Below are 57,671 nucleotides of genomic sequence, written 5' to 3'. Positions count from 1 at the left end.
CGGCCAGTGTTGGGTCTGCGCGGGGTCGGGACTCGCGTCGAGGGCGGTGCCCACCACCGGACCCGTCGGCCCGGTGATGGCACTACGGGCCGCGGCCGCCATCTCCACGGTGGTCGGGTAACGCTCGGCGGGTTGTTTGGCCAGCCCGGTGGCGATCACCCGGTCCATCGCGGAGGGGACGGTGGCGTGCTCCTCGGACGGTCGGGGCGGCGGGGTGACCATGTGGCCCACCGCGACCTGTTCCAGCGTGTCCCCTGGGAACGGCGGTTCTCCGGTCAGGCATTCGTAGAGCACGCACGCCAACGCGTAGACGTCGGAGCTGGGTTCGGTATCCCCGGTCCGGAACCGCTCCGGGGCCATGTAGGCCCACGTGCCGATGGTGGTGTTTGCCGACGTCAGCGCCGTCTCCCCGGAGGTGCGAGCGATGCCGAAGTCGATCAGATACGCAAAGTCGTTGTGCGCCAACAGAATATTTGACGGCTTGACGTCGCGGTGTACGAGCCCGGCCTGATGCGCGCTGTGCAAGGCTGACGCGATCTGCTCGATGACGGACACCGCGCGCCCGGCGTCCAAGGGGCCGCTGGCCAACAGCGTTTGGAGGTCGACGCCGTCGATCAGTCGCATGGTCACGTACAGCCGACCGTCGAGTTCCCCCACGTCGTAGATCGGCACCACGTGGGGATCGTCGAGGCGGGCGGCGGCGTGGGCTTCGCGGCGGAATCGCTTCTCGAAATCGGGGTCTTGGGCATAGTGCGGCAGCAGAAGCTTCAACGCCACCACTCGATCGATGGCGGTGTCATGGGCGCGCCAGACTTCGCCCATGCCGCCGCGGCCCAGCAATTCGATCAGCTGGTAGCGCCCGAAAGGCGTCCCCTCCACCAGGTTTCCCTTCAGCATCCGGTCAGGCTGTAGGCAGCAACCGTAACTCAGGCGCGACGAGCCAACGAGCTATTCGCTCACTGACCTGACGTCACTACGGGTGCGTAAATCTGCACACCTGATGACTTGCCCTTGAGCACGAGCCCTTGACGCGCGACGAACTCGCCGTGATCGCCGCGCAGCAACGCCAACGTCTCACCCGTGAGCAGAACCAAGTCACCGGTCTGACGGGTCGCGGATTCGACGCGCGCGGCGACGTTGACGGCATCGCCGATTACCGAGAACTCGAAACGTCCCGCGCCACCGACATTGCCCGCCACCACGGTTCCGGAGTTGAGCCCGACCCCGACTGATAGTGCGGAGCCGAATTCGTCGCGCACGGCGTCGGAGAGTTCCAGGGCGGCCATGAGCGCCCGGTCGGCGTGGTCGAGGTGGCGTCGCGGTGCGCCGAAGACCGCGAAAAGCCCGTCTCCTGCGTACTTGTCGACGTGGCCGCCGTGCCGATGAACCAGTGGGACGATGCGTTCGAATAGCCGGTTGAGCGTGGCCACGACCTCGATCGGGGGAAGCCGCTCCGCGAAAGAGGTGAAGCTGCGGACGTCGACGAACATCAACGTGACTTCGACCTCGTCGCCCTGCAATGCGGCGCCCTGAAGGATGTGTTCGGCCACGTCACGGTCGACGTAGGTCCCGAAGACTTCTCGAATACGTTCGCGCTCAGCCAATCCCGCCGACATGGTGTTGAACCCGACCTGCAAGCGCCCGACCTCGCTGGCGTCGTCGACGACGACGCGCGCTGCGAAGTCGCCGGCCTGCACCCGCGCCAGCGCGCGGTGCAGCGCGCCGATTCGCTCTGCGACCGACCGCGCCGCAACGACGATCGTGAACAACCCGACCACGAGTGCCACCGCGACGAGGCCGAGGATGGCGGCGAACGTTCGGTGCGGCTCGAATCCGACGTCTGCGAGGTACCCGGCCGCCAGCGTGATGACTCCGAGCAGTGGCACCCCGGTCGCCAGCGTCCACGCCATCGCCAGTCGAAGCTGAATGCTTGGCCCGAACCGATCTTCGGCCGGCCCGCCGTCGAGCGCGCGGGCCGAGACGGGTCGCATGATCCGCTCGGCGATCAGGTACCACACCGCAGTCGTGGTGATGCCGCCCAACACCACAGCGCTGAAGATGTACAGCGCCGCGGCCACCGATACCGTCGCCCCCAACGCGGCGAAGAAGGTGGCCCCGACACCCCACGTCAGGGCGGACACGCGAACCGCTTCGCCCGGTGCGCCCAGCGTCATTCGACGCTCGCAGTCCGTGGGGGTTCGGCGTTCGCGGAGCCACGTGGTGCTGGTGGCAAAGCGGTTCCTGCGAACGCGAAATAGCACCGGCACGACCACGATCGCGAACACGGTCAGTGCCGTCCCGCCTCGCCACAGGAGTCGATTCGTCGCGGCCGGACTGAGCAGAATCGGCGCCGCGAACGACAGGAAGAGGAAGACGATTGCGCCCCCGGAGGCGCTCACGAAGACTGCTCCCCAGACCCACCGCCTGAACGTCGCGTACCGCAGCGGATCAACTTCCGCCTCAATGGAAGCGCGCTCCACCGAGCCCCGTCGGGGCAGCGAAGTGCCGATGAACGCGACAGCCATGCCGGTGAGCTTGGTCGGGATCCGGGCCGCCGCCTCGCGTAGTCCGCTACTTGACTCTGTTCGCCGCTGAGGCACAAATTTGCTGGGGGAACGACGACGCGGCCGGAGCGTTGTTCGCCGCGGCCGTGTTTGGGCTAAGGCGGCGGCGGGTTTGCCTGCGGAGCCGCTGGCACTGGGGGAGCAGGCTCGGGTGACGGGGGCACGGCTGGCGCAGGTGTCGGTGGTGGAGGCTCGGTTGATGGGGGCGAAGGTGGTGGCGGCACGGGTGGCTCGGCCGGCGCCTGCGATGTCGTCACGGGAGCAGGCTCGGGTGCTTGGGGACTTTCCGGCGGGACAACTTCCAGCGGTGTAGGCGTGGGTTCGACACTGGTAGGCGGCGAATTCTGCGTCGGCGCCACGGTCGGCGCCAGCGTCGAGGGCGCTGCCACCTCGGCCTGCTCGGCCGGGGTCGGGACCAGGGTTGGGGTGTCGACGATCGCGGGCGGGATGGGGTCGGTGTTCACGGCCGACGTCGGCGGCGGCGGGTCGTCGCGGTGCGTGACCTCTGTCGGTACCGGATCCGTCGCCTCCACCGGGGTGACCTCGGGCTTGGACTGGGCGGACAATGCCCTGAACCCGATCAATCCGACGCAGATGGTCGCCAAGGCGGTCGCCGCGAGTGCCATGGCGTGGCGCGTGCGCCAACTCAGCGCGCGCCCGCTGTCATCCGAGTCACGCGCCAGCGCCTCGCGCGCGATTTCGTGCGCGGCAGTCACGGCCGCGTTGCCCGACTGGCCGTTGGCGAGGCCCGATGGCAACGCAATGTTGCCTGCACGTCTATTCGCTAACGAACGGCCGCTCGATCTAGGGGCAAACGCGCGTGCGTTGCGCACACCCGCGTTGGTCAGCGCTTCGACAACTCTGGCGGCCGTGCGCGCGGCCGCGGGCTCCGTCGCTGCGACAGCAACTTGCGAAAGTGGGCGTTTGTGGGCGTCGAGCACGGCGCTGATCCGCTTGACCTCGGCCAACACCTGCAGGCGCACGTCGGCAGGTGGCGTCGTGGTCGAAAAATCTGAGTCCAAGAGGACTTCATCCAACGTGACGGTTTCGGCCTCGCGCTGCCCGATGAGCACCAGCGCGACATGGCGAGTGGCGACGGCGACTCCGAGGGTCGTTGCCACTGCCTACCCTTCGTCGGCGCACCACACAAGACCAGCTAATGCAAAGTTAGTTAACAGTGGATGATTTGCCATGTCTAGTTCTCCAGTGATGGCCGCGGGACTGGGCCCGGTCATGCAGGCTGTTTCAAGGGAACCTTGGGCAGACGTTTGTGCAGGCGGGCGCTTTTGCGCATCTGAATGATGAGATTGGTCGAGGTGAACATGGGGATCACCCCGAGGAAGGTGCGTTCAGAGGCTCCGTGGCCGTGCAGGTATTCCAGGCTGCCGAAGATGTAGAAGATCCCCATCGTCATGAAGGCGGCGGGAACGGCGTAGGCCATCGGGGACCTGCGGATGTCGATGATCCGGGCGGCGAGATTCACTTCGTCGTCGGTCATGGGTTCGTCCTTGCGCAGCTTGCGGAGCGCCTTTTGGAAGCCATTGATGTCGTCGCTGCCCGGGATGGTCCGCAGCGCCAGCAGTCGTCTGGTGTAGATGAACGCCAAGGTGGCGAACACAACTTCGAACCCGAGCGCGACGAACATCAGAAGCCCCCACAGACCAAGGCCGGTGGTGTGGGTGCTCAAATTCATTGCGTCACTCCTGGTTTGACTCCGAAGTCCGACGGTTCCTTCATCGGGCGAGAGCGCACCAGCGTGGGCCACCAGAACCACGGCCCGAGAAGCCTGATGAGGGACGGCACGATGAACGAGCGCACGATCAGGGTGTCCAGGAGCAGGCCAATGCAGACGGTGGAACCCACCTGGGCGATGGTCTTCAGGTCGCTGGAGAGCATCGCGAGCATGGTGAAGGCGAACACCAGACCGGCCGAGGTCACCACGCCGCCGGTGCTGCCGAGTGCGCGGATCAGGCCGGTGTGCAACCCCGTGGTTTGCCGCGCTCCGCCGATCTCCTCCTTGACCCTGGCGATCAGCAGCAGGTTGTAGTCGGATCCGACCGCCACCAGGATCACGAAGGTGATCGGCAACACCAGCCAGTGCAGGTGCAACCCAATCAGGTGTTGCCACACCAGGATCGACAGACCGAACGCGCCTGCGAAGGAGAACGCCACCGTGCCGGGAATGACGATGGCGGCCATCAGAGAACGGGTCAGGACCAGCATGATCAAGAAGATCAGCACGAAGGCGGCGATGGCCACGATCGTCAGATCCGAGGCGGCGTATTCGTGGATGTCCTTGTTTTGGGACGCCGCGCCACCGACGTAGATCCGCGACCCGGCCAACGAGGTCTCCTTGAGGGCCGCCTTCACCGCGTCGGGGAACTGGTTGACGTGGTCGATGCCCTCGGGGGCCATGGCGTTGCCCTCGTGGGTGATGACGAATCGCGCGGCCTTGCCGTCTGGTGACATCATCAGCCGCATATCCGTCTTGACGTCCTCGTTGTCGAATCCCTCTCTTGGCATGTAGAAGTAGTCGTCGCTGCGCGACTTGTCGAAGTCGTTGCCCACGTTGATCTGATCGAAGAAGGTCTGATCGGTCTGGGTGGCCTGCAGGTGCGAGGGACCGTAGGAGTTGACGATGACGGCCTGCAACGCCTGGGTCTCGTCGCGCGTGACCTTTAGCTGGGCGACCATCTGGGGCATCAGCGCGTCGACGGCCTGGAAGTCGGTGACGGCGTTGTGGATCTGCTCGTCGAGGGCGTCGATGCCGTCGAGCCCATCGAAAAGCGATTTGAAGGCGAAGCACACGGGAATGTCGAAACAGTGTGGCTCCCAATAGAAATAGCTCTTGAGCGGCCGCATGAAGTCGTCGAGGTTGGCGATGTCGGAGTTGACCTCATCGGTGACCGCCTGCAAATTCTCCAGGGTGAGCACCGTGGTGTGCAGATCGTCGGCCAACTGTTGGGTCAGATCGATCGTCTTGCCAAGGGTGGCAACCGTTTCGGCTTGAATCTGGGCTTGTTGATCGGTGTTGTCGTTGAGGTGCTGGTTGAACGGCAACTGCTGACCGGCGGCACCGCCCTGGACGGTGAAGAGGTAGGGCACGTTGGCGTGGTCCAGGGGTCGGCCCAGGGGCCTGGTGACGCTCTGCACCATCGCGACGCCTGGCAGGCGAACCAGTTCCTTGGCCACGCGGTCCAGGGAAATGAAGTCCGCCGAGTTGCGCATGTCGTGGTCGGACTCGACCATCATCATCTCGGTGAACAACTTGCTTGGCGGGAAGTGCCGGTCCGAAGCTTCGAAGCCTTGGTTGGCCGCTCCGGTCTGGGGCTGATACGCCCGATCGTCGTAACTCACTTGGTAGCTCGGCACGAAGATCGCCCCGATCAACACAACCGAGGCGCTGGCGGCAAGGATGGGCACCGGCCAGCGCACCACGCTGGCCCCGATGCGCCGATACAGCTGCCCTCGGGCCACCTTCTTGGGATCGAACAGCCCGAACAGGCTCCCCAACGTCAGTAGCGCCGGGGCCAGCGTCAACGCCGCCGCGATGGTGAACAGCATGCTGATGGCCACCGCTGGACCCATGGTGTGGAAGTAATCCAAGCGGGCGAACGTCAAACAGAAGCACGCCCCGGCGATCGTCAGCCCCGAGCCGATGATGATGGGTGAGACGCCGCGGTACGCGGTGTAGTACGCCTCTTCCCGAGTTTCGCCCAACTGTCGCGCCTCGTGGTAGCGGCCCATCAGGAAGATGCCGTAGTCAGTGCCTGCGCCCAGGGTCAGCGAGACGACGATGTTCACGGCGAACGACGACATCGGGATGAAGCCGTAATGCCCCAGCGTCGACACCACGCCCTTGGCGATGAGGATTTCGAACAGCACGCTGTACATGGGCACGGCCACGTTGGTGAGCGAGCGGTACACCAGTAGCAGCATCACGAATATCAAGATGATCGTGACGATGGTGATGTTGTTCAGGCTGTTGTTGGCGATCGACAGCGTGTCCGAGGCCATCGGCGCCGAACCACTGACGTAGACCCTCAAGCCTTGCGGCGGGGGATCTTTGGCGATGATTCCCCGCACCGCGTCCACCGACGCATTGGCTTGGATCTGGCCGACGTTGCCCGCCAGTCGCAGCAGTACATAGGTCGCCTTGCCGTCGATGCTCTGCGCGCCGGCCGCCGTCACCGGGCTGCCCCACAGATCCATGGCGTATTGCACGTGCTGTTTATCGGCCTTCAGCCGGCTGACGAGGTCGTTGTAGTACTGATGGGCTTGATCATCGAGCGGATGGTCGGCTTCCAGCACCACCATCGTCAGGCTGGTGGAGTTGGACTCCTGGAACTTGTCACCGATGTGCAGCAGCGCGTGTTGCGACGGCGCGTACGTCGGGACCTCTGGGCCGGCGAGTTCGGTGGCTACGTCCTCGACCTTCGGCACGAAGGTGTTGGTCGTGATCGCAAAGAGTGCCCAGAAGATGATGATGGGGATCGCCAGCAGGCGCACCATCCTGGGGAAGAATGGCCGCCCGGCCTGATGCGCGCTCACGCGGACTTCACTCGGCAGGTGACGTCCGCATCCTGCCGGGTGGCGGTCTGTTCGTCGCGGACAACGTCGTCGACCAGCATCCGGCAGCCGACCTGACCTCCGTGCACTTGTGCCGAGATGCTGCCCGACACCACGCTGAGGTTGGTCGTCTCGACGTGCGACCACGGCAGCTCGGTGAGATCGACCGTGTGCGGATAGCCGTCGATGTCGATGTAGGACAACATCCCGCCGCTGCCGGCGTCACCGAACAGCTCATAGGTCAGTCGTTTGGGAGTGAACTCCTCGGGCGCTTGCGGGAGTTCGACGGCCAGCACTGGACCCGGAGCAGACGACTGGTGGACCTTGTACATGCCCAACCCGCCAACGGCGAGTGCCACAACGATCACCAGAGGTAGCCAGGTTCGTTCCAGGATCCTCCTGGTGGCTGAACGTTGGCTCACTCGATCACCTTTCGGAACCCGGGGCAACGCGAAGCATTCCCACCCCCGCCAAGCAAGATTTATATCCCATGCAGGATGGATAGTTCAACCGCAGGAGTCGTGTACACAGCATTCTGACAGGAAGGACCTGTGGCACTTGACATTGTGATCGGAGTTCGGGAATTGGTTGGCACCCAAAAGCGTTACAGGGCCTCCATTGCATCATCTAAGTGATATAAAGCCAGCATGGAACAACCAGTCGTCGACGGCGTCGACGCCATCGCCAAGATGATCGAGCTCGGGACCGACACCATGTGGCGACACCTGATCGACCGCGACGACCTCAGCGCAAGCGCGGCGTTGGTGCTGAACCGGGTGTACCGCGAAGGGCCGATGCGCCTGACGGCCCTTGCCTCGGCCGAGGGTGCCAGCCAATCGGGAATGACGCAGTTGGTTCAACGCATGGAACGTCAAGGGCTGCTGGAGCGATGGAGCGATCCCGACGACGGCCGAGCGTCGTTGGTCGCGCTGGGCGAAGCGGGCCGGCGCAACTATGAAGCGCGGGCCGACATCCGCAGGCAGCGCATCTCTGACTTGTTGCCCGCCGTGTCGCACGACGATCAGGTGGCGTTGTGGCTGGCCGCGCAGGTGGTCGTGCGAGTACTCGGCCAGATGCGGGCGGCCGCCGGATTGCAAGCTCGAGTGGGCTGACAACCCGTTTCGCCGTGGTGATAGGCCTCAGGTGCCACAATATTGACGTGAGCGACGGTGGGGTGAGCCCCCCGCGCGAACCCCGTCCTGACGCTGGTTCGTCGATCGATGACCTGCTGGATCAAGCAGTGGCAGCGATCAATCGCGGGGATCGGGTAACCGCCACCGCGCTCGCCGACCACGTACTTGCCGTGGACCACGGGAATACCGAAGCCGAGGATCTGCTTGCCGCGCCCGACGATCGTGGTGAGATTCGGCGCTTGACGATCTTGTATGTGGACTTGGTTGACTCCGCGTTGTTGTCCAGTCGCGCCACGCTCGACACCTACGGGAAGCTGGTGGCCCGCTACCGCGACGTAGTGCTGGAGATCGTGAACCGCTTTGACGGCCACATCGGCTCCCCTACGGGTGAGGGGCTCCTCGCGGTATTCGGTCACCCAAGAGCCCATGAAGACGATGTACGTCGGGCGGTGCTGTCGGGATTGGAAATCACCCGCGAGGTGGCCCGGCTCGGGGAGCAATTTCGGCATCGCTTCGGGATGGACATCGCCGCGCGGGCGGGGGTTCATCGCGGAGTCGTCTATCTGGACACCGCCCAAGACGATGTCTACGGCCTCGGTGCCAACCTCGCGGCGCGAGTGTCGGGTCTGGCCCCTCCTGGAACCGTCGTGATTTCCGACGCAGTAGCGCCGTTGATACGCAACACTTTTGAGTTGGTGCCGCGCGAACCGGCCGCCGTCAAGGGCGTCGCGGAGCTGATCGCCCATCATCGGGTGCTGGGTGAGCGAGCGCCACAAGCGAGAGCGCACACCGCCCTCGTAGGACGCGCCGCTGAGTTTGAGCGATTGCGAGACAGTTGGGCGCACGCTCAAGCCGGCGCCCTGGTGACTCCTGGGCTGGTACTGCGGGGCGAGCCGGGGATCGGCAAGTCCGCACTGGCGGCCGCCGCCGCCGACGTGGCCTCGGGTTCGGGGGCGGTGGTGCTGACGTTGATGGGGTCGGCATTGCACACCGGCGCCGGCCTGCATCCGATCCGCAGCCTGCTCGAACAGCGCTGCGGCATAACCAGACTGACGCCTCACACGGAGCGGCTGAGGCTTCTCGAAGCCGAGCTGATGGCGCGCGGACGCGATACCGCAATCGCTGTTCCGTTGTTGGCGCCGGTGCTGAGCATCGCGCCCGAACACGGGTATCAGCCCGCCGCCGCAGAGGGACGCAAGCTGTATCAAGTGATCGGACAAGCTGTGCAGGACTATCTCCTGGCTTGTCTTGGCGACAGCCCGGGCATGGTGGTGGTGGAGGATGCGCACTGGTTCGATCCGTCCACCATCGAAAGACTTGGCTCACTCCTGGCTGCTGCCGACGGCCGGCTGCTCATCCTGATGACGGGACGTCCCGGCCCGTGGCTGCCGGCGGAGTGGCCGGTGAACGTGATCGAGCTCAACCCATTGACGAAGGACGAGACCGACACTCTGATCTCAGCACTGGATCCCACTCTGTCTGCACATGCTCGGGCGGCGGTGGCCGAGCGCTGCGATGGGGTGCCGTTCTATGTCGAGCAGGTCGTCGGTGGGCTCACGGAGACGGGCGTGCCGGAGGGTTTGTACGAGCCGTTGCTTGCCCGGCTGCGGGCGAGTGCGAACGTGGTGCCTGTGGTCGAGGCGGCGGCGCTGATCGGCCGCCAGCTAGACCGGGATCTGCTTCGCGACGTGGTCGACCTCACCGACGATGTACTCGACGGCGTGCTCGCCGAACTCAATGACGCGCGGGTGCTCGAGCCGTGGGGCTCGAGCGGGTGGCGATTTCGTCATGAGCTGCTGCGCGAGGTCGCCACGGAGTTGGCGCCGCCGAGCGTGCGCCGCAGCCTCCACGGAAAGGTCGCCGACGCACTGGTGAACTACGCCGGTGGCGACCCCGACTGGCAGCTGGTCGCGACGCATTACGAGCAGGCCCAGAACAGCGGCGAGGCGGCCGTGGCCTATCAACGGGCATCGACGGATGCCCGACGGCGCGGCGCTCTCGCAGAAGCTCGCGGCTACCTGACTCACGCCCTCGTCCAGGTGGACGAACAGCCACCGGGGCGTGCTCGCGACCTGCGGGAGATGGCGGTGCGCATGGAGCGGGGATTTCTCGCGTCCGCCGCCGAGGGACCCACGAACCGCACCACGGTGGTTGATTTCGAGGAGTGCCTGCGGCTCGGGGGAACCGACGTGCGTGACGATGAAGTCGTCGGCACGCTGCTCGCACTGAGCGGATATTTCTTTGCCATCGGGGATCTGCCCCGGCTCTCACGGGTGCTGGCGTCATTACGCTCGGGCATCAACGCCGAGCGGGAGTACTTCCGACCCGTCATCGAGGCAAGTATCGGCATCGCGGCGTGGTTAAACGGCGAATTCGCAACCGCACGCGAGCAGATGTTGACGGCGACAAGGGAATTCGCCGCAGCGGGCCAGCACACCCTCGAAGCGCTCTGGTTTGCTCCGACCGACCCTATGACCATGGCCCATGGAATCCTGAGTCTCGACTGCGTTGCCCGCGGAGACTTCCGCGGCGCCGAAGCCCAGGTGGTGCAGGCCGCGCGCAGGGCGGACGAACTCAGTTTTCCGCAAGGTCCGTTCAGCCTGGCCTTCGCGCGCTTCTTCGAGATCTGGATACGTATCGAGGCGCGCCAGCTCGAGCCGGCCGCCACTCTCGCCGCCGAGCTCGTCGACCACGCCGACAGGCACAGCTTCGAAGTGTGGGCGCTATGGGGCACCGCTCAGCGAGCCATCATCGATGCCATGGACGCAATCTGCGGCGACGACGCAGACCTGCTGTCGGCCAGGGTGACACGAGCGGCCGGAGTCGTGAAGACTGTCCGCGAAGCCGGATTGACCGTATTCATCACGTTGTTCGATGGTGCGCTCGCGCAGCTATTGACCGCCACCGGTCGTCGCACAGAAGCTCGCGCCCAACTGGATACGGCACTCACGTTGGGCCGCAGCATCGAGATGTGTTTCTACGAAGCAGAACTGCTGCGCCTTCGCGCGCACACCCACACCGACGACGATGCCCGTCGTACGGATCTGGCCGCCGCCCTTGGCGTTGCCCGTCGCCAGGGTGCCCATCTGTACGAATTTCGCGCGGCACTAGATGATTTCGAACTACGCGGAGCACCCGCCCGAGCTGGGCTCGACGAAGTGGCCGGCCGGTTCGCCGCGGACAGCCCCCTGCCGGAATGGCAGCGTTATCTGTCAGGCCTGGCGCCAACCAAACCACATCTCGAATGATTGCCTGGGCTGGCATTGCATTGCGGACGTGTCAGACCGTTGGCGCGTGCTCACTTGCCACCAGGTAGTTGATAACCGGCTCCCTGACTCCGTTGACTGCCACCGGTGCGCGGGCCGCCAACTCAAAGTCGTTTTGTATCAACGTCTCAATCGCATCGGAGACAACGACTGCACCAGGTGGTGCGCAACCCGAGATGCCGGTCGCCACGTTGGCCGCCAACCCGGACAAGTCGCCCCGGGCAGCGTCCAGATACACCAGACCCTGGTGCACTCCAACCCGGACGTTAACGCCGAAACCGAACTGCCGTCGCGACTGATCACTGAGCCGCAGCACCTCCCGTGTGATCTCCAGGCCGGCCCGCACCGCGCGGCGCGCATCGTCCTCCCGCGCAATCGGATGACCGAACACCGCCAGCAATCCATCACCCTTGGTGGACCCGATGTGCCCGTCGAAGCTGCCTACGATGCGCACCACCTGTTCGCGGTATCGCCCGACGACCAAGCGGTACGTCTCGGGCTCCACTCGGGTGGACAGCGCCGTCGAATCGACCAGGTCGGCAAAGAACAAAGTCAACTGCCGGATCTCGCCAACGTCTCCGGCGTGTGACAACACCCCTTCGGCATCGGTCGGACTGTCAGTCACCTCGACATGGTGTCATCCAGCGCTGCGCGGTGCGCCAGATCGCCAGGACTGTCGGCGACGTTCGCCGTGCCGTGTCTCCCCGGGGTAGACCCAGCGGCCGAGTCATGCCACCGCGCCGACCCGCAACGCCCGCTTCGCTGCGGTCATCAGAACCGCCACCAACCCGGCCGCCGCCACGACGTAGAACCAGCCAAGGGGTGCCTGGGACCGCTCGGGCAGCCACGCCATCAGTGCCGTCGACAGGGTGATGGACCCGTAGCAGAACGTACTGATCAATCCCGTCACGAGTCCGACGTTGCGGGTGAACACGCCCATCGCCAGCCCCTTGGTCAGCGGGTCGAGCACGCCGATGCTGAGCAACGCGAGCGCAGCACCGCCGGTGATGGCCAACGCGGAGAGCCCGACGGAGTGTGCGGAGGCCAGCAAGACCACGCCGCCCAGCGCAAGCACCACGGACCCGCCGATGGCCAACCGCCGTGTGGTGGTTCGCTGGGCCAATGCCCCGCATGTCGCCGCGCCGACGAAGTTCGCGGCGCCCACGCCCAGGGCGATGAAACCGTAGGTGGCAGAGGAGAATCCGAGTCCGGTCTGGTAGAGGAATGGGCCGACGACACCGAATACGGTCTGAGCCGCGGCGACAATACCGAACATGGCCGTAAAGGCGACGAAGTACCGATTGCGCATCGCTTCGCCCAGGACGCCCGCCGCCGCTCGCAGGTTGATCGGCGACCGTCGTTGGTGCTGAAGGGTTTCCGGCAGCACCGCGGCCACCAAGAGTCCGACGGTTGCGGTCAAGACCGCAAGCACCACGAACACCAGCCGCCACGACCCGAACTGCGAAATGAAACCACCGACGGCAGGCGCCACCACGGGAGCCGACCCCCACGCCGCGCCGAGCAAGCCCAGCACCGAAACCAGTTTGGTGCCACGGAAGCAGTCCGCCGCGATGGTGGCAGCCAACAAGTAGCACGTGCCCGCGCCGAAACCTTGCAGGAAGCGCAGTCCGATCATCATCGGTAGGCTCCCCGCCAGCGCACAGCCGATACTCGTCAGTGTCATCAATCCCAGACCGGCCAACAGCACGCGCTTGCGTCCGATTGCGTCGGCGATCAGACCGGCGGGCAATACCACCAACGCCATGCCCAATACGTAGGCAGTGACGGTGTTCTGCACCAGGGTGTTGGACGCCGCGAATTGCTCGGCGATCCTGGGAAGCGCGGGCGTGTAGAGGTCGAAGGCCACCTGTTCGAGCGGAGCGACGAGAAGCAGGACGCCGATGATGCGCCGGGCGGCGGAAGCGCCCAACGCGGGGCCGCTTCGTAATTGCTGACGCTGCAATAAGATTGCCATCGGATGCTCCGTCTTCGGTTGGCACCTGTGGTGGTGCGTCTTCGAAATTACGGAGGTCGGGCTACGGTGTCGTGCTTGTGCGCACTACCCGCGCAAGCAGCGATAAGCAGCCTTGTGTGCATTGTGCTCAGGCCGGCGGAAGCGGACCTTCAACGTCGCCAGGCCGAAGATCCGATCTTCTTGAACGAGTTGACGGCCAGGCCTGCTCCACCCAAGACCGTTCGACGATTGATCTGCATAGTCCGACCTCCATCAAAATGCCGCGAAAGAGCGTGTCGCCAAACGTGATTCACACCTGGCGACTCGCGCTACGGGCTGCCAACAACCCCACCCCTATGGTCGACCTTCAGGCGGCCGCGACGATCAGTTAGGACACCTCCTGCATTTTGAGCCGCCATGCACCGGCGACCGTTAAAAGTGCATCGGGGGGTGGATCGGTCAACGCGACGACATCGCCCACCTGGTGCACGGCGCCTCGCCCTTCGAACAGCGCCACACAGACCTTGCCGTCCAACCGGGACGGGAACTGCACCGCAGCAGCGCCGCGGTCGTACAGATCACCAGCGATCGTCTGCGTGACCTTTCGTCGTTTCGTCGTAATCTCGCTCAGATCAAGATGCTCCAGGCCGTACTCGACCAACAGTGCCGCATGCCGCTCCTCAAGCTCTTGGCGGGTATCAGCGTCGAACAGGTCAACTACAGGCCCATCCAACTCCAGCCTTGCCTGGACGAGCACATTTTCTCGACGCCACTTCGCCGTCACAGGCGCGACCGAAAAATCATCGACGGCCTCAGGCCCGTAGCGCTCGATATGGCGTTGACGTGCAGCCAGATTCGGCCGGAAGTCCGCCAGCACCTCGCGCAGGCCCGTCACCTCGAACTCGGCCACATACAGCGTTCGGAACCGCTGGTTGACGTCGTCGAACCGGTGCGAGAACCCGTAGAGGTCTAGCGGAGTGAAATCAACCGGTGCGCGGTGATATCCGACTCGCCACAATGGGCCGTCGACCGGGCTGCCGCTCACGCCTGAAAGGTCGCCACCTGGCGCGCGGCTTGTATCACCATTGTGAAATCCGCCGTCTCGGTCGCAGCACCTAGGACCTCGATCGGCGCCTGATCGTCCAGGCGCGTGTTCGTGCCGAAAAGCCACGCTTTGGCGGTCTCGTCGTCGTAAGCGTCAACGAGCATCCGGACGACCTTGTAGCCCTCACGCAGCCGACGGTCGGTCGTCGCGTGAGGTTGCGGGCCGCGCTCGCGGGTATAGCGGCCTATCTGCTTGGCGTCGGCCAAGCCCGCTATCGCCGCCGAGACGCGCTGGCCGACCGCGTCCTGCAAATACGTAGCGATCTCACGGATCGACATCGAAGCCGCGTCGATATCGAGCCTGTGGGCGGCCGAAGGAGTCAAAACCGGCATCCCGCACCTCCATTGCGTCTAAGTCGCAAGTTCCATGCAAACGATACCATACATACCACCCAAAATCACCCGTAAAACAACACCGCGTCCTCGTCTGGCGGCGGACGCCGTCCGCCGAATATCCAATCGCGGTCACATTGCGCCCCCGGCAGGAATCGAACCTGCGACCAACCGCTTAGAAGGCGGCTGCTCTATCCGCTGAGCTACGGGGGCAGCGCCCGGGAGTCTATCGAACCGGCCAGCCGATTTCCGTCGCGACCTGCGCGCGGAGTCCGGTGGGCGACGAGCAGGGGGCGTTCACAAATGCGACCCATCACCGTCAGGCGGGCGTCACCAGCAATGCGGCCCGCCCAAACCTGCAGCGGGCTAGCGTAGTGGCAGCATTCGGGAGCCAACGGGAGGAGCGGGACGAGCGATGAGTGAGGTGCCGGGGTTGGACGCGGCCGGTCTTCCCGAGGAGCTCAGTGCGGTTGATCAGTTGTTGCATCGCGGCGAGGCCAACCCGCGCACACGTTCGGGAATCATGGGTGTGGAACTGCTCGATTCCACGCCCGACTGGGACCGCTTTCGGGCCCGCTTCGAGAACGCCTCCCGCAAGGTGCTCCGCCTTCGTCAGAAGGTGGTGATGCCGACGCTTCCGACGGCGGCCCCGCGGTGGGTCGTCGATCCCGACTTCAACGTCGACTTTCACGTGCGACGGGCCCGCGTACCGGGGCCGGGCACCCTGCGTGAGGTGCTCGACCTCGCCGAGTTGGCGCTCCAATCGCCGATGGACATCTCGCGTCCACTGTGGACGGCCACGCTCGTCGAAGGGCTCGCCGATGGCCGCGCCGCGACGATGCTTCACCTGAGCCACGCGGTCACCGACGGCGTCGGCAGCGTGGAGATGTTCGCCAACATCTACGACCTCGAGCGCGACCCGCCGCCGCAAGGCGAAGCGCCGCTACCCATCCCGCAGGACCTGTCGCCCAACGACCTGATGCGTCAAGGACTCAACAGGCTTCCCGGCTCCATCGCAGGCAACCTGCTCGGTGCACTCGGGGGAGCGGCCTCCGTAGTGGGCCGGGTGGTCCGTGATCCAGTCTCGGCTGTCGGCGGAGTCGTCGACTACGCGCGTTCGGGGGCACGGGTGATGGGCTCCACAGCGGAGCCCTCGCCGCTGTTGAGGCGCCGCAGTCTGACCTCGCGCAGCGAGGCCATCGACATGAAGTTCAGCGATCTTCACCGGGCGTCGAAGGCCGCTGGCGGCTCGATCAACGACGCCTACCTCGCCGGATTGTGCGGCGCACTTCGGCTCTACCACCAGGCCAAGGGAATTCCCGTCGAGACGGTGCCCATGGCCGTGCCGGTCAACCTGCGTGCCGACGACGATCCGGCCGGTGGCAATCGCTTCGCCGGGGTCAATCTGGCCGCACCGGTCGGCGTTGTCGACCCCACGACGCGCATTCAAAAGGTGCGCGCACAGATGATGCGCAAACGCGAAGAGCGCGCCATCGACATGGTCGGTGCCATCGCGCCCGTGCTGAGCTTGCTGCCCGACAGCTTCCTCGAGTCGATGGCCGGGACCATCGTCGGCTCCGACGTCCAGGCCAGCAACATCGCGGTGTACCCCGGCGATACGTTCATCGCAGGCTCGAAGATCCTGCGGCACTACGGACTTGGGCCGCTGCCCGGCGTCGCGATGATGGCCGTGTTGGTGTCCCGCGCCGGCTACGTCACCGTCACGACGCGCTACGACCGAGCCTCCTTCACCGACGCCGAACTCTGGGCGCGATGCCTGCTGGCCGGCTTCGACGAGGTACTCGCCCTCGGCGGCGACGGTCGGGCCAGCCCTGCTTCATTCACCGTGGACGTCGCAGAATCGTCTTCCACCTCGCCCAATGGGAGTGCGCTGCAATGAGTTCGCAGAACGGACAGTCCAAGCGCACGCTGCGCCTTCCCGGCTCGGTCGCCGAGATCCAGGCCAGTCCCAAGGGGCCGGCCGTCGGCGCGTTCTTCGACCTCGACGGAACTTTGGTGGCCGGCTTCACCGGCGTGCTCATGACGCAGGATCGGTTGCGCCGCGGCCAGATGAGCGTCGGTGAGTTCATCGGCATGGTGCAGGCCGGGCTCAACCACCAACTCGGCCGCTCGGAGTTCGAAGACCTCATCGGCAAGGGCGCCCGCATGCTGCACGGGAACTCGCTGAGCGATCTCGATGAACTGGGCGAGCGACTGTTCCTTCAGCACGTTCAGAAGCGCATCTATCCGGAGATGCGCGACATGGTGCGGGCCCACATGGCGCGTGGACACACCGTGGTGCTCAGTTCGTCGGCGCTCACCGTGCAGGTCGAGCCCGTCGCGAAGTTCCTTGGCATTGACAACATCCTGAGCAACAAGTTCGAGACCGACGACGACGGTCTGATCACCGGCGAGGTGCAGCGGCCGATCATCTGGGGCCCTGGCAAGGCCAGGGCGGTGCAGGCCTTCGCCGCCAAGAACGGCGTCGATTTGGCCAAGAGCTACTTCTACGCAGACGGTGACGAGGACGTCGCACTGATGTACCTCGTCGGCAATCCCCGGCCCACCAACCCGGCCGGCAAGATGGAAGCCGTTGCCATCAAACGTGGTTGGCCCGTATTGCGGTTCTCCAGCCGCAGCGGCAGCAGCCCGGTGTCGCAGCTGAGGACGGTCGCAGGCATCGCCTCGTTGGTACCCGCGGCGGCCGGTGCGATCGGGCTCGGCCTGTTGACTCGCAATCGTCGGGTCGGGGTCAACTTCTTCACGTCGTCCTGGAGTCGACTGCTGATGGCGTCGGTCGGCATCGACCTCAACGTGCTCGGCGAGGTAAACCTCACCGGCCAGCGACCTGCCGTGTTCCTCTTCAACCACCGCAACCAGGCCGATCCGTTCATCGCGGGCCGGTTGATCAGCGACAACTTCACGTCGGTCGGCAAGAAGGAGTTGGAGAGCAACCCGCTCATGGGCACCCTCGGGAAGGTATTGGACGCGGCGTTCATCGACCGCGACGATCCCAAGTCCGCCGTCGAGAGCCTGCACAAGATCGAAGAACTTGCCCGGAAGGGACTCTCGGTGCTCATTGCGCCAGAGGGCACTCGGTTGGACACCACGGAGGTGGGCGAGTTCAAGAAGGGGCCGTTCCGGATCGCCATGGCCGCAGGCGTTCCCATCGTTCCGATCGTTATCCGCAACGCCGAGGTCATCGCCGACCGCAACTCCAGCACGTTCAACCCTGGAAGCGTGGACGTGGCCGTGTTCCCGCCGATTCCGACCGACGACTGGACGACGGAGAACCTCACCGAGCGCATCGCGGAGGTCCGTCAGCTGTACCTCGACACACTGCGGGATTGGCCGCAGGACGGCCTGCCCGACGTGCCGCTCTATGCGCGTACGAAGAAGGCCCGCAAGGCCACCGTGAAGACGACGCCTGCGAAGCAGGCCCCCGCCAAGAAGGCCCCCGCCAAGAAGGCGCCCGCCAAGGCAACTGCGACCAAAGCTGCGGCGAAGACTCCAGCGGCGAAGACTCCCGTGAAAAGGGCTGCCGCCAAGGCGAATCCGACTAAGAAGGCGCCTGCCAAGAGGGGCCGGCCGTGAAAGCAAGGGCCGAGGAATTCGCAACCTTCAGCCCCACCGACGACACCCTGGTGCTGGCGTCGGTCGACTCACCCGCAGAACTCGAGATGCTGAACGGCTGGCTGCAACAACAGCGTCGCGCGCATCCCGACGCCAACATCGAGGTGCTGCAACTGCCTGCCGACGACGACCCGCCACCGGCGGTCTTGGCAAGCCTGGTCTCCCTTCTGGAAGCCGACGAAGACCGGTCCGTCGTGCCGGTTCGCGTGTTCTGGGTGCCGGGTGGCCTGCCGACCCGGTCCAAGGTGGTGGCACTGCTTTCCGGGCGCGACACCTACCGCCCGCCTCACATCCTGCAACGGGGCATTCTGCGCAAGGACCAGTCACGCGCTCGCGTCGTCGACGGTGAGCCTGCCAAGGTCTCCGAGCTGCGACAGCAGTGGAGCGACACCACCGTCGGCGAGACGCCCCGCGACTTCGCGCGTTTCGTCATCCGCCGGGCCACCCTTGCCATCGAGCGGGTCGAACTCCGGCTGCTCGGACCGGAGTACAAGTCGCCGCGACTGGTCAAGCCAGAGTTGCTGGCGTCGGCGCGTTTTCGAGAAGGGCTCGAGCAGATACCCGGTGCCACGGTGGAGTCGGCGGGCGAGATGCTCGACGAACTGGCGACGGGCTGGAGCCGGTTCTCGGTCGACCTGATTCCGACGCTGGGCCGCGCCATATTCAGCAGGGGTTTCGACCCCAACATCGACTACGACCGCGCCGAGATCGAGGCGTTGCGCGTCGCGCTGGAAGAACATCCGGCGGTGCTGCTGTTCTCCCACCGGTCGTACCTCGACGGCGTGATCGTGCCAGTGGCGATGCAGGAGAACCGGCTTCCCCCGGTGCACACCTTCGCGGGCATCAACCTGTCGTTCGGGTTCATGGGGCCGCTGATGCGCCGGTCGGGCGCCATCTTCATCCGCCGCAAGCTCGACGATCCGCTGTACAAGTTCGTGCTGAGGGAGTTCGTCGGCTACATCGTGCAGAAGCGGTTCAACCTGAGTTGGGCCATCGAGGGCACGCGCTCGCGGACCGGAAAGATGTTGCCGCCCAAGCTCGGACTGCTCGCTTACGTCGCCGACGCGTACCTGGCCGGCCGCAGCGACGACATCCTGCTTCAGCCCGTGTCGATCAGCTTCGACCAGTTGCACGAGACCGCCGAGTACGCCGCGTACGCCCGCGGCGGTGAGAAGACGCCAGAGGGGGTGTCCTGGCTCTACAACTTCATCAAGGCTCAGGGCGAGCGCAACTACGGCAAGATCTACGTCCGCTTCCCAGAGGCCGTCTCGATGCGCAAGTACCTGGGCGAGCCCCACGGGCCGATGACCACCGACGACGCCGCCAAACGACTCGCGATGCAAAAGATGGCCTTCGAGGTGGCGTGGCGCATCGTGCGGGTCACCCCGGTCAACGCGACCGGGTTGATGTCTGCGCTGCTGCTGACCGCGCGCGGTGTGGCGCTGACCCTCGGCCAACTCCATCACACCCTGCAGGACTCCCTGGATTACCTGGAGCACAAGGAAACTCCGATGACCAACAGCGTGCTGCGGTTGCGCACGCCCGACGGAGTGCGGGCCGCCGTCGACGCATTGTCGGGCGGACATCCGGTGACGCGAGTAGACGGCGGCCGGGAGCCGGTGTGGCTGATCGCGCCGCAGAACGAGCACGAGGCGGCCTTCTACCGCAACACGATCATCTACGCGTTCCTCGAAACCTCCACCATTGAACTAGCCTTGGCACACGCTGCGCGCGCCGAGTCCGACTGGCTCGACGCGTTCTGGTCGCAAGTGATCCGGTTGCGGGATCTGCTCAAGTTCGACTTCTACTTCGCCGACTCGGCGGCGTTTCGCGAGAACGTCGCCGAAGAGATGTCGTGGTACGACGGCTGGGAGGAGCAGGTCGCTACCGGCAAGGAAGGTATCGACGCACTGCTGCAGGCCAAGCGCCCTCTGATCGGCGCGGCGATGCTGCGGCCGTTCTTCGAGGCCTACGAGATCGTCGCCGACGTGCTGCGTGACGCACCAGCCGAGATCGCCGAGAAGGACCTGACGAAGTTGGCGCTGGGCATCGGACGCCAACAAGTCGCACAAGCCAGAGTGCGCAGCAACGAAGCGGTGTCAGCGCTGTTGTTCGCCACCGCACGTCAGGTCGCCGCCGACCAGAAGCTGCTGGAGCCCGCACCCGACCTGTCGGCGCGACGGGCGGCGTTCCTGGGTGAGATGCGCAGCATCCTCGCAGACATGGACACGGTGGAGTCGGCGTCGCGCGATCAGTTCTACGCCCGCGAGCTGGCGTCGCGCCGCCCCGACGGCGGCTGAATCGCCACCCCATACGCTGGTGGCATGACGACGGTCGCCGGACGGGTGCGCACCAGCCCGGTATGGCCGGTGCTCGTCGGGGTGGCGCTGCTCGCAGGCGTCACCGCCGCAGGGCTCGCGGCGCTGGCCCTGACCGACGCGCTCACCGCCACCGGGCTGCCGAACCCCGGCCCCGTCACCAACTACGGGCTGCCCTTCGTCCGCGCGGCAGGGGGGATCGCGGCCGTCGTCGCCGCAGGTTCGTTCCTGCTTGCGGCGTTCCTGGTACCACCGCAACGCAACGGCGTGCTCGACGTGGCGGGGTATCGCGCCCTGCGTACGGGCACCGTCGCATCCGGGGTCTGGGCGGTATGTGCCGCACTTCTGGTCCCGCTGACGGTCTCCGACGTCACGGGGCAACCCCTGGCGAACCGACTCAGTCTGTCGGCGGTCTGGTCGGTGGCCGACCTCATCGAGACGGCGGGCATGTGGCGGTGGACGGCGTTGCTTGCGGCCGTGGTCACCGTGGTGAGCATTCCGGTGCTGCGCTGGTCGTGGACCCCGGTGCTGTTCGGCGGGGCGCTCGTCACCCTGGTGCCGATCGCGCTGAGCGGGCATTCGTCGGCGGGCGGATCACACGACGTCGCGACCAACAGCCTGCTGATCCACCTGCTGGTGGGTGCGGTGTGGGCAGGTGGCCTGCTGGCGCTGCTCGCGCACGCCCTTCGCGGTGGCGAGCACGCCCCGCTTGCGGCGCGGCGGTTCTCGGCCATCGCGCTGTGGTGCTTCGTGGCGATGGGGCTCTCAGGCATCGTCAACGCGCTGGTTCGCGTCAATCCCAGTGACCTGCTCACGACAGGTTACGGCTGGCTCATCATCGGCAAGGCCGCGGCGCTATGCGCGCTCGGCGTCATCGGTGTCCTGCAGCGAAGGCGCGGTATCGCTGCGCTGCAAAGAGATTCAGGTGACCGACGGCCACTGATCCGGCTCGCGCTCATCGAGGCCGCCGTCTTCGGGGTGACGTTCGGGATCGCCGTGGCGTTGGGGCGTACCCCGCCGCCGCCCCCGCCGATCTACAACCCCTCGATCCCCGCGATCGAGATCGGCTACGACCTGGCCGGGCCGCCCACGCTTGCGCGAGTGTTGTTCGACTGGCGCTTCGACCTGATCTTCGGCACGGCAGCGCTCGTCCTCGCAGCGGTGTACGTGGCCGGAGTGATCCGGTTGCGCAGGCGTGGCGACACCTGGCCGTCCGGTCGCATCGTGGCCTGGCTCTGCGGGTGCGCGGTGCTGTTGTTCGCGACGTCGTCGGGGGTCGGGCGCTACATGCCCGCGATGTTCAGCATGCACATGGCCGCACACATGCTGTTGTCGATGCTGACACCGGTGCTGCTGGTGCTGGGCGCTCCCGTCACGCTGGCGTTGCGGGCCCTACCCGCGGCCGGTCGCGACGATCCACCGGGCATGCGCGAATGGCTGTTGGCCGCGCTGCACAGCCGGGCGTCGCGCTTGCTCACCAATCCGATCGTCGCGACGGTGCTGTTCGTCTCTGGTTTCTACGGGCTGTACTTCGGAGGGCTGTTCGACCTCGCTGCAGGCAGTCACGCCGCGCACCTCGCGATGAACCTGCACTTCCTGCTCACCGGCTACCTCTTCTACTGGGTGGTCATCGGCGTCGATCCCACGCCGCGGCCCATCCCGCCGCTGGCCAAATTGGCAGTGGTGTTCGCGTCGCTGCCATTGCACGCGTTCTTCGGGGTGGTGCTCATGGGTACCAAGACGGCGTTGGCGGGCAGTTTCTACGAGTCGCTCAAGCTGTATTGGCACACGGATCTGCTCGGCGATCAGCGGCTCGGAGGCGGAATCGCTTGGGCGGCAGGCGAAATACCGCTTGTCTTGGTGCTTATCGCGTTGCTGGTGCAGTGGCGGCGCAGCGATCTGCGCACGGCCACGCGGCTCGACCGGGCCGCCGACCGCGACGACGACGCCGACCTGGCGGCCTACAACGCGATGCTCGCCAAGATGGCCAAGCGCGACGCGGATTCGCGCTAACCGACCGCGCCCGTTTGTGGAGTCTCACCGGCGCGCACCGCCGCTCAGACTCCACAAGTCGCCGAGTCAGACTGCTCCCGCGGCGACCGCGGCTGCCCATCCGCCGTATGCGCTGATGTCCTTGCCCGCCGCGGCGGCCGCGCCGTCACACCCGAACGAGGTGCGCCACGTGCCGTCGTCGAACTCGACCTTGCCGAGTTGCATCGGAGCGGGCAGCGCCGTCAGGAACCGACCGAGGGCGGCGGGGGAGAGCAGCCACGAATGAGCCTTCAACGCCGTCCCTGAGCCGTCGGGCAGCCGAGTGATCGCGGGCTTGGGCGGCGTCGAGGGCAGCAGCGCCATGCGGTAGTTCGCCGACGTGGTCAACTCACCTGCCCAGCGTGCCCCCACGTCGGTGAGCTGGTGGACCAGCGGCCCGCCCCGCAGGTGTGCACCGAACACCACCAACTCCGTGGTGTCGGCTGCGGCGCTTGGCCAAACCCGCTGCAGCGCTTCGACTCCGGACACCATCGCGGCAACGTCGAGCGCGACGGCATCCTCGAACGCCCTTGCCAATACGGTGACGCCGAACTGCGCGTCGCCTGCCACGCCGGTCGGGACGGCCACCCCGCAGAGGTCGAACAGATTGCAGAAGTTGGTGTACGTGCCGAGTCGCGAGTTGACACCCACCGGATCGGCAGCGACCTCGTCGATCCGCGGGTGGAACGGCGCCGTCGGCACCATCAGGGCGTCGACGCCGTCGAGCGTGGCCATGGCCTTCGACCGCAGCCGCGCCACTTCCCGGCGGTCGGCGATCAGCCGGTGGGCCGTGACGTCGCGTGCTGCGGTGATGATCCGGCCGACGGTGGGGTCGATCGCCGCTTCGGGGTGCGTGTCGACGAATTCCCCTACCGCTGCATATCTTTCGGCGACCAGCGCACCGTCGTACAGCAACGTGGCGGCCGCCAGGAACGGCGCGAGGTCGACGGTGACGATGCGGGCTCCCGCTGCGGCGAGCGCAGCGACCGCTTCGCCGAACGCCCCTTGCCAAACCCCGTCGAGTTCGGGGAGTTCGGCGGGCACGGCGACGACGGGTTCCGGAGGCGCGGCGAGCCTGGTGTCGGCGGGCCACGGCCGGTCGGGTGCACCAGCGGCGAGCACACCCATCGCACGGTTGGCCAGTTCCAGGTCGGACGCGAAAATGGTGACGCAGTCGTAGGATTCGCACGCGGGCACGACGCCTTGGGTGCTCACCACGCCGAGCGTGGGTTTGATGCCGACGATGCCCTGCAACCCGGCGGGCACCCGTCCCGATCCCGCGGTGTCCGTACCGATGGCGATGTCGACTGCTCCGGTTGCAACCGCCACTGCGGAGCCAGAACTCGAGCCACCGCTGATGAACTCGGGCCGACGGCTGTCGGGCACCACTCCGTAAGGCGAGCGGGTGCCGACCAGGCCGGTGGCGAACTGGTCGAGGTTGGTCTTGCCGACCACGACCGCGCCTGCCGCCCGCAGCGCGGCGACGGCAGCGGCGTCCCGGTCGGGCCGGTAGCTGAACTCAGGGCAGGCTGCGGTCGTCGGCAGTCCTTCGGCGTCGACGTTGTCCTTGACCGCGAGCCTGAGTCCGGCGAGCACGCCGCCCGCGCGCTCGCTGTTGGCCACCTCGGCGTCGACCTTGGCGTCGTCGCGGCGACTGATCCACACCGTCATGCCGACAAAACTAGCGGTCGATAGGTATACGCGCATGTCCACAGTTCCCGATTCATCCACAACCTGCGGTCGCGGCCCGTGGTCGTCGGCCCTGGTGTCAGCCCACGCCCGGTAAATGGACCCGTCGGCGACACCCGCGTCGTCGCAGCCAGAAAGGAATCACCCATGTTCGAGACACCCTTCACCATCGTGGGAAACATCGTGAACGACCCGGTCCACCGCCGCGTCGGCGAGCAGTCCGTGGTCAAGTTCCGCGTGGCCAGCAACTCCCGGCGACGCGCCGCTGACGGAACATGGGAGCAGGGCGATTCGTTGTTCGTGTCGGTCAGTTGCTGGGGCCGACTCGTCGGCGGCGTGGCTCCGCTGGCCAAGGGGGACCCCGTCATCGTGGTGGGGCAGCTGTACACCAGCGAGTACGACGACCGCGAAGGCGTGCGGCGCTCGTCGGCTGAAGTGCGGGCCACCGCAGTCGGGCCGAATCTCGCGCGTTCCACGGTCCGCCTCGAAAAGCTGAAGCGGATGACGGACGAGCAGCCGACCGAGGACGTGGACGGGACGGACGAGGCCGATGCCGTTTTGGCCGACTCCGACACCGAAGGCGAGGACGACGGACTCCCACTGACCGCTTGACGCCGCAGGGCCACGCCTAGGATGGTTCGCGGCGACATTGCGACTACCCCGTCGCTTCGCTCGCCCCAACCAGTCCACGAAAGGCATCCAACGGCATGGCCGAATTCATCTACACGATGCGGAAGGTCCGCAAGGCGCACGGCGACAAGGTGATCCTTGACGACGTCACCCTGAGCTTCCTTCCGGGCGCGAAGATCGGCGTCGTCGGCCCCAACGGGGCAGGCAAGTCGAGCGTCTTGCGGATCATGGCCGGGCTCGACCAGGCCAACAACGGCGACGCGTTCATCGCGCCCGGCGCCAGCGTCGGCATCCTGATGCAGGAGCCGCAGCTGAACGAGGAGAAGACCGTCCGCGAGAACGTCGAGGAGGGGGTGCCGATCAAGGCGAAGCTGAATCGGTACAACGAGGTCGCCGAGTTGATGGCCACCGACTACTCCGACGAGCTGATGGAGGAGATGGGTCAGCTTCAGGAGGAGCTCGACGCGGCCGACGCCTGGGACCTGGACAGCAAGCTCGAACAGGCGATGGATGCACTGCGCTGCCCGCCGCCCGACGAGCCTGTCACCCACCTGTCCGGCGGCGAGAAGCGCCGCGTGGCGCTGTGCCAGCTGCTGCTGTCCGAACCCGATCTGTTGCTGCTCGACGAGCCCACCAACCACCTGGACGCCGAGAGCGTGCTGTGGCTGGAGAAGCACCTGGCCGACTACAAGGGCGCGATCCTGGCCGTCACCCACGACCGGTACTTCCTCGACAACGTCGCCGAGTGGATCCTCGAGCTCGACCGTGGCCGGGCCTACCCGTATGAGGGCAACTACTCGACGTACCTGGAGAAGAAGGCCGAACGGCTCACCTTGCAGGGCCGCAAGGACCAGAAACTGCAGAAGCGGTTGACCGAGGAACTGGCCTGGGTCCGCTCGGGTGCCAAGGCCAGGCAGGCCAAGAACAAGGCCAGGCTCGGTCGGTACGAGGAGATGGTCGCCGAGGCGGAGAAGACGCGGAAGCTCGACTTCGAGGAGATCCAGATCCCGACCGGTCCGCGGCTCGGCACCGTGGTGGTCGAGGTCGATCACCTCGACAAGGGCTTCGACGGGCGCATCCTCATCAAGGACCTGTCCTTCACGCTGCCGCGCAACGGCATCGTCGGCGTCATCGGCCCCAACGGCGTTGGCAAGACCACGCTGTTCAAGACCATCGTCGGGCTCGAAGAACCCGACAGCGGCATCGTCAAGGTCGGTGACACGGTCAAGCTCAGCTACGTCGACCAGACCCGCGGCGGCATCGACCCGAAGAAGAACGTCTGGGAGGTCGTCTCCGACGGGCTGGACTACATCGAGGTCGGCCAGAATGAGGTCCCGTCCCGCGCCTACGTCTCGGCGTTCGGCTTCAAGGGTCCCGATCAGCAGAAGCCGGCAGGCGTGCTGTCCGGCGGCGAGCGCAACCGGCTGAACCTCGCGCTGACCCTCAAGGAGGGCGGCAACCTGATCCTGCTCGACGAGCCCACCAACGACCTGGACGTCGAGACGCTCAGCTCACTCGAGAACGCCCTTCAGCAGTTCCCGGGTTGTGCCGTGGTCATCTCGCACGACCGCTGGTTCCTCGATCGCACCTGCACGCACATCCTGGCGTGGGAGGGCGACGACGACAACGAGGCCAAGTGGTTCTGGTTCGAGGGCAACTTCGGCGGCTACGAGGAGAACAAGCTGGAGCGGCTCGGCGCTGACGCGGCCCGTCCGCACCGGGTGACGCACAGGCGGCTGACGCGCGACTGATCCGGCGAGGCAGGAGCGGAGCGACCCGGGGGGCTACTAGTGTCGCTCCTGCGTGCCAGCGTGGGTACGCGGGTGCAAGGTAGGAGCGATCGGCATGGCAGTGATTCCCGGGAGCGGCCAGGGTTACGACGGATCGGCTGAGACGACGGCGCTGAACCTGAATCAGGACCATGCTGCCGGACTGTCCAGGGCGTACCTGGCCACCTATCAGGGACCACACGGCGACGCCCCCGCAGCGGATTCCGCGGTGACGGCCCCCGTCGATCCGTCCGCCGTCGGCCGGTTGGTGTCACCTGCGATGTTGGCCGCGCACAGTCGCCTTGGCGCCCGCCGCTCGGTCGGGGAGACGAAGGTCGCGGTGTACGCCGCGGACGACCCCTCGGGCATCGGCCCGGCGCTGCAGTTGGTGACCGATCAGAGCGGCATGCTGTTGGACTCGGTCACCGTCCTGCTGCACCGCCTCGGCGTCGCGTACACGGCCATCATGAACCCGGTGTTCCGCGTGCGGCGGGCCCCGTCGGGCGACCTGTTGGAGATGGCGCCCACGACCGATCCGAACGCACCTCACACCGGCATCGAAGAGAGTTGGATTCACGTCTCGTTGGCGTCGTCGGTCAATGCCAAGGCCGTCGCCGATGCGGCCGCCCTGCTGCCCAACGTGCTCGCCGACGCGCGGCAGGTGACCGTCGACTCCGGCGCGCTGAACGCCACCCTGGTGGGGCTCGCGAACGGGCTCGACGCGGACCTCGAGGGCCGGTTCCCGAGCTACGACCGCCGTGACGTCGCCGCGTTACTGCGCTGGCTCGCCGACGGGCACTTCGTACTGCTGGGTTACCAGCGCTGCACGGTGAGCGACGGCCGGGCGTCCGTCGATCCGGCCAGCCGCTTGGGCGTGCTGCGGCTGCGCACCGACGTGCTGCCGCAACTCACCAAGCCCGAGGATCTGCTGGTGCTGGCGCAGGCCACGATGCCGAGCTTCCTGCGCTACGGCGCCTATCCGTACATCGTGGTAGTCCGCGAGGGTGGCCCCCGTGACCATGCCATCGAGCATCGGTTCGTCGGGCTGTTCACCGTCGCGGCGACCAACGCCAACGTGCTTGAAATTCCGCTCATCTCGCGTCGCGTCCACGAGGCGATGCTGCTGGCGCAGGGCGACCCCAGTCACCCTGGCCAGCTGATGCTCGACATCATCCAGACCATTCCGCGTTCGGAGCTCTTCGCACTCAGCGCGCGTGAATTGCTGAGCATGGCCAAGGCCGTCGTCGAGCTCGGTTCGCGACGCCGCACCTTGCTGTTCCTGAGGGTCGATCAGCTGGCCCACTTCGTGTCGTGTCTGGTGTATCTCCCGCGTGACCGGTACACCACCGTGGTGCGCCTGGAGATGCAGGACATCCTGGTCCGCGAACTCGGCGGTGAAAGCATCGAGTACACAGCTCGTGTCAGTGAATCACCATGGGCGGTAGTGCATTTCACTGTGCGGCTGCCCGGTGGTTCCGGACCTGGGAATGTCGACGCGTCGCTCGAGAACGAGACCAGGATCCAAGGACTGCTGACCGAGGCGGCGCGCACGTGGGGCGACAGGCTGCTCGGCTCGGTCAAGGCGGGGTTGATCGGCAGGCCCGAGGCCGAGCACTATTCGGCCGCCTTCCCCGAGGTGTACCAACAGGCGTTCACTCCGCACCAGGCCATCGACGACATCGCGATCATCGAAGGGCTGCAAGATGATTCGGTCAAGCTGGTGTTCGCCGAGGGCGAGCAGGCCGGTTCGCCGCAGCTGACCTGGTACCTGGGCGGACGGTCCGCCTCGCTAAGCCACCTGTTGCCCATGCTCCAGTCGATGGGCGTCGACGTGCTCGAGGAACGCCCGTTCACCGTGACGCGCGCCGACGGCCTGCCGGTGTGGATCTACCAGTTCAAGATCGCCGTGCATCCGTCCATTCCGGTCGCCGCGGACGCCGGCGAGTTCGCCGCCAACGCCACCCGCTTCGCTGACGCGGTGACGGCGATCTGGCAGGGCCGCGCCGAGGTCGACCGCTTCAACGAGTTGGTGCTGCGCGCCGGCCTGACGTGGCAGCAGGTCACGGTGCTGCGTAGCTACGCAAAGTACCTGCGGCAGGCAGGTTTTCCGTACAGCCAGTCCCACATCGAAACGGTCGTCAACGGCAACGCGCACACTGCGCGCTCGCTGGTGAACCTGTTCGAGGCGCTCTTCGATCCATCGGAGTCCGATACCCGGCCCGATGCTCAGGCTGCGGCGGTCGCCGTCGCCAAGGACATCGACGCCCTCACCAGTCTCGACACCGACCGCGTGCTGCGCGCATTCGCGTCGATGATTCAGGCCACCCTGCGCACCAACTACTTCATCACCGGCACCGACTCCGCGCGGGCGCAGAACGTGCTGTCGATCAAGCTGAATCCGGGCCTGATCGACGAACTGCCCTTGCCTCGGCCGCGCTACGAGATCTTCGTGTACTCGCCGCGGGTGGAGGGCGTGCACCTGAGGTTCGGCAACGTCGCCCGCGGCGGGCTGAGGTGGTCGGACCGCAAGGAGGACTTCCGCACCGAAATCCTCGGCCTGGTCAAGGCGCAGGCGGTCAAGAACGCCGTCATCGTGCCCGTCGGTGCCAAGGGCGGATTCGTGCTGAAGAACGCGCCGATTCCCACCGGCGACGCCGCGGCCGACCGCGACGCGCTTCGCAACGAGGGCGTCGCGTGCTACCGCCTGTTCATCGCCGGGCTGCTTGACATCACCGACAACGTCGACACGACGACCGGCGCCGTCATCGTCCCTCCTGGCGTGGTGCGCCGCGACGGCGACGATGCCTACCTCGTGGTCGCCGCGGACAAGGGCACCGCCACCTTCTCCGACATCGCCAACGAGGTCGCCAAGTCGTACGGCTTCTGGTTGGGCGACGCGTTCGCCTCCGGTGGGTCCGTCGGATACGACCACAAGGCGATGGGCATCACCGCGAAGGGCGCGTGGGAGTCGGTAAAGCGTCACTTCCGCGAGATGGGCGTCGACACGCAAACCGAGGACTTCGCCGTCGTCGGGGTCGGAGACATGAGCGGTGACGTGTTCGGCAATGGCATGTTGCTGTCCAAGCACATTCGGCTGGTGGCCGCGTTCGACCACCGCCACATCTTCCTCGATCCCAACCCCGGTGCCGCGAGTTCGTGGGTCGAGCGCCAGCGCATGTTCGACCTGCCGCGGTCGAGTTGGGACGACTACGACCGTTCGCTGATCAGCGCGGGCGGCGGCATCTACTCCAGGGAACAGAAGTCGATCCCGATCACTGCGGAGGTCCGCACCGCGCTGGGCCTGCCCGCTGACGTCGAGGAGATGACGCCGCCTGCACTGATGAAGGCGATCCTGCTGGCGCCCGTCGACCTGTTCTGGAACGGCGGCATCGGAACGTACGTGAAGGCGGAAGCCGAGTCGGACGCCGACGTCGGCGACAGGGCCAACGACGCCATCCGGGTGAACGGGAACCAGTTGCGCGCCAAGGTGATCGGTGAGGGCGGCAACCTCGGAGTGACACAGCGTGGGCGCATCGAGTTCGACCTCGCCGGCGGCCACGTCAACACCGACGCGATGGACAACTCCGCTGGTGTGGACTGCTCCGATCACGAGGTCAACATCAAGATCCTCGTCGATTCGCTCGTCGTCGCAGGCAAGGTGGCGGCCGATGAACGCACGGAACTCCTGATGTCGATGACCGACGAGGTCGGCAGGCTGGTGCTCGCTGACAACGCCAGCCAGAACGATCTGATGGGCACCAGCCGAATCAACGCGGCGAGCCTGCTTCCGGTGCACGCCAGCCAGATTCGACATCTAGTCGCCGAGCAGGACTTGAACCGCGAACTCGAGGCGCTGCCGTCGGAGAAGGAGATCGCCCGGCGCACGGAGGTGGGACTGGGGTTGACGTCGCCGGAGCTCGCGACGTTGATGGCGCACGTGAAGCTGACGTTGAAGGACAACCTGCTCGCCAGCGAGCTGCCCGACCAGGAGGTGTTCGCCGCCCGCCTGCCCGACTACTTCCCCGAACAGTTGTGTGCGCGCTTCGGTCCGGAGATCCGTAGTCACCAGCTGCGCCGCGAGATCATCACCACCATGTTGGTCAACGATCTGGTCGACACCGCAGGAATCTCGTACGCGTTTCGTATCACAGAGGACGTGGGGGTAAGCCCCGTCGACGCGGTCCGCAGTTACGTGGCCACCGACGAGATCTTCCGGGTCGGCGAGGTGTGGCGTCAGATCAGGGCGGCCGGCGACGCGGGTGTCCCGGTGACCGTTACCGACCGGATGACGCTGGACCTACGTCGGCTCATCGACCGGGCGGGCCGGTGGCTGCTCAACTACCGCCCCCAGCCGCTGGCCGTTGGCGCAGAGGTCAATCGGTTCGCCGCCAAGCTGGCAGCGCTGACGCCGCGTATGTCGGAGTGGCTGCGTGGCGACGACCGCGACATCGTTGCCAAGCAGTCCGCCGAGATGGAAGCCGAGGGCGTCTCCGCCGAACTTGCGAGTTCGGTGGCCACCGGGCTCTACCAGTACAGCCTGCTCGACATCATCGACATCTCCGACATCATCGAGCGTGATGCCGCCGAGGTGGCCGACGTGCACTTCGCGCTGATGGATCACCTCGGCACCGATGGACTGCTGACCGCGGTGAGCCAGCTGCCGCGCGACGATCGCTGGCATTCATTGGCGCGCTTAGCGATTCGCGACGACATCTACGGTTCGCTGCGGGCGCTGTGCTTCGACGTGATGGCCGTCGGCGAACCGGACGAGACCGGCGAGCAGAAGATCGAGGAGTGGGAACTCACGAACAGCTCGCGGGTGGCGCGGGCGCGCAAGACGCTCAGCGAGATCTATGAGGACGGCGAGCGCGATCTTGCGACGCTTTCGGTGGCGGCGCGCCAGATTCGCAGCATGACGCGGACGAGCGGAACGGGGTCGACGGCTTGACGGAGCGCTACACCACGCCGGTGCCGGTGCGATGGTCGGACATCGACATGTACCAGCACGTCAATCACGGGACGATGGTGACGATCCTGGAGGAGGCCCGCGTACCGTTCCTCACCAAGCCGTTCGCCGACGACTTCGCTACCATCGGGCTGTTGATCGCCGAGGTCAAGGTGACCTACAAGGGTCAGCTACGGCTCGCGGATTCGCCTCTGCAAGTGACGATCTGGTGCAACCGATTGCGGGCGGTCGACTTCACGCTGGGCTACGAAGTCCGTTCCGCGCTGGCCGATCCGGACTCCAAGCCGGCCGTCATCGCGGAATCACAGCTGGCCGCGTTCCACATCGAGGATCAGCGCTTGGTTCGGTTGGCACCGCATCATCGGGAGTACCTCGAGCGTTACAAGCGATGAGCGCACCCGAACGCGGGCTCTGGCTCGATGATGCTGTCCACCGTGAAGACCTCGTCACCTTCGTCGACCGCGCGTTGCGGCTCGACGAGTCGGCGGTGATAAGACTCAAGGAGCGGGCCGGGGGCCACGTCGTTGCCTGGGTGCCAACAGGTTTCGACGTATTGGCCAGCCGGGTGGTCGGTGGCCGTGTCAAACCCACCGACCTTTGCGCAGGCGCCGACGCGTTGGCGCGGGCACTGCCCGAGATGGACCGCTCGGGCTTCGTCGAACCTGGGTTTGCCATGGACTCGGCATGGCGCGGGTTGCTGCCACCCGAGTCGGGGTTCGTGCACTTGGACGACGTGCCCGCGCGGGCGGTGCTCGACCTCGCCCAGCGTGGCGTCGCATTGGCGAAGGAGCACAGCAGCGCCCACGGTCCGCCCGCGTCGCTGCTCGATCAGGAGGTCGTGGCCGTCAGTTCCGGTGGCGAGACCGTCGGAATCCCGATGCGGTGCGTGTTCGCCTTGACGGCAATGGGTTTCCTGCCGCAGTCGACTAGTTGGGGCGATGCGTTCGCGCCAGAGTCGGTGGCTCCCGACGAGGTAGTGCGGGTTCGGGTAGTGCCAAGCTGGTTGCGCATCGACGCGCGCTTCGGAACCGTTTACCGCCGCCGCGGGCACGCCACGCTGAAGTTGTTGTAGCGCCTACGTCAGGGCGGCCCCGGAGGTGGACATCGAGTTGCCCACCTTTGAGCGACAACTCCAGTGGCCCGCCTGATTGTCGCTCCAAGGTGGGCAACTCGAACGGCGTCTCCGAAACTGTGGGGCAAACTCGAGAACCCCGTCGGGGCCTGCACCAAGCCGCGCTACCGCAGCCAGGCCGCCGAATTGCCGGCAAGCTCTCCGTCGACCAGGGCGCTGGCGATCAATAGTTCCCCGTCGGGCAGCACTACCGACGTCGTACCCGCGTTGAGCACGCACACCAGACCGTCGCCGCAGCGGAACGTCACGACGTCCGGGGCACCGTCCAGGAATTCCAATGTCAAGTCGCTGAAATCCGCTCTGCGGTACCGTATCTCGATGGCCCGACGAAACAGCGACAACGTCGAGTCGGGGTCGTCGTCTTCGGCCTGGACCGTCAACGTCGCCCATTCCGACGGCATCGGCAACCAGGTGTCGGCACTGTCGGAGAAGCCGAACGGCGGAGTGTCACCCAACCACGGCATCGGCACCCGGCACCCATCGCGCCCGCGCTCCACGTGCCCCGACCGTTCCCACGTCGGGTCCTGCAGCACCTCGTCGGGCAGGTCGACGTTCGGCAACCCGAGTTCTTCGCCGTTATAGACGAACACGGCACCTGGCAGCGCCAACATCACCAGCGCCATGGCCTTGGCGCGCGCCAGTCCGAGTGCGCCACCGCCGTAGCGGCTGACCTCGCGCTCGACGTCGTGATTGGACAAGCACCACGTCGGAGCCGATCCCGCGAGATCCGCTGCGACTAGCGAATTCTTGATGGCCGCCTGGATGTCGGCCGCGTCGAACTTGGCGCGTACCAACCGGAAGTTGAACCCGAGGTGAAGCTCGTCGGGGCGTAAATACTTGGCGAAGTCGCCGTTGTCGAACACCCAGATCTCGCCGATGGTGACGGCGTCCGGGTAGTCGTTGAGCACCCTGCGGATGCCGCGGTGAATCTCGTGCACGCCGTCGTGGTTGAACCGCGGATCGTCGTCGTCGAGGGTCAGCATCGGGAGGTCTGGATTCTTCATGTCCGGCAGGCCGGGTGGTTTGGCCATGCCGTGCGCGACGTCGATGCGGAACCCGTCGACGCCTCGATCGAGCCAGAACCGCAGCGTCTTCTCCAGGTCGTCGAAGACCTCTGGGTGTTCCCAGTTCAAATCGGGCTGCTCAGAGTCGAACAGGTGCAGGTACCACTGGCCCGGGTTGCCGTCCGGTTCGACGACGCGCGTCCACGCCGGGCCGCCGAACACCGACACCCAGTTGTTGGGCGGATGAAGCCCGAGCAGCCCGCTGCCGTCGCGGAAGACGTAGTACTCGCGCTGTCTGGTGCCGGGGCCGGCCGCCAGTGCGGCCTGGAACCAGGGGTGCTGGGAGCTGGTGTGGTTGGGCACCAGGTCCATCGTGACCTTGATGTCGCGGGCGTGGGCTGCCTCGACCAGGCGGTCGAGCGCGTCGATTCCGCCGAACAGTGGGTCGACGTCACGCGGGTCGGACACGTCGTAACCGTGGTCGGCCATGGGGGACACCATCACCGGATTCAGCCAGAGCGCGTCGACGCCCAATTGCGCTAGGTAGTCGAGGTTGTCGGTCACGCCATCCAGGTCGCCGACGCCGTCGGCGTTGCTATCGCGAAACGACCGCGGATAGGCCTGGTAGAAAACGGCGTTGGACCACCACGTGCGTTCGGTCACGTTCGCCAATTGTGCCGCAGGGGGGAGCGAACGTCAGTGCACGGCTCAGAACGGTGAGTTGACCATTGAGTGAGCGGCCATCTCGAGGTAGTCCAGCAGGGCCTTGCGGTGGGCGTCGTCGAGGGTCCTGGCGTCGATCTCGCCGACCGCGATGTGCATGCAGCGCAACCAGGCGTCCCGCTCGATTGGGCCGACCTTGAACAGCGCGTGACGCATCCGCAACCGCGGATGACCGCGCTGGTCGGAGTAAGTGCGGGGTCCGCCCCAGTACTGCTCGAGGAACATCCGCAACCGCTCCTCGGCGCCGTCAAGATCGTCGTCGGGATACAGCGGGCGCAGGATCTCGTCCTCCCGGACCTGCTCGTAGAACTTCGACACGATGGCCCGGAACGTCTCGCCACCACCGACTTCGTCGTAGAACGACCGCACAACGTCCGTCACGGTCCCATTGTCTCCCGCCGCCGATCCGGCCCGCCGGGCGGCGGCAACCCGAGCCGGCGTCACCGGAAGTTCATCGGACTGACCTGCGAACACGTCCAAAATTGTCGTGCGGAGGCTGGCAATCCATGGTGGACTGTCTCCTCGGAGGACGTATGTCGCAGCGAAGAAGGACTCGTAGCCACCGGAGTCTTGGGACAGCGACGGGCCTGACCGGCCTGGCTGGACCCCCGGCCGCTGCTGCGCACACGCTGCCCCTGCACGGCGTCGACGGCCGTCAAACCAGCCATGAGGGCGGGCGCTGGGGACGTCGCCGGGTATTGCTGCTGAATTCCACCTACGAACCCCTGACGGCGCTGTCTGCCCGTCGCGCGGTGGTCATGGTGCTCTGTGGCAAGGCCGACGTCGTACACGCCGACCCGTCCGCGCCCGAGGTCTGTTCGGAGAGCCGCGCGATCACGGTGCCCACCGTCATTCGGCTGCGGTCGTACGTACGGGTGCCGTACCGGGCGCGCATTCCGATGACGCGGGCCGCCCTGATGCATCGAGACCGGTTCCGCTGCGCCTACTGCGGGTCCAAGGCCGACACCGTCGATCACGTGGTGCCGCGCAGTCGCGGCGGCGAACATTCGTGGGAGAACTGCGTGGCCGCATGCGCGACGTGTAATCACCGCAAGGCCGATCGGATGCTCGCCGAACTGGGCTGGACGCTGCGCTCGGTGCCGCTGCCGCCCAAGGGGCAGCACTGGCGGCTGCTGTCGTCGGTCAAGGAACTCGACCCCGCCTGGATGCGATATCTGGGTGAGGGCGCGGCCTGAGTGCGAACTGCGATACGGTTTGCGGCGTGAGCATTGCACTGACCCATTCGCTCCTCGGCGGGGTTCCGCTGCTGGTGCTGTTGGTACTGGCGGTCTTGATCTTCAGGCACAAGGGTCCGCACCCGGCGACCTACAAGTTGTCGGAGGAGTGGACGCACGCCCCGATCCTGTGGGCGGCCGACGAACCCGCCGATCACGGTCACGGCGGACACGATTCGCACGTAACGGTGGGAGGTGGCGCAAGTGGCAAGTGGTGACATCGCGACCTTCAGCCAGGAGGTCCTGCCGGTCGGCTTCGCCCGTACGGTCAGCGGCCGGATTTCTGGGGTCACCGAGCCCGGTGAACTGTCGGTGCACTATCCGTTCACGACCAAGCAGCTCGTGATTCTCGACGACGCCCTGAAGTACGGGTCGCGTGGCGCCAAGGCTCGCTTCGCCGTCTACCTCGGCGACCTCGGCGAGGACACGGCAGCGCGGGCGCGCGAAATCCTGGCCAGCGTGCCGACTCCCGACAACGCGGTGTTGTTGGCGGTCTCGCCGAACCAGAAGGCCATCGAGGTGGTGTACGGCAGCGAGGTCAAGGGCCGCGGCATCGAAGAGGCTGCGCCGCTCGGGGTGTCCGCCGCGGCCGCATCGTTTCAGGAGGGCGACCTCTTGGACGGCCTCGTCAGCGCCGTGCGGGTGCTGAGCGCAGGCGTTTCGCCAGCCTGACCTGACTGACCGTGTCGGGCCGGTTGCCCAAGCCTGACGGCTGGCGTCCCCGGGTGCTGATCGTGGTGTCCGCTGCCGTCATGGTGCCGATGTTCTTCGGGACGACGCTGTGGTGGCTCGTCGCCAGCCTGGTGAACGGTCAGTACGCCTCGTCGTTAGTCGCAGTCGGCGTGCTACTGGTGTTGTTGGGCTTCACGCTGGCCGTGACGGTCACCAAGGCCGGATTGGTCGAGCCCAGCGGCGACTTCGACGACGTCGGCACGTACGTCTTCATCGACCAGATGGTCGGGATGATCATGCTCGCAACGGCGATCGTGATGATCCCGACGGCGACGCTCTTCCTGATCTTCTACTTCACGGGCGCGATCGTCCCGCCACATACCCGCAAGGGGAACGCACCGCTGGTCGTCGCCGCAGTGCTCGCATTGATTGGCGCCATCACCATGATCAAGGGATACCGTAGCCGCACGATGGGGCAGGTTCGGTTGACCCCCAAGGGTTTTCGGGTCTACGAGAGCGGCAAGGAGTTCGGCGGCATGTGGGCCGACGTCGCCGACGTGACCAGTGCACCGCCGCCCGCGCGCACGCGCTCGGACCGCAAGATCAAACCGGTCGTGTTCACCATGACAGACGGCTCGGTGCTCGCGATCAACGCCGCGGACAGCTACACGCCAGGCGGCCAAACCCTGTACTGGATGGCGCGCTACTACTGGCGCAACCCCGACGAGCGGGGCGAGCTCACCGATGGCAGGGCGCTCAAGCGTGTGTACGACGAGCAGTTTCCGACCGACTGAGGCCAGGAAACGACAAAGCCGGTGACCGCTTGGGGGTCACCGGCTTCTTGGAAGTCGCTTCTTAGCGCTCGGCGTCGTGCCGCTGCGCGATGGCAATGAGCTCCTCACGGACCGTCGAGTCCGGGAGAGCGTTGATCCGCGCGTAGAGGCGGCGCCGATTGATCGAGCGCGTCAGATCTGCGCGAAACTGCGCGAGGGACATTTTCTCAACTCCTACTTCGTGCCCCGGATCGTCGGGGCGTCATGTGTGCTAGTCATCCTCTGGGCCGGGGATCACCCGTCCATAAGAACTCTCTAATCGTCCATGTTAATTCCACGTTAATCAACTTTGACGTGCGTGATTGTGGTCACCCCAGCCCGATTGACAACCTCCACTGGGGTGTGACCTGAGCCACAGATTTTGTTTGCTAGCTCTCGCTCGCGTGGAGTGCCAAGAGCTCCGCCCGGATCCGCACGTAACGCTCCAGGAAGCTGCGCTCGTCGAGGCGCTTCCGGCGCAGCCAACCCGTCACCTCGTCATTGCACTTGCTCGCATTGCACGCCGCGCACGCGGGCACCACGTTGTCGACGGTGTAGCGGCCGCCGCGGGAGATCGCCATGACGCAATCGCGCTGTAGTGGCACGTCGGTCGCGCTGCAGTACGCGCAACCGATCCAGGCCGCCTTGATGGCCGCCCACTGCGCAGGGGTGAGGTCGTTCACGACGGCCGCGACGCGCCGCTTGCGCTTACGGGCCGCGCGCGCCCGGCGAGTGTTGGTGGCCGCCACTGCGCGAGCGTATGCGACCGCGGCCCCGAAACCCGTCATCCTCCGTCGGGTTTCGCGAGTTCTACCCCAGAGCTGTGGATAACTGCGCAACTACGACACTGGTGTAGGACTCGCGAAACCTGGAGGCGCGGCGCAAAGGGAAGACCCCGAAACCCGTCAACCCGTCGGCGCAATCTTTAGGCGATGTCGAAGGCTCGGGCCCGCAGCGCGCGCTCGACGCCGGCGCGGCCCTCGATCACCAGCCGTCGCAACGCGGGCGGAAGCTCTCCGGCCAGGAACTCATCCGCTGCGTCCAAACCGGACTGGCTGACGTCAGACGACGGGTAGAGCCCGATGACCACGGTCTGCGCGACCTCGCTGGACCGCCGCTCCCACACACCTGCGATGGCGGCGAAGTACTTGGCGGTGAAAGGGGCCAGCAGCGCGGCCTGGCCGGGCTGAACGAAGCCGGTCACGATCGAGCGCGTGGTGATGTTGGCGATCGTGTCGTCTTCGATGACCTGTTGCCACGCCGCGTCCTTGACCACGGCCTGCGGCCGGGCCGCCGAGGCCGCTGCGGCGTGGCGCTTGCCCGCCGCCGTCGGGTCCTGCTGAGCCTCGGCGTCGATGAACGGTGTCTCCGCTCCGTCGGCGTCGAGGTTTCCGCTGGCGGCCAGCGCGGTCACGATCCGCCAGCGCAGATCGGTGTCGATCACCAGCCCGGCGAGGTTCACGGCCGCGGGTTCGTTGTCGAGCAACGTTGACAGCACCGCGATGTGGTTCGAGGACAGCACGGAAGTGCACAACGCATTGACGAACGCCAGCTGATGGTCCGAACCAGGGGCGGACTCGCGCGCTAGGTCCAGTAGCGCATCGCCGAAGGCCGGCCAGCCCTTCTCGACCGCCCACTGCGGATCGGCGTACGCGTTCAGCGCGGTCTGCGCCTGCAAGAGCAGGCGTTGCGCTACCCCGACCTCCGACTCGGCATGCACGCCGCTGATGACCAGCGCGACGAAGTCGCGGGCCCTGAGTTCGGCGTCGCGGGTCATCTCCCATGCGGCCGACCACGCCAGCGTGCGGGGGAGCGGCTCGGCGATGTCGGCGATGCGGGTCAACACGGTGCTCAGTGAGTCAGGGTCGAGCCGCAGCGAGCAATACGTCAGATCATCGTCGTTGACGAGGATGAACTTTCCACGCGAAATGCCCTGCAGCGCAGGGACATCGGTACGCTCGCCCTCGACGTCGAGTTCCTCGCGGTGAGTGCGCACCAACTTGCCCGTGCCGTCGTCGTCGTAGATGCCAACGGCCAGCCGGTGCACCCGGGTCTCGCCTGCACCGGGAGCGGCGCCACCCTGCGTGATCGAAAACCGGGTGAACGCTCCGTTGGCGTCGACGTCGAAGTCGGCGCGCAAGGTGTTCAGGCCGGTGGTCTTGAGCCACTGCCGACCCCAGTGCGACAGGTCACGACCCGACGACTTCTCCAGTGCGCCAAGCAAATCACCGAACGTCGCGTTGGCAAACGCATGGTCGCGGAAGTATGAACGCAGCCCCGCAAGAAAGGGTTCGACGCCTACATACGCGACCAACTGCTTGAGCACGCTGGCGCCCTTGGCGTAGGTGATGCCGTCGAAGTTCACCTCGACGGCGGCCAGGTCGGGGATGTCGGCGGCGACGGGATGCGTCGACGGCAGCTGGTCCTGCCGGTAGGCCCAGGACTTCTCGACGTTGGCGAACGTCGTCCACGCCTGCTTGTACTCCGTGGCGTCGGCCTGGCACAGCACGGAGGCGAACGTCGCGAAGGACTCGTTGAGCCACAGGTCGTCCCACCACGTCATGGTGACCAGGTCGCCGAACCACATGTGCGCCATCTCGTGCAGCACCGTCTCGGCGCGCCGCTCGTAGCTGTAGCGCGTCACCTTGCTGCGGAAGACGTAGTCCTCGAGGAAGGTCACGGCGCCGGCGTTCTCCATGGCGCCCGCGTTGAACTCTGGCACGAATAGCTGGTCGTACTTGCCGAATGCGTATGGCACGCCGAAGTTCTGGTGATAGAAGCCGAAACCCTGCTTGGTCTCGGTGAACAGTCGCTCGGCGTCCATGAACTCGCCGAGCGAAGCGCGGCAGAAGATGCCCAGCGGAATGTCGCCGTGCTCGTCGCTGTACACGTCGTCCCAGCGCGCATACGCACCGGCGATGAGCGCGACGAGGTAGGTGCTCATTCGCGGGGTGGTCGCGAACGTGTGCACGCCGTTCTCGACGGACGTGGTGGCGCCGTTGGAGATCACCTGCCAGTGTGCGGGCGCAGTCACGGTGACGTCGAAGGTCGCCTTCAGGTCGGGCTGGTCGAAACACGCGAACATCCGCTTGGCGTCGGCGGTTTCGAACTGCGAGTACAGGTAGACCTCGTCGTCGACGGGATCGACGAAGCGGTGCAGTCCCTCACCGGTGTTGGAGTACAGGCAGTCGGCGTCCACGACGAGCACGTTGCGCTCGGCCAGCCCGGTCAGCGGGATGCCGGTCGATTCGTCGTACCCCGAGACGTCGAGTTCGACGCTGTTGAGCGTCGCGCTGTGAATCGAGCGGGCGGCGATGTCGATGACGGTGTCCGCTCCGTCAAGTGCCGAGAACTCGACGGTCGTCGACGACCGGAAGGCATCCGCGCTGGGCGCTCCGTTCCCGTCGGTCAGGTCGAGCACGATGCGGTAGGAGTCAACGGTGACGAGTGCGGCCCGTTCGGCGGCCTCGTCGCGAGTCAGGTTGGGAAGTGCCACCCAAGAAACTTTAGCCGGGGTCCAACCTTAGACGGAGGTCGGGAACATTGGTCGGGCGTGCATAGTTGTGCTGGACGGAGCTCTGCCCGCACCGACCTGGAAGGATCTGTTCACATGGCTCAGAAGGACACCGCCGGATTCTGGTTCGACCCGCTCTGCCCGTGGTGTTGGATCACCTCGCGCTGGATTCTCGAGGTCGAGAAGGTGCGCGACATCGACGTCGAATTCCACGTTATGAGCCTCGCGGTGCTCAACGAGGGCCGCGACTTGCCCGAGCAGTACCAAGAGATGATGAAGAAGGCCTGGGGTCCGGTGCGCGTGGTCACCGCCGCCGAGCAGGCCAAGGGTCCGGAGATCCTGCGCCCGCTGTACACCGCAATGGGCACCGAGATCCACAACAACGGCAACAAGGACTTCGACGACGTCATCAGGAAGTCGCTCGAGGAGGTCGGGTTGCCCGCCGAGTTGGCCGAGGCGGCCACCAGCGACAAGTTCGACGAGGCCCTGCGCAAGAGCCACCACGAGGGCATGGACGCCGTCGGCGACGACGTCGGAACGCCCACCATCCACGTCAACGGCGTGGCGTTCTTCGGCCCAGTGCTGTCGCGTATTCCGCGTGGCGAGGAGGCGGGCAAGCTGTGGGACGCGTCGGTGACCTTCGCCGCGTACCCGCACTTCTTCGAGCTCAAGCGCACGCGTGGCGAGGCTCCCGAGTTCGATTGAGCACCGATGGCTCGGCGAGCTTGCCGCTCGCCGGGCCTCGGTAGGATTCGCCCATGCCGTTGCAGAACGGAGCGACGTTCGCCGGTTACACCGTGCGGCGCTTGCTTGGCTCGGGGGGAATGGGCGAGGTCTACCTCGTCGACCATCCCCGGCTGCCCCGTCACGACGCGCTGAAGGTGCTGCGCGAATCTGCTACGGCCAACCCGGACTTCCGTACGCGGTTCAACCGCGAAGCCGAGTTGGCCGCATCGTTGTGGCACCCACACATCGTGGGGTTGCACGATCGCGGCGAGTTCGAGGGTCGGCTGTGGATCACGATGGACTACGTCGAGGGCACCGACGCCGCGCAGTTGCTCAAGGAGCGCTACCCGCACGGTCTGCCGCTCGACCAGGTGGCCGCGATCGTCAGAGCCGTCGGATCGGCGCTCGACTACGCCCACCAGCGTGGGCTCATGCACCGCGACATCAAGCCGGCCAACCTCCTGCTCTCCGACGGGCAGGGCGTCGAACGCCGAATCCTGTTGAGCGATTTCGGAATTGCCCGCCTGATCGGGGAGGTCAGCGGGCTGACGGCCACCAATCACACGATCGGCACGGTGGCCTACTCCGCGCCCGAGCAGTTGATGGGCCATCGCGTCGATGGACGTTCGGACCAATATGCGTTGGCCGCCACCGCATTTCGGCTGCTGACGGGTGATCCGCCGTATCGGGAGTCGAACCAGGTGGCCGTCATCAGCCAGCACCTCCACGCGCCGCCACCACGGGTGAGCGAGCGCCGCGCGGAGTTGGCGCCGCTGGATCCGGTGATCATGAAGGCGATGGCCAAGGATCCGCGCGACCGGTTCCCCACGTGCAGCGAGTTCGCGCAGGCGTTCGCCCAGCAGGCCGCGGTCGTCAACGCTCGGCGGGACCAGCGTCCCGGCTGGCCGCCGCCACCTCCTCGGGGAGTGCCAGCTCCGCACCCCGGTGCGCAGACCGTGGCGTGGGTGCCCGCCGGGCCCGGACCGCCGCCTGGGTTGGTCCACAACCAGATGGCGTTCGCCCCGCCACCTCGCAAGTCGCGCCGGTGGATGGCCGTCGTCGCCGGAGTAGCGGCGGTCGTGCTGGTTGCGACCGGGGTGATCGTTGCACTGAACGTCGGCGGCGGAGATAGTGCCGCGGACGACTCGTCGACCGCCACGCTGAGGCCGGCGACCACGTCTGGCCGTCCAAGTTCCACCACCAGCGCGACGCCGACGGCGTTCCCCATGCCCACGCTCGTCGGAACGCCCGGCAACTACCAGACGATCCAGAGCTACATCCAGCAGAGCGGCATCGAGGAACAGAGCCAGCACCGCGGGGACACCACGGCTCCGACGATCGTGACTCCGATCCCGGACGGCTGGCGCGACGCCGGCTCGGAGTCACCGAACTTCGCCTATCAAACGCTGCTCTACGAGGGCGCGGACGCCCCGAATTCGCGGCCCTACGTGATCGTGATCATCTCGAAGCTGGTCGGGAACGTCGACCCCGAGAAGGTCTTCTCGGCGGCCTCGGGCGAGCTGTACAACCTGCCCGGGTGGGTCCCGGACAATCCCGGCAAGGTCACCAAGCTCCTCGGCTATCCCGAGTTCGAACTCTCCGGCCAGTGGGATTCGAACGGGAAGCGCACGGCCGTCACCCAGAAGACAGTGATCCTGAACTGGAAGCACGGGTTCTACGTGCTCCAGTTCAATTTGAATTCGGCGCCGGAGTACCGGCCGATCCTGGATCGCATGATCGCAGCCATCGATACGGACGCCCGGATCTATCCACCCTGAGGTCTTGGGCGACAATCGCCTTCATGATCGACGAGGGTGGCGGCCGGGCCGGCCGGATGTGGCGGTCGGTGCGCAAGGAGACGCCAGAGGCGCTCAGCGACCCGGATTCGCACGACGACGCCGAAGTGGCGGTGATGCTCCGCGAACTCGGCATTGCGCTGCTCGAAGTCGAACAGCCGACTCAGCTGGTCACCGGTCGGCTGATCCACATCGCCACGCATTACACCCGCCACACGGTGCGGGTCGTCGCGCTGCCGACGGCGCTGGTGGTTCAGGTCGGTTCCGTCGCCTACGAAGTCGAGGTGTCGAACCGGTCGACGATCCAGCTGGACCTGGCTGGTCGCATCGACGACATCGCGGACCTCGCGTCCGTCGGGGCCATCTCCCCGGCCGACGCGATCGTCGCGGTGAGGGCCGCCCGCACGATGCAGCCGCGTTTCGGTCCCATCGTCACCATCTTCGGATATGCCATCACCACAATCGGTTTCGGGATGGTCATCAATCCGACGTGGGCGGCGCTGCCGGGCTATCTGTTCCTGGGGCTTGTGGTGGGCGCGGTGGTGGCACTGGGGCGGCCCTTCCCGTCGCTCAATCCCATCCTGCCAACGCTGTCGGCGATGATGGTGACCATGCTGGCGACGTGGTTCGTCGCGGACGCGGCCAACGACGGCCTGCTGCGGGTGATCAGCCCGCCGCTGGTTGCGATGCTGCCCGGCATGTCGTTGACCATCGGTTCGATGGAGTTGGCGAGTTCGGAGATCGTCGCTGGTGCCAGCCGACTGATCTACGGCGTGACCCAGTTGATGCTGCTGGTCTTCGGCGTTGGGCTGGGGATGCACATCGCGGGTCACGTTGCGCCGCAACAGCCGTCACTGCAGATGGGGGAGTGGGCGCTATACGCGGCGATCGTCGTCGTCGCCATCGGCCTGTACATCTATCTGTCCGCGCCGAAGGGTTCGCTGTTCTGGCTGATGGCCGCGATCGGGGTGGCACTGGTCGGTCAACAGGTCGGCGGGCTGGCCCTTCCCGCGACATACAGCGGGGCGGTCGGCGCGTCGCTCGTCGTTCCGTTCGCGATGCTGGCGTCGCGGATCAGGAGCTCACCGCCCGCGATCGTAATGATGCTGGCGGCCTTCTGGGCGCTGGTACCCGGTGCGCTGAGCTTCGAGGGGCTCAGCGAGGCGGCCACCGGCGGCCCCGCGACGGTCGAGACGCTCGCCCAGACCGTGGCGGTCGTCTTCTCGATCGCGCTGGGCACCCTGGCCGGCTTCAGCATCTTCCATTCGTTTCGCCGGCCGGCCCGAAACAGGGTCGATTGATCCATTCCAGTTGCGGCCCGGCACTGTGGTGTCCATGGTGTACCCATGACAGCGGCCGAGCCCACCACCGACGGTTCCTATCGCAACAAGATCGTGGCAGTCGAACCTGGCGGTAACGAGTTCATCGCCGAGGCCGATCGGCACGGAAAGCCCAGTCAGCTGTTCTGGACGTGGACGTCACCCAACCTCGAGTTCGCGACGATCTTCGTCGGCGTGCTCGCGGTGGCCGTCTACGGCATGAACTTCTGGCAGGCCGTCGCGGGCATCGTCATCGGTACCGGACTCGGTGCGCTGGCGCACTACTTCCTGTCGGCGCGCGGCCCGCTGCACGGGGTGCCGCAGATGGTGTTGGGCCGGTTGGCCTTTGGCTTCAAAGGCAATGCCGTACCCGCGACGTTGATGTCGGTGACGGCGGGCGTCGGCTGGTTCGCGACGAACAGCGTCAGCGGCGCCTACGCATTGAGCGCGCTGTTCGGCATCGGGCCGCTGCTTGGCCTGATCATCATCGTGCTGCTGCAGACCTCGTTCGCGTTCTTCGGGCACAACCTGGTGCAGGCCTTCGAGAAGTACTCCTTCCCGGTGCTGGCCGTCATCTTCGCGATCGCGTCCGTGGCGATCCTGACCAAGTCCCACTTCGACGCACCCGCCTTGGCCGACGGGCTCGGCGGGCTTGGTGGCTTCCTGCTGACCGTGGGCACCGCGTTCGGGTACGCGGCGGGCTGGACGCCCTACGCCGCCGACTACACGCGCTACCTACCGTCGACGGTGTCGGGAGCACGGACCGGACTGTTCGCCTCGGCGGGGCTGTTCCTGTCGTGTGTAGTGCTCGAGGTCGTCGGTGCTGCCTCGGTGACCATCGGGCCCGCGCTGTCGGAGAACCCCACCGAGGCGTTCACCGGTGAACTGGCCTCACCGCTGGCCAAGGCCACGCTGCTGGCGATCGCGATCGGCGCGATCGCCGCGAACTCGATCAACATCTACTCCGGCGCAATGGCTTTCGTCACGATCGGCATAAAACTGCCGGCCCACATCGCACGGGCATTGGTGACGGTGTTCTTCGGCGTCGCAGGCTTCCTGGTGGCGTGGTGGGCGCTACCCGACGCCGCGGAGAGCTACGAAGCCTTCCTGTTGATCATCGCCTACTGGATCGGCCCATGGTTGGGCGTGGTCTTCGCCGACCAGTACCTGCGCCGCGGCCAGACGATCAGCGGCTATCTCTACGACCGCAACTACGACAACTGGAACGGACTGCTGTCGTTCGGCATCGGCCTGGTCGTCTCGGTGCTGCTGTTCTCGAATCAGGTGAAGTTCACCGGCTTTGTCGTCAAGGACCTTCCGCAACTCGGCGACATCACGTTCTACGTGGGCTTCTTGATTGCCGGGGCGGCATATCTGCTGCTGTGCCGTTCCAAGATCGCGGCCGAGCGTTCCCTAGACTTGCGGGTATGACTCCGGAGGAGATGCTCGACGTTGCCGTCGACGAGGCCCGAAAGGGCTTGTCGGAGGGCGGAATTCCGATCGGTGCCGCGCTGTTCAGTTCCGACGGCGTGCTACTGGGTAGCGGCCACAACCGCCGGGTCCAGGACGACGATCCGTCGGTGCACGGCGAGACGGATGCCTTCCGGGCGGCGGGCCGCCAGCGCGACTACCGCTCGACTGTCATGGTGACCACGCTGTCGCCGTGCTGGTACTGCAGCGGCCTGGTGCGGCAGTTCAACATCGGCGCCGTCGTCATCGGCGAGGCCCAGACGTTCAGTGGGGGACACGACTGGCTGGCCGAAAACGGTGTGTCGATAATCGTTCTCGACGACGATCGATGCGTGCAGATGATGACCGAATTCATCGCCGCGCATCCGGAGCTCTGGTTGGAGGACATCGGAGAATGAGCGTCATTGCAACGGTCGACCTCGCGCGATGGCAGGCCGGGGGAGCCACCGCCGACGCGGTCGCCGCCGAGGTGGACGAGAGTCTCCAGCAGGCCGGGTTCATTCTGGTCACCGGTCACGGTGTCGACCCTCACCTGGCGGCCTTGGTGCGGTCCGCCAGCAGGGCGTTCTTCGCTCAACCCGAGGACGTCAAGGCGCGCTACGGCGTGCCGGTGGGTGGGCACGGCTGGATCGGGCCGGGAGCTGAGGCCAACGGCTACGCGGAGGGCACTGAGACCCCGCCCGATCTCAAGGAGAGCTACAGCCTGGGCGCCGAGACGGCTACTGGCGATCCCGACGTCGACCGAATCTGGTTCGCGCCCAACGTCTGGCCCGCCGAAGTGCCCGAACTGCAGACGCTCGTCAGCACATACACCGCGGCCATGCGCCGGGTATCCGACGAGCTACTCGCGCTGTTCGCGCACGCCCTCGGGCTGCCGTCGAACCCCTGGGCCGCACTGGCGGACCGGCCGACGTGGACGATGAACATCAACCACTACCCTCCCGTGAGCGTCGTCGGCGAACCCGAGCCGGGGCAGTTCCGCATCGGGCCGCATACCGACTTCGGCACCGTCACCGTGCTCGATCGTGAACCGGGAGCCGGTGGGCTGCAGGTGTATTCGGACGCCGAAGGTTGGGCCGACGCCCCCTATGAGCCCGACGCCTTGACGGTCAACATCGGTGACCTGCTGGAGTACTGGAGCGGGAAGCGGTGGCCGTCGGGTCGGCACCGGGTGCTCCCGCCGCAGCCGGAGGCGCCCGAGGAGGACCTGGTCTCGCTCATCTACTTCTACGAGGCCAACCACGACGCGCGCGTCGCGCCGCTCGAGCCGCCGATCGGGCAGGTGTCGGGATTGGCGCCCGTCACCTCATCGGACTTCATCAAGGAACGCCTCGACGCCATCAGCATTGGCTAGCGGGTTGATGTCGTTGAGCCGGGCCAGCGCGTCCGCGTCCAGCACGACGTCACCCGCCCCGACGTTCTCCTCGAGGTGCCCCAGCGAGCGGGTGCCCGCGATGAGGAGCGTGTTGGGCGTGTGGGCCAACAGCCATGCGAGCCCGACTTGCGATGGCGTGGCACCGATTTGGGCGGCGATGGCGCGCACGGTCGGGTCTTCGGCGGGCTTGGGGAACCCGGGGAACGACGATCCGAGCGGGAAGTACGGCACCCACGCGACGTCCTCAGCCACGCAGAGGTCGAGCAGCGGTTCCTGCGCCCGGTCGAGCAGGCTGTAGGCGTTCTGCACGCAGACGATGCCGGCGGGGAGCGCCCTTTCGACGACTTCGATTGGCACACTGCTGATTCCGATCGCGCCGATCTTGCCCTCGTCGCGCAGTGCGATCATCTCGGCCAACTGGTCGTCGAGGTCCACGAGTTGGTCGCCTTCGGCTTGCAGCCCTGGTCCGAGGTCGAGCCTGCGCAGGTTCACCACGTGGATACTGTCGACGCCCAGCTGCGCCAAGTCCGCCTCGACGGCAGCGCGGAGCTCGGCGGGCCGCTGCGCGGCGGCGAGCGGAATGGGGCCCGTCACGCTGCGGGCGCCGACCTTGCTGACGATGACGAGGTCGTCGCGGTAGGGCGCCAGTGCGGTCCGGATCCGGCGGTTGACCTCGCCGTTGGAGTAGAACGACGCGGTGTCGATGTGGTTCACGCCGAGTTCGACGGCACGCCGCAGCACCGCTACCGCATCCTCGACCGACGACTCCGGACCAAGCTGCATGGCGCCGTAGCCGATGCGGGCGACCTCGAATTCGCCGATCCGTGCCCGACCCCCGGGGTGTGGTGTGTTGGTCATGGTGCTCCTCAATGGGATACTCGACAGAGCCGGAGGAACCTCCGCTTATTTCCAACCTAGCAGAACCGGAGGAACCTCCGCTATGGCGAAGATTCGGGCCGATGCGCACCGCAACCGGGAACGGCTGCTGGAGGCGGCGACCGCAGCGTTCGCCGCCGCGGACGGCACCGTCGTGTCACTGGAGGCCATCGCGCGGGATGCGGGCGTCGGCATCGGCACGCTCTACCGCCACTTTCCCAACCGCGAGGCGCTCGTCGAAGCCGTGTACCGCACCGAGTTGGCCGAGGTGTCGGCGTCGGCGGCCGACCTGCTGGAGCGCCACCCACCGGTCGCCGCGCTGCGCCACTGGATGAAGCGCTACGCAAGCTTCGTCGCTGCGAAGCAGGGGATGGCGGAGTCCTTGGGTGCGATGTTCGCCTCCGGTGCGGTCGCGCCCAGCGACACCCGGGCCAGCATTCTCGGCGCTGTCGACACCCTGCTCAGGGCCGGCGACGCGGACGGGACGCTGCGGTCCGACGTCAGCGCCGACGACGTCGTGTCGAGCCTCATCGGAATCTCCCTCGCCAGTCATTCGGCTGCCCAGGCGGAGCGGATGCGAGCCCTGCTCGTCGACGGTCTGGTGGTCACGCGATAGCAGTAAGGCGGGGCCAGTAGTCTGGCCGCCATGCGCGTCTACCTCGGCTCTGACCATGCCGGATACGAACTCAAGCAGGCCATCATCGAGCACCTCGAGTCGGGCGGCCACGAGCCCATCGACTGCGGCGCCTTCACCTACGACGCCGAGGACGACTACCCAGCCTTCTGCATCGCGGCGGCGGAGCGGACCGTCGCTGATCCGGACAGCCTCGGCATCGTCATCGGGGGCTCTGGCAACGGCGAGCAGATTGCCGCCAACAAGGTGCCCGGCGCCCGATGCGCCCTGGCATGGAGCGTCGAGACCGCGTCCCTGGCGCGCCAGCACAACAACGCTCAGTTGATCGGCATCGGCGGCCGGATGCACACCGTCGCCGACGCCTTGACCTTCGTCGACGCGTTCCTGACCACCGCGTGGTCGGAGGCGCCGCGCCACCAGCGCCGCATCGACATCCTCGACGAGTTCGAGAAGACGCACGTCGCGCCGCCAGTCCCCGGCGCCCCGGAATAACCCATGCCCGAAGGGCACACCCTGCATCGGCTGGCCCGGCTGCACCAGCAGCGGTTCGGCAAGGCGCCAGTGCTCGTGACCAGCCCGCAGGGTCGTTTTGGCGAGGCCGCCGCGGCGGTTAGCGGCCGGGTGTTGCGCAAGGCCGACGCCTACGGCAAGCACCTCTTCCACCACTACGAGGGCGGTGCGGTGGTCCACGTCCACCTCGGGCTGTACGGCACGTTCACCGAGCGTCCGGTGCCGATGCCTGCGCCGGTCGGTCAGGTTCGGATGCGGATGGTCGGCGCGGAGTACGGGGCAGACTTGCGTGGCCCGACGGTGTGCGAGGTGATCCATGGCGCCGAGGTCGACGACATCCTCGCGAGGCTTGGCCCCGACCCGCTGCGGCGCGCCCCTGATCCGGCTCCGGCCTGGAAGCGAATCAGCAAGTCGCGCAGGCCAATCGGCGCGCTACTGATGGACCAGGCCGTCGTCGCCGGAGTGGGCAACGTGTACCGCAGCGAGCTGCTCTACCGCCACCTCATCGATCCGCATCGCCCTGGCACCCACGTCAGCGACGCGGAGTTCGACGCGGCCTGGACCGACCTGGTCGCCTTGATGAAGATCGGTGTGCGCACCGGGAAGATCGTCACCGTCAGGCGGCCCGACGACAAGGGCGCGCCGTCGTATCGGGAAGGCAGGCCCCGAACCTACGTCTATCGACGGGCTGGCGAGCCGTGCCGGGTGTGCGGGACGCCAATCCGCACCGAGATCATGGAGGGGCGCAACCTGTTCTGGTGCCCGACCTGCCAGGTCTAGTAGCCCGTTGACATGGCCCTCACACACACGATGTGCGAGCCGCCAACACCGCCAGCGCCATTTCAGTGACGCGCGCCCGCGACTTTGACGGGACAATTGGCCGGTGGAACTCATCCTGGTCGTCGTTGGGGCCATCGTCGTCACCGCCATCGCACATCGACGTGGGCTCGAACCCGCGCTGATCATGGTGGTGATCGGCAGCGTGGTGTCGTTCGTACCGGGCTTCGAAGCGCCGGAATTGGACTCGCACATCCTCCTGACGGTCGTACTGCCCCCGCTGCTCTACTCGGCGGCGCTGGACTTCTCGTTCCCGACGTTCCTGCGCAACATCCGGCCGATCCTCGGGCTCGGCGTCGGTCTGGTCGTCGTCACCGCGTTCACCGTGGCGGCGGCGTCGTCGTGGCTGGGGTGGGTACCACTGGCGTTCGGAACCGCGTTGGTGCTCGGCGCGATCGTGGCGCCGCCCGACGCCGTCACGGCCGTCGCGGTGGGCCGCAAGCTAGGCCTGCCCAAGCGCGTGATGGCGATCCTCACCGGCGAGAGCCTCATCAACGACGCCGCGGCGTTGACGTTGTTCTCGATCGCGGTTGCGCAAGTCGCAGGCACCCACACCTTCATCGAAAACCCATTTCTGCTCTTCAGTTACAGCGCCATCCTCGGGCCGATCGTCGGTGCGGCGCTCGGGTTCGTGACGCTGTGGATCCGCAAGCGGCTGGCCAATCCCGGGCTCGAGACGGTGCAGGGGCTGGTGGTGCCGTTCGCGGCGTTCATTGCGGCCGAGGAACTTCATGCTTCCGGCGTGCTGGCCGTGGTGGTGGCCGGGTTCGTGGTCGGAAACGGAGCGCTAGGCGCCGGCTACCAGACCCGGCTGCAGGAGCGCTACGTGTGGAACTCCGTGGACGTGCTGCTCGAGGCGTTCGTGTTCGCCTACATCGGTCTGCACCTTCGCTTCGTGTTGGAGGACCTTCGGGAAGCCCACGAGTCGTTGATGGAGGTTGCGATCGCCTCGACGATCGTGTTGTTGATCGTGTTGGTGATCCGGCCGCTTTCGGTGTTCGTGATGTTCGGGCGCAACAAGTTGTCACGCCACGTCGAGGGCAGGCTTAGCGTGCCCATCCCGGTTGGCGGTGGCCGTGGCGCGCTCGGCATACGAAAGCGTGACAAGCCAACGGCCAAGTGGCGCAAGCTGATCGACAACCGATCGCTGAGTTGGCAGGAGAACGTCGTGGTGTCCTGGACGGGGATGCGCGGCGTGGTGACGCTGGCCGCGGCCGCCGCCATTCCCGCGACGACGTTCAGCGGCGAGCCGTTTCCCGAACGTGCGACCATCCAGGCGATCGCCTTCGTGGTCAGCGTCGGCACGCTGCTGATCCAGGGCTGGTCGCTGCCGCTGCTGATTCGTCGACTGCGCTTGTCGCGCTTCTCGGACGACCACGCCGCCGACCGCGAGGAGGAACTCAAGGCCGAGCGCGTGGTGCACGACGCCGCCAACGAAGTGTTCGCGGAATTCCGCGCGAATCCGCCGGAGAACATGGACCCGCGCGTGCTACTGGAGATCCGCAACACCGTCGCCAGACATTCTCAGGACGCCGACGAGATGCCCGACCCGGAAGCGCACACGAAGCGGGCCGAGGTGTTCGCGAAGCTCTACCGCGACGTGCTGGCGGCGCAGCGTGTCGCGCTCATCGCCGAGCGTGACGAGGGCCGCATCGAGGACGAAGCGGCCCGCGCGATGCTCGACCGGCTGGATCTGCAGGAGGCCGGGGTGTCGGCGCGGTTGGAGAGCCGCTTGTAGCCGGCTACTCGGGCGTCGGCGAAGCCGGATCCGTCGGCGAATCGTGGTCGCAACGGACGATCCCGCAGTTGGTCGGCGGGTGCCAATGGGAGGGCAGGTCCCAATGGACCGGCGGCCACGACGGCGTCGTCGGCTCAGGCGGGGCTGGTGACGCGACCGGTGCCGGCGGAGTCGTCACTTCGGGGGCTTGCGAAGGCACTGGCGCGCTGCGATACGACGGGACCACCAGGATGCGAGGCGATTCGACCGGCTTCACCGCTGGTGCGCTCGGCGGGGCAGGCGGTGCGACGGGCGCGGGCGGCGGCACGGCGGTGTCGGCCGCCGGTACGGGCGTGGACGTCGACAGGGGCGCGGGTGTTTGGGCGAACTCGTCGATTGCGTAGACGCTCACGATGCTGAAGGTGGCCAGCCCGACGAGCGCCGCGATTCCGCTGACGGCCCAGCCGGCCTTCGACGTCGAAGATGCGCGGCGAAGCGGCGCAGTGGCGCCCGCCGGGGCCACTGGCCGGTACACGGTGTCGACGTCGTGGATGGGGTTGTATTGCGTGTTCGCGGTGAAGAAGCTGGTGGTCATCGCACATCCCGGAGGTCGGTGGCAGCCCTTCGTGGGCGGCGCTCACCAACTAGGGGTTGCGAAGGGCCCCAAAAGCGACACTTTTTCCAGAATTGAACTCGCGCGCTCGGCTAGAAACCGCCGAAGTCCCCGCCAAAGTCCCCGCCGAAGTCGCCGCCACCGCCCCAGCCACCGTCGTCGCCTCCACCGCCACCGCCCCAGCTGTCGCCACCCCAACCGCCGGAGTCGCCCTGGCCCTGATCGCCGCCGAAGCCGCCATCACCCTGGCCCGGGTCCAGCTGACCCTGGTCGAAGCCCTGCTGGAAACCGTCGCCGTAACCCTGCTCGAAGCCTTGCGCGCCGTAGCCGACGCCACCCATGCCGGAGAACATCGCGTCGAACAACAACACCGACCCGATGCCCCACGCGCCGGCGACGAGCGCTGGCTTCCACCACGGCTCGGAGTACCAGCCTGCGGGCACCGGACGACCGGCAACGCGACCGCCGGGGTAGTAGTTGGGGGTACGGGGGGAGGGCGACGGCGAGGCTTCGATGTCCTTGCCCTCGAACTGAATTCGACGATCCTCGGTGACCGTGCCCGCCGAGCTCTGCCCCGTGAGCGACTCGAGTTCGGGCCCGGGATCGATGCCCATCGCGACCCGCGCGGCGCGCACGTAGTACAGCCCCTCCATCGCACTTTCCTTCGCCAGCAGGGCCTGACGTGCGGTGGTGGCCTGGTCGATCTGGGACGACGCCGCGGTATAGCGCTCGGAGGCATCGGCCATGGCCTGCTTGGAGGCGTCGTCGGTGCCGGTGAGGTTGAGCACCTGCCCGCCGAGCCGTTCGATCGTGCGCCGGGCGTCGGCCTTGGCGTCGGCGAGGGTGGCGGCGTTGCGCTTGCCCGCGGACTGCTGCGTTGCGTAGACGAGTATCGCGATCGCTGCGAGCACGACGACGATGAGGACGACCAGGGTGCCTGACATGGCGTCCAGCGTACCGAGGGGAAATGCACAAGATCGGGCTTGCGACGTCTACCCGGTCATTCGAGTAGCCATGAGTCACTCCGCCAGCACTGGTGGTGCGCGCGTCGCGTCCGCGTGTTCGGGTCGGGGAGCGGCGCCGTCAACAGTCCCGCGAGCGCGTCGTGGGTCTGCAATGCCAGCGTCTTGCGGAGGTGCCAGGCCACGTCGCCCTCGTCGTCTTGTTCGGGGTAGGCGAAATAGTCGTTGTGCGCGGTGCCGCGGGCCAGCCGGCCTGGCACATTGCCGGTGATCAAGACATCGCGGATGCCAGGGCCGAACAGCGGCCTCAGTTCGCCGCCGAACCAATCACCGCGAAGGCCGCCGCGAATCACCGGAAACCAGAGGTTCGTCCATCGCGTGGCGGCGAACGGGGCTTGCGAGCCGAGCACCTCGCGCGCTCCGGAGCCGACCACGCCGTAGCTTGCTTGGACCTCGTCGCCCTCGACGGGCTGTGTCTCCGTTCGTGGCGGGCACCGGACGAGCGCTCCGCGTCGGACGAGTGCGTCGAACAGCGTCCGTCGTTCGGCGTTGTCGGACTTCTTGAAGCCGTTGACTAGTCCAGGCCGGGTCACGAGCAGGTCGGCTAGTGCAAGTGGCGCGCCAACGGTGACGAAATCGGTGATCCGCCAAGGATTTCCCTGCCGCCGCAGGTCTTGCCAGAGTGCGAACTGGCCGCCCTGAAACGCGTCCAAGGCTTCGGAGTCTTCGACGAGTTGATCGGCGGCGTGCTCGACGTCCGTCAACGCGGCGAGTCGGATCGGAGTCGGCGTCTGTGGTGGGGGAGGTCCCGCGTTCAGTTCGTGATACTCGGCCCACAACGCGGTCAGTGCGTCGTAGGCGATGTAGGTGCCGACGCCATGCGCCACCACGGCGATGCGCGAGTAGCGGCCCTCGTCGTGGAGTTCGTGGAGCAGGTCGACCATGCCTCCGCGGATGGCCCGCCGTGCCGCGTAGGAGCGCATCCACGGGTCCAGGTAGCGGACGACGTCGATGAAGGAAGTCGTGGTGGCGCTGTACAACAACACCGACAGCACCTGGGTGATGAGGCCGACGCCGCCGAGCAGGAAGACGCTGGCGACCAATCCGACGACCCAGATGGGGAATTCGGTCCCGAGGAAGTAGGCCAAGAGCCCGAGCACGGGGACGGTCACGCAGATCGTGCCGAGTACGAGTAGCCAGACCGCGCGCCATATCCCGAACAGCGCATCGGGGACATTGCTGGGCCGACGCAAGAACAGTCGCAGCGTCGTCAGGACCGTGCCCGCGAACCGACTGGCCGTCATCAGGTATTGCCAGTGGTACTCGTAGACGTCGGTATGGCCCTGTACGGGGTCGTCCAACGGCGGGGCGACGTACACGCGGGCCTCGTACGAACCGGTGATCTCGGCCGGACGCGAGTAATACGCGCTACCCGGTTGGAGCACCGTCTTCACGAAGCCGTCGAGTGTCTCGTTCGGTCGGTACTCGGTCTCACCCTTGCCGTGGACGAACACGATGGCGGTGCGGACGTCGGAATCTGTTGGCGCGCCCGATCCCTCCACCGCTGTATGACCCCCCGGACGTGACTAGTTCGTCGCGTCTGAGTCTGAGGGTCAACGGGCGCGAAGGGGTCCAATCGCGCGAACTAGTGGGCCGTGTCGAGTTACGGGCTGTGGTTCACCGTGGTGTCGGGTCGCGGCAGCCCGCCGTACCCGGGGCCGCCGTTGACCACATACGACAGGCAGCCAGGGTGGTTGCGGCAGGCGATGATGGCGCCCGCCCCAGGCGACCCGCCACGTACGACGGGCGGGTTGTTCGGAATACCGCACGTCTGTTGGAACGGGTTGAGCGGCTCGACGGACATGCTGCACCCCGCGACCGTGTTGCTCGGGGACGACGTTGCCAGTCCTGCGGCCAGGGCGCCGGTCGCGATCAGCGTCGCGAATCCTGCGGTGAGAAATGCTCGACGCTGCCCGGACACGAAACGACCTTCCTAATACTCCCTGTCCATTCAACGCCCTTTTTCTGTGCACATTCCCATGGCGACCCGATTCGGATCGAGCCAGACTTCGCGTGAATAAGCGCTGACCGGCTAACGAGAGCAGCCTCAGGGCATTAGGCCCCGGGGCTGCTCTCCTCCGACTGCGTGCGGGTCAGTCGCCGCTCACCGCTTTCTTGACCTTGGCGACGGTGTCGTTGACCGCTTTCTTGATGTCGTCACCGGCCTTCTTCAGGTTCGCGCTGGTCTTCTCCGCGGCCGCCTGATTCTTCGCCTTGCGCTCGGCAGGGGTCAGCGGTGCCGGGGTCTTGATCCCGACCTTGCTGAGCGACTCCCGAACGGCGACCTGGTTCTGGTAATTCTTCTGCTGGACGTCACCCACGGTTTTGTTCACGTTGGCGACAGCCTCGTTGAGGTCGTCCCGAGCGCCGGCCAACACCTTGCCGACCGCGGCCTGGTCCTTCGCCAACGCGGCCTGGCTCCGGTCGATCGGCGACTTCGGCAGGTACGGCTCGACATCCGAAAGTGCCTTGGTGACACCGTCGCCCACGTCGCGGGTGACCTCCTTGAGCGCTGTGCCGGGAGCGGTCAAGGCCTTTGCAATGTCAGCCTGCTGGGCCGGGTCGACGTCTAGCTTCAGGGCCGTCACGACTTTCTTCAGCGCATCCACGAGCACCTGGTTGCTCTCATCGCCGAAGCCACTGCCGAGAGCGGCGATCAGATCGCCCGCGACCTGCGCCTGCTGCTGGCGAGTGAGTGTCTCCGTGCCGAACAGCGTCGGCACGTCGAACTCGTCCAGGGACCTGGTCCAGGTGCCGTCCTCGTTTCGTACCGCGTCGGTGTACGACGTGTTCACCAAGATCTTGAGGAACGGCTCGATCGCATCAGCCACCGGCGTGTTCGGATCAAGATTTCCGGTGAGCAAGCCGAGCACCTGTGCCGGCGCGCGAAGCGGCGCCAACAACGGCAGATCGTTGACCGGAATCGTGTAGTAGAACGTGCCGTCCGGGGAGACGTATGCACCGTTGCCGAGGTCCTGGAAGTCGAGCCCTGTCAGCAGATTCGTCAGGAAGACCGACGATGCCACCGAATTCGCCCACGCAATCGGATTAGCGTTCGCGGGCGCGTCGGACAGTAGATCGTATTCCCACCCGACATTCGCCTTGAGGGTAATGATGATCGGCTTGCCGTCGGCCGACTCGAGCACGGCCTGCAGATCACCGTTGCTCAGACTGGTGGTGGTGGCCTTGCCCGCCAGCAGATTTGTAATCAGGTCCGGATCGACCCCGTCCGGCAGTACGTCCTGACGCTCGGGTGTCACTGGATTGACCCCGGTCAGAGCTTGATAAATCGGCGCGAACCGGGCGTAGAGACCGCCGTTGGGCGTGCCCGGATTGCGAATGAGGATCAGCGACAGAATCGTGAGATCGACGACGCCGCCCGGTTGTGTCGCTATGTAGTCGGGCAGATCAGGCTGCTCCGGATACCCAATGGTCGGCAAATTGTTAACCGGATCGTTGGTGCCGGTTGTCGTTATCTGCTGTGTGTAGCCAATGACCTTGACCACGTTGCCATTTGCGTCGACGAGCGCGATCTGCCGAGGTCCAGTCTGGGGATCCCCGACCGCGTACGGGTCATACCCCGCGTGAGTATCACCCTTGGCGCTGTCGATGAATGTCAGCGGTCACATAATTCCTCCAGCTTGAGGGGTTGTCCGTCACGGAATTCCCCCACCTCGTCTGTCACGTAATTCCGCCACCCGGGCGGTGTGGCAGCCGGTTGTGGG

Annotated in this window: 47 protein-coding genes and 1 tRNA gene (1 of these 48 running past the window's edge); 25 read left to right on the top strand and 23 right to left on the bottom strand. The window is 66.3% G+C overall.

The features are described from left to right. The 6 genes from SLQ30_RS31140 to SLQ30_RS31115 form a co-directional block, all read right to left on the bottom strand. Nucleotides 1-897 carry the beginning of a serine/threonine-protein kinase gene (locus SLQ30_RS31140; protein ID WP_319450968.1) on the bottom strand. It extends 987 nt beyond the left edge of the window, so the window shows 897 of its 1,884 coding nt (coding positions 1-897); its start codon is at nt 895-897; the stop codon falls past the left edge of the window. Between the two features lie 59 nt (nt 898-956). After that, the gene (locus SLQ30_RS31135) at nt 957-2,525 is read right to left on the bottom strand and encodes an adenylate/guanylate cyclase domain-containing protein (RefSeq protein ID WP_319450967.1); all 1,569 of its coding nucleotides are present in this window, start codon (nt 2,523-2,525) and stop codon (nt 957-959) included. A gap of 134 nt (nt 2,526-2,659) precedes the next feature. Beyond that, on the bottom strand, nt 2,660-3,685 hold the full coding sequence (locus SLQ30_RS31130) for a hypothetical protein (RefSeq protein WP_319450966.1): 1,026 nt from the start codon (nt 3,683-3,685) through the stop codon (nt 2,660-2,662). A 110-nt stretch (nt 3,686-3,795) separates the two neighbouring features. Continuing rightward, complete coding sequence (locus tag SLQ30_RS31125; RefSeq protein ID WP_319450965.1) at nt 3,796-4,257, bottom strand: hypothetical protein; 462 nt, start codon at nt 4,255-4,257, stop codon at nt 3,796-3,798. Next, nucleotides 4,254-7,076 carry an RND family transporter gene (locus SLQ30_RS31120; protein ID WP_319450969.1) on the bottom strand — a complete coding sequence of 941 codons (2,823 nt, stop codon included), beginning with the start codon at nt 7,074-7,076 and terminating at the stop codon, nt 4,254-4,256. The genes SLQ30_RS31125 and SLQ30_RS31120 overlap by 4 nt, the downstream gene beginning before the upstream one ends. 35 nt (nt 7,077-7,111) lie before the next feature. Then, on the bottom strand, nt 7,112-7,555 hold the full coding sequence (locus SLQ30_RS31115) for an MmpS family transport accessory protein (protein WP_319450964.1): 444 nt from the start codon (nt 7,553-7,555) through the stop codon (nt 7,112-7,114). Between the two features lie 225 nt (nt 7,556-7,780). On the opposite strand from SLQ30_RS31115, the gene SLQ30_RS31110 reads away from it, so the two are divergent. Both SLQ30_RS31110 and SLQ30_RS31105 read left to right on the top strand, forming a co-directional pair. Further along, nucleotides 7,781-8,245 carry a MarR family winged helix-turn-helix transcriptional regulator gene (locus SLQ30_RS31110; RefSeq protein ID WP_319450963.1) on the top strand — a complete coding sequence of 155 codons (465 nt, stop codon included), beginning with the start codon at nt 7,781-7,783 and terminating at the stop codon, nt 8,243-8,245. Between the two features lie 47 nt (nt 8,246-8,292). After that, the gene (locus SLQ30_RS31105; protein WP_319450962.1) at nt 8,293-11,514 is read left to right on the top strand and encodes an ATP-binding protein; all 3,222 of its coding nucleotides are present in this window, start codon (nt 8,293-8,295) and stop codon (nt 11,512-11,514) included. Nucleotides 11,515-11,545: 31 nt separating this feature from the next. On the opposite strand, the gene SLQ30_RS31100 is transcribed toward SLQ30_RS31105, so the two are convergent. From SLQ30_RS31100 to SLQ30_RS31080, 5 genes are all read right to left on the bottom strand, one after another. Next, a complete protein-coding gene (locus SLQ30_RS31100; protein WP_319450961.1) occupies nt 11,546-12,157 on the bottom strand; it encodes an adenylate/guanylate cyclase domain-containing protein in 612 nt (203 codons plus the stop codon). 102 nt (nt 12,158-12,259) lie between these two features. Next, nucleotides 12,260-13,507: a multidrug effflux MFS transporter gene (locus SLQ30_RS31095; protein ID WP_319450960.1), complete on the bottom strand. Its 1,248-nt coding sequence runs from the start codon at nt 13,505-13,507 to the stop codon at nt 12,260-12,262. 367 nt (nt 13,508-13,874) lie between these two features. Further along, entirely contained in the window at nt 13,875-14,531 is a 657-nt protein-coding gene (locus SLQ30_RS31090) for an RES family NAD+ phosphorylase (RefSeq protein WP_319450959.1), read from the bottom strand. Beyond that, nucleotides 14,528-14,923 (bottom strand): XRE family transcriptional regulator, encoded by a 396-nt coding sequence (locus SLQ30_RS31085; RefSeq protein ID WP_319450958.1) that lies wholly within the window; start codon nt 14,921-14,923, stop codon nt 14,528-14,530. Before SLQ30_RS31085 ends, SLQ30_RS31090 begins: the two co-directional genes overlap by 4 nt. A gap of 140 nt (nt 14,924-15,063) precedes the next feature. After that, a tRNA-Arg gene (locus tag SLQ30_RS31080) sits at nt 15,064-15,136 on the bottom strand. Nucleotides 15,137-15,338: 202 nt separating this feature from the next. Here SLQ30_RS31080 and SLQ30_RS31075 point away from each other — a divergent pair. From SLQ30_RS31075 to SLQ30_RS31060, 4 genes are read left to right on the top strand one after another with little or no spacing between them, the layout of a single operon-like run. Next, nucleotides 15,339-16,823 carry a wax ester/triacylglycerol synthase family O-acyltransferase gene (locus SLQ30_RS31075; RefSeq protein ID WP_319450957.1) on the top strand — a complete coding sequence of 495 codons (1,485 nt, stop codon included), beginning with the start codon at nt 15,339-15,341 and terminating at the stop codon, nt 16,821-16,823. Next, nucleotides 16,820-18,517, top strand: a complete 1,698-nt coding sequence (locus SLQ30_RS31070) for an HAD-IB family hydrolase (protein WP_319450956.1) — start codon at nt 16,820-16,822, stop codon at nt 18,515-18,517. The genes SLQ30_RS31075 and SLQ30_RS31070 overlap by 4 nt, the downstream gene beginning before the upstream one ends. Further along, on the top strand, nt 18,514-20,856 hold the full coding sequence (locus SLQ30_RS31065; protein WP_319450955.1) for a glycerol-3-phosphate 1-O-acyltransferase: 2,343 nt from the start codon (nt 18,514-18,516) through the stop codon (nt 20,854-20,856). Before SLQ30_RS31070 ends, SLQ30_RS31065 begins: the two co-directional genes overlap by 4 nt. A 24-nt stretch (nt 20,857-20,880) precedes the next feature. Continuing rightward, nucleotides 20,881-22,887, top strand: coding sequence for a cytochrome c oxidase assembly protein (locus tag SLQ30_RS31060; RefSeq protein WP_319450954.1), 2,007 nt, complete (start codon nt 20,881-20,883; stop codon nt 22,885-22,887). 66 nt (nt 22,888-22,953) lie between these two features. Here SLQ30_RS31060 and atzF read toward each other — a convergent pair whose 3' ends face one another. After that, entirely contained in the window at nt 22,954-24,576 is a 1,623-nt protein-coding gene (gene atzF, locus SLQ30_RS31055; RefSeq protein WP_319450953.1) for an allophanate hydrolase, read from the bottom strand. A 165-nt stretch (nt 24,577-24,741) separates the two neighbouring features. On the opposite strand from atzF, the gene ssb reads away from it, so the two are divergent. From ssb to SLQ30_RS31030, 5 genes are all read left to right on the top strand, one after another. After that, nucleotides 24,742-25,206, top strand: a complete 465-nt coding sequence (gene ssb / locus SLQ30_RS31050) for a single-stranded DNA-binding protein (RefSeq protein ID WP_319450952.1) — start codon at nt 24,742-24,744, stop codon at nt 25,204-25,206. A gap of 95 nt (nt 25,207-25,301) precedes the next feature. Then, nucleotides 25,302-26,975, top strand: a complete 1,674-nt coding sequence (gene ettA / locus SLQ30_RS31045) for an energy-dependent translational throttle protein EttA (RefSeq protein ID WP_319450951.1) — start codon at nt 25,302-25,304, stop codon at nt 26,973-26,975. A 94-nt stretch (nt 26,976-27,069) separates the two neighbouring features. After that, complete coding sequence (locus tag SLQ30_RS31040; protein ID WP_319450950.1) at nt 27,070-31,941, top strand: NAD-glutamate dehydrogenase; 4,872 nt, start codon at nt 27,070-27,072, stop codon at nt 31,939-31,941. Then, nucleotides 31,938-32,351 carry a thioesterase family protein gene (locus SLQ30_RS31035; RefSeq protein WP_319450949.1) on the top strand — a complete coding sequence of 138 codons (414 nt, stop codon included), beginning with the start codon at nt 31,938-31,940 and terminating at the stop codon, nt 32,349-32,351. The genes SLQ30_RS31040 and SLQ30_RS31035 overlap by 4 nt, the downstream gene beginning before the upstream one ends. Continuing rightward, nucleotides 32,348-33,031 (top strand): hypothetical protein, encoded by a 684-nt coding sequence (locus SLQ30_RS31030; protein ID WP_319450948.1) that lies wholly within the window; start codon nt 32,348-32,350, stop codon nt 33,029-33,031. Before SLQ30_RS31035 ends, SLQ30_RS31030 begins: the two co-directional genes overlap by 4 nt. A 164-nt stretch (nt 33,032-33,195) precedes the next feature. On the opposite strand, the gene SLQ30_RS31025 is transcribed toward SLQ30_RS31030, so the two are convergent. Both SLQ30_RS31025 and SLQ30_RS31020 read right to left on the bottom strand, forming a co-directional pair. Next, a complete protein-coding gene (locus tag SLQ30_RS31025) occupies nt 33,196-34,758 on the bottom strand; it encodes a glycoside hydrolase family 13 protein (RefSeq protein ID WP_319450947.1) in 1,563 nt (520 codons plus the stop codon). A 45-nt stretch (nt 34,759-34,803) separates the two neighbouring features. Further along, a complete protein-coding gene (locus SLQ30_RS31020) occupies nt 34,804-35,199 on the bottom strand; it encodes a globin (protein ID WP_319450946.1) in 396 nt (131 codons plus the stop codon). Between the two features lie 152 nt (nt 35,200-35,351). On the opposite strand from SLQ30_RS31020, the gene SLQ30_RS31015 reads away from it, so the two are divergent. From SLQ30_RS31015 to SLQ30_RS31000, 4 genes are read left to right on the top strand one after another with little or no spacing between them, the layout of a single operon-like run. Further along, nucleotides 35,352-36,014 (top strand): HNH endonuclease, encoded by a 663-nt coding sequence (locus SLQ30_RS31015; protein ID WP_319450945.1) that lies wholly within the window; start codon nt 35,352-35,354, stop codon nt 36,012-36,014. Between the two features lie 26 nt (nt 36,015-36,040). Next, a complete protein-coding gene (locus tag SLQ30_RS31010; RefSeq protein ID WP_319450944.1) occupies nt 36,041-36,271 on the top strand; it encodes a hypothetical protein in 231 nt (76 codons plus the stop codon). Beyond that, on the top strand, nt 36,258-36,725 hold the full coding sequence (locus SLQ30_RS31005) for a DUF5130 domain-containing protein (RefSeq protein ID WP_319450943.1): 468 nt from the start codon (nt 36,258-36,260) through the stop codon (nt 36,723-36,725). Before SLQ30_RS31010 ends, SLQ30_RS31005 begins: the two co-directional genes overlap by 14 nt. A 23-nt stretch (nt 36,726-36,748) precedes the next feature. Continuing rightward, entirely contained in the window at nt 36,749-37,519 is a 771-nt protein-coding gene (locus SLQ30_RS31000; RefSeq protein ID WP_319450942.1) for a hypothetical protein, read from the top strand. Between the two features lie 61 nt (nt 37,520-37,580). On the opposite strand, the gene SLQ30_RS30995 is transcribed toward SLQ30_RS31000, so the two are convergent. The 3 genes from SLQ30_RS30995 to pepN all read right to left on the bottom strand — a co-directional run bounded on the left by SLQ30_RS30995 (nt 37,581) and on the right by pepN (nt 41,033). Further along, a complete protein-coding gene (locus tag SLQ30_RS30995; RefSeq protein ID WP_319450941.1) occupies nt 37,581-37,721 on the bottom strand; it encodes a hypothetical protein in 141 nt (46 codons plus the stop codon). Between the two features lie 205 nt (nt 37,722-37,926). Beyond that, nucleotides 37,927-38,325: an HNH endonuclease gene (locus SLQ30_RS30990; RefSeq protein WP_319450940.1), complete on the bottom strand. Its 399-nt coding sequence runs from the start codon at nt 38,323-38,325 to the stop codon at nt 37,927-37,929. Nucleotides 38,326-38,462: 137 nt separating this feature from the next. Beyond that, the gene (gene pepN, locus SLQ30_RS30985; RefSeq protein ID WP_319450939.1) at nt 38,463-41,033 is read right to left on the bottom strand and encodes an aminopeptidase N; all 2,571 of its coding nucleotides are present in this window, start codon (nt 41,031-41,033) and stop codon (nt 38,463-38,465) included. Nucleotides 41,034-41,147: 114 nt separating this feature from the next. Between pepN and SLQ30_RS30980 the strand changes: the two genes are divergently transcribed. Genes SLQ30_RS30980 through SLQ30_RS30955 form a run of 6 tightly spaced genes read left to right on the top strand, consistent with a single transcriptional unit; the run spans nt 41,148 to nt 47,716 of the window. Continuing rightward, on the top strand, nt 41,148-41,756 hold the full coding sequence (locus SLQ30_RS30980; RefSeq protein WP_319450938.1) for a DsbA family protein: 609 nt from the start codon (nt 41,148-41,150) through the stop codon (nt 41,754-41,756). Between the two features lie 53 nt (nt 41,757-41,809). After that, a complete protein-coding gene (locus SLQ30_RS30975; protein ID WP_319450937.1) occupies nt 41,810-43,555 on the top strand; it encodes a protein kinase domain-containing protein in 1,746 nt (581 codons plus the stop codon). 23 nt (nt 43,556-43,578) lie between these two features. Further along, a complete protein-coding gene (locus SLQ30_RS30970; RefSeq protein WP_319450936.1) occupies nt 43,579-44,874 on the top strand; it encodes a threonine/serine ThrE exporter family protein in 1,296 nt (431 codons plus the stop codon). A gap of 45 nt (nt 44,875-44,919) precedes the next feature. Beyond that, nucleotides 44,920-46,323 carry a purine-cytosine permease family protein gene (locus SLQ30_RS30965; RefSeq protein WP_319450935.1) on the top strand — a complete coding sequence of 468 codons (1,404 nt, stop codon included), beginning with the start codon at nt 44,920-44,922 and terminating at the stop codon, nt 46,321-46,323. Further along, complete coding sequence (locus tag SLQ30_RS30960; RefSeq protein WP_319450934.1) at nt 46,320-46,760, top strand: nucleoside deaminase; 441 nt, start codon at nt 46,320-46,322, stop codon at nt 46,758-46,760. The genes SLQ30_RS30965 and SLQ30_RS30960 overlap by 4 nt, the downstream gene beginning before the upstream one ends. Continuing rightward, nucleotides 46,757-47,716 carry an isopenicillin N synthase family dioxygenase gene (locus tag SLQ30_RS30955; RefSeq protein WP_319450933.1) on the top strand — a complete coding sequence of 320 codons (960 nt, stop codon included), beginning with the start codon at nt 46,757-46,759 and terminating at the stop codon, nt 47,714-47,716. Before SLQ30_RS30960 ends, SLQ30_RS30955 begins: the two co-directional genes overlap by 4 nt. On the opposite strand, the gene SLQ30_RS30950 is transcribed toward SLQ30_RS30955, so the two are convergent. Continuing rightward, on the bottom strand, nt 47,669-48,595 hold the full coding sequence (locus SLQ30_RS30950) for an aldo/keto reductase (protein ID WP_319450932.1): 927 nt from the start codon (nt 48,593-48,595) through the stop codon (nt 47,669-47,671). The two genes, SLQ30_RS30955 and SLQ30_RS30950, sit on opposite strands and share 48 nt — an antisense overlap. Nucleotides 48,596-48,677: 82 nt before the next feature. On the opposite strand from SLQ30_RS30950, the gene SLQ30_RS30945 reads away from it, so the two are divergent. The 4 genes from SLQ30_RS30945 to SLQ30_RS30930 all read left to right on the top strand — a co-directional run bounded on the left by SLQ30_RS30945 (nt 48,678) and on the right by SLQ30_RS30930 (nt 52,332). Next, nucleotides 48,678-49,229, top strand: coding sequence for a helix-turn-helix domain-containing protein (locus SLQ30_RS30945; protein ID WP_319450931.1), 552 nt, complete (start codon nt 48,678-48,680; stop codon nt 49,227-49,229). A 30-nt stretch (nt 49,230-49,259) separates the two neighbouring features. Further along, nucleotides 49,260-49,739 (top strand): ribose-5-phosphate isomerase, encoded by a 480-nt coding sequence (locus SLQ30_RS30940; RefSeq protein ID WP_319450930.1) that lies wholly within the window; start codon nt 49,260-49,262, stop codon nt 49,737-49,739. Nucleotides 49,740-49,742: 3 nt separating this feature from the next. Next, a complete protein-coding gene (locus tag SLQ30_RS30935) occupies nt 49,743-50,537 on the top strand; it encodes an Fpg/Nei family DNA glycosylase (RefSeq protein WP_319450929.1) in 795 nt (264 codons plus the stop codon). Nucleotides 50,538-50,640: 103 nt separating this feature from the next. Then, nucleotides 50,641-52,332, top strand: a complete 1,692-nt coding sequence (locus SLQ30_RS30930) for a sodium:proton antiporter (protein WP_319450928.1) — start codon at nt 50,641-50,643, stop codon at nt 52,330-52,332. A 4-nt stretch (nt 52,333-52,336) separates the two neighbouring features. On the opposite strand, the gene SLQ30_RS30925 is transcribed toward SLQ30_RS30930, so the two are convergent. The 5 genes from SLQ30_RS30925 to SLQ30_RS30905 form a co-directional block, all read right to left on the bottom strand. Then, on the bottom strand, nt 52,337-52,906 hold the full coding sequence (locus tag SLQ30_RS30925) for a hypothetical protein (RefSeq protein WP_319450927.1): 570 nt from the start codon (nt 52,904-52,906) through the stop codon (nt 52,337-52,339). A gap of 110 nt (nt 52,907-53,016) precedes the next feature. Beyond that, nucleotides 53,017-53,868 (bottom strand): DUF1542 domain-containing protein, encoded by an 852-nt coding sequence (locus tag SLQ30_RS30920; RefSeq protein ID WP_319450926.1) that lies wholly within the window; start codon nt 53,866-53,868, stop codon nt 53,017-53,019. Nucleotides 53,869-53,924: 56 nt separating this feature from the next. Then, entirely contained in the window at nt 53,925-55,448 is a 1,524-nt protein-coding gene (locus SLQ30_RS30915; RefSeq protein WP_319450925.1) for a hypothetical protein, read from the bottom strand. A 101-nt stretch (nt 55,449-55,549) separates the two neighbouring features. After that, complete coding sequence (locus SLQ30_RS30910) at nt 55,550-55,867, bottom strand: hypothetical protein (RefSeq protein WP_319450924.1); 318 nt, start codon at nt 55,865-55,867, stop codon at nt 55,550-55,552. 172 nt (nt 55,868-56,039) lie between these two features. Continuing rightward, nucleotides 56,040-57,386 (bottom strand): PE-PPE domain-containing protein, encoded by a 1,347-nt coding sequence (locus tag SLQ30_RS30905; RefSeq protein WP_319450923.1) that lies wholly within the window; start codon nt 57,384-57,386, stop codon nt 56,040-56,042. Nucleotides 57,387-57,671 lie beyond the last annotated feature (285 nt).

The sequence above is a fragment of the Mycobacterium sp. RTGN4 genome, from assembly GCF_033804635.1.
GTDB lineage: Bacteria > Actinomycetota > Actinomycetes > Mycobacteriales > Mycobacteriaceae > Mycobacterium.
Note: the sequence above shows the minus strand (reverse complement) of the source record. Positions and strands in the feature narration are given on the sequence as shown.

Excerpts from the sequence above, each read along its gene's own strand:
- SLQ30_RS31040 (WP_319450950.1), top strand. The coding sequence starts at position 27,070 with ATGGCAGTGATTCCCGGGAGCGGCCAGGGTTACGACGGATCGGCTGAG.
- SLQ30_RS30935 (WP_319450929.1), top strand. The coding sequence starts at position 49,743 with ATGCCCGAAGGGCACACCCTGCATCGGCTGGCCCGGCTGCACCAGCAG.
- SLQ30_RS30940 (WP_319450930.1), top strand. The coding sequence starts at position 49,260 with ATGCGCGTCTACCTCGGCTCTGACCATGCCGGATACGAACTCAAGCAG.
- ettA (WP_319450951.1), top strand. The coding sequence starts at position 25,302 with ATGGCCGAATTCATCTACACGATGCGGAAGGTCCGCAAGGCGCACGGC.
- ssb (WP_319450952.1), top strand. The coding sequence starts at position 24,742 with ATGTTCGAGACACCCTTCACCATCGTGGGAAACATCGTGAACGACCCG.
- SLQ30_RS31030 (WP_319450948.1), top strand. The coding sequence starts at position 32,348 with ATGAGCGCACCCGAACGCGGGCTCTGGCTCGATGATGCTGTCCACCGT.
- SLQ30_RS31015 (WP_319450945.1), top strand. The coding sequence starts at position 35,352 with ATGTCGCAGCGAAGAAGGACTCGTAGCCACCGGAGTCTTGGGACAGCG.
- SLQ30_RS31120 (WP_319450969.1), bottom strand. The coding sequence starts at position 7,076 with ATGGTGCGCCTGCTGGCGATCCCCATCATCATCTTCTGGGCACTCTTT.
- SLQ30_RS31085 (WP_319450958.1), bottom strand. The coding sequence starts at position 14,923 with ATGCCGGTTTTGACTCCTTCGGCCGCCCACAGGCTCGATATCGACGCG.
- SLQ30_RS31060 (WP_319450954.1), top strand. The coding sequence starts at position 20,881 with ATGACGACGGTCGCCGGACGGGTGCGCACCAGCCCGGTATGGCCGGTG.
- SLQ30_RS30920 (WP_319450926.1), bottom strand. The coding sequence starts at position 53,868 with ATGTCAGGCACCCTGGTCGTCCTCATCGTCGTCGTGCTCGCAGCGATC.
- SLQ30_RS30925 (WP_319450927.1), bottom strand. The coding sequence starts at position 52,906 with ATGACCACCAGCTTCTTCACCGCGAACACGCAATACAACCCCATCCAC.
- SLQ30_RS31110 (WP_319450963.1), top strand. The coding sequence starts at position 7,781 with ATGGAACAACCAGTCGTCGACGGCGTCGACGCCATCGCCAAGATGATC.
- SLQ30_RS30970 (WP_319450936.1), top strand. The coding sequence starts at position 43,579 with ATGATCGACGAGGGTGGCGGCCGGGCCGGCCGGATGTGGCGGTCGGTG.
- SLQ30_RS30955 (WP_319450933.1), top strand. The coding sequence starts at position 46,757 with ATGAGCGTCATTGCAACGGTCGACCTCGCGCGATGGCAGGCCGGGGGA.
- SLQ30_RS30945 (WP_319450931.1), top strand. The coding sequence starts at position 48,678 with ATGGCGAAGATTCGGGCCGATGCGCACCGCAACCGGGAACGGCTGCTG.
- SLQ30_RS31135 (WP_319450967.1), bottom strand. The coding sequence starts at position 2,525 with ATGGCTGTCGCGTTCATCGGCACTTCGCTGCCCCGACGGGGCTCGGTG.
- SLQ30_RS31095 (WP_319450960.1), bottom strand. The coding sequence starts at position 13,507 with ATGGCAATCTTATTGCAGCGTCAGCAATTACGAAGCGGCCCCGCGTTG.
- SLQ30_RS31125 (WP_319450965.1), bottom strand. The coding sequence starts at position 4,257 with ATGAATTTGAGCACCCACACCACCGGCCTTGGTCTGTGGGGGCTTCTG.
- SLQ30_RS31070 (WP_319450956.1), top strand. The coding sequence starts at position 16,820 with ATGAGTTCGCAGAACGGACAGTCCAAGCGCACGCTGCGCCTTCCCGGC.
- SLQ30_RS30950 (WP_319450932.1), bottom strand. The coding sequence starts at position 48,595 with ATGACCAACACACCACACCCCGGGGGTCGGGCACGGATCGGCGAATTC.
- SLQ30_RS30995 (WP_319450941.1), bottom strand. The coding sequence starts at position 37,721 with ATGTCCCTCGCGCAGTTTCGCGCAGATCTGACGCGCTCGATCAATCGG.
- SLQ30_RS30975 (WP_319450937.1), top strand. The coding sequence starts at position 41,810 with ATGCCGTTGCAGAACGGAGCGACGTTCGCCGGTTACACCGTGCGGCGC.
- SLQ30_RS30980 (WP_319450938.1), top strand. The coding sequence starts at position 41,148 with ATGGCTCAGAAGGACACCGCCGGATTCTGGTTCGACCCGCTCTGCCCG.
- SLQ30_RS31075 (WP_319450957.1), top strand. The coding sequence starts at position 15,339 with ATGAGTGAGGTGCCGGGGTTGGACGCGGCCGGTCTTCCCGAGGAGCTC.
- atzF (WP_319450953.1), bottom strand. The coding sequence starts at position 24,576 with ATGACGGTGTGGATCAGTCGCCGCGACGACGCCAAGGTCGACGCCGAG.
- SLQ30_RS30965 (WP_319450935.1), top strand. The coding sequence starts at position 44,920 with ATGACAGCGGCCGAGCCCACCACCGACGGTTCCTATCGCAACAAGATC.
- SLQ30_RS30990 (WP_319450940.1), bottom strand. The coding sequence starts at position 38,325 with ATGACGGGTTTCGGGGCCGCGGTCGCATACGCTCGCGCAGTGGCGGCC.
- SLQ30_RS30960 (WP_319450934.1), top strand. The coding sequence starts at position 46,320 with ATGACTCCGGAGGAGATGCTCGACGTTGCCGTCGACGAGGCCCGAAAG.